Consider the following 57671-nt stretch of genomic DNA (forward strand, 5'->3'; position numbering starts at 1 on the left):
AACGATTTCTTCAACGATCCGGTCACGGCTCCAGCCTTCGGCTAAATGTTCTGGCACAGCAAACATGTAATGCTTGTATTCCGCGTGTTCAATATAATCCGGCACCTTCACCAAGCGTACACAAGAAAACGCGCTAGCAGCTTGGTCAATTTTAGCGCCGTAGGCTTGGCGCTTTGCAGTCCATTCGGCCATTCGCGTAAGCTGAATACGACCAATCGCGGCTTGCATTTCTAACATACGCCAGTTGGTACCAAAGCTTTCATGTAGCCATCGAAAACCTGGTGGATGTTCTTTGTGGTAAATGGCATCGTAACTTTTACCATGGTCTTTGTAAGACCACATAAACGACCAAAGATCTTTATCATTAGTCGTGACCATGCCACCTTCGCCACCCGTCGTCATAATTTTATCTTGGCAGAAACTCCAAGCACCAATATGACCAATACTACCAACAGAACGACCTTTGTATTTAGCACCATGAGCCTGCGCACAGTCTTCTATGACAAAGAAACCACGTTCTTTGCTCAACGCCATAATGGCGTCCATTTCAGCAGGCATACCCGCTAAATGCACAACAATGACGGCTTTGGTATCGGGAGTAAGGGCCGCCTTGATACTATCGGCCGTAACAACCTGACTGTTCAAATCCACATCGGCAAAAACAGGGTTTGCCCCAGCCGTCACAATACTAGAAGCAGAGGCCAAAAAAGTACGCGGCGTGGTGATCACATCATCACCCTGCCCAACGCCTACTGCTTTTAACGCCACATCTAAAGCCAAAGTACCATTGCTCAAGGCAACGGCGTAATCAGTACCAACCCAAGCGGCAAATTCTTTTTCAAATTCACGGCACTCAGTACCTGTCCAATAATTCACTTTGTTGGACAAAACAACACGGCTAACGGCATCAGCCTCTTCTTGAGTGAAAGAAGGCCAAGGAGAAAAAGGGGTGTTTAACATCAAAATTCCTGGAGTACTATAACAATTAAACAAGTTACTATGAGTTAAGGAACATACAACTCAGCTGTACCATCAATAACGGTTTTATTTTTAACTTTACAAACAGTATCAAAAAAAACTCTACGCTTTTTAGAGTCAACCGATGTAACCGTTGCTATCGCAGTAACTGTATCATCCAAATATACTGGTCGCTTAAAGTTATACGACTGAGCAACATAAACGCACCCAGGACCAGGTAACTTGGTACCAAATAAAGCTGAGAAAAAACTTCCAGAAATCAATCCATGTGCTATGCGTTTCTTAAACCTTGAGTTTTCAGCATATACGTCATCAACATGTACAGGATTATGATCACCAGATAACCCTGCAAATGTTTTCACATCCGCATCGGTAATAGTCTGCGAATAGGTAACAAACATCCCTTCTTTTATGTCTTCAAAAGGTATCTTGAAATTGACCTCGATAAGCTCCATAGCTAGGTACCTCTTTTAATAGATTTAGCTGGATTTCCAAAAACAACATCACCAGCTTTAACACTTTTTGTAACAATAGCTCCCATTCCGACTACAGCACCTTTACCAATAACAATAGGTTTATCTGGCGTACCTTGTTTGATAATTGCGCCTGTTCCTATGTAAGCAAAGTCTTCTACATGCACATTACCATTGCACTTTACAGATGGCGCGAACGTAACAAAATCTCCGATAATACAATCATGAGCTACGTAGCTATAAATATTAGCTTGAAAGTATTTTCCAATATGGATATTGGAGGTTAAAGTAACAAACGGTGACAATATGGCACCTTCTCCAACCTTTACTTCATCCATAATTTCAACATTTGAGGCTTCAACCTGAAAAACCTCAATCTGCTTTTCCTTTAAACGATTAGCTATTTTTTCTCTTATGGCCGCATCAGCGATAGCAATGGTGACAAACTTATTCATGGAGTGAAGTGACAAGAATTGATCAAAGGTCAAAACATCATATCCATTTAGAATAGAAGCTTTTGGCGCATCATCTATGAAAACTAAATAGTCTGCGTCCTTAGATTTTTTTTTAACTAAAGGCATTACTTCACGCCCAAAACCACTAGCACCAAAAATACCGTAAACGTTACCTTTCACCTTTATCGCTCCCCTCAAATCTAGTCATAGTGACATGTCCATCAGCACTTATACCTTCTCGGACAAATACCTTTTTAACGGTTAGCAGCAGTATTTTAATATCTAACCAAAAGCTTTGGTTATCGACATACCAAACATCTAATTTGAACTTATCTTCCCAGCTGATCGCATTACGGCCATTGACTTGCGCCCAGCCAGTAATACCCGGGCGCACATTGTGACGGCGGGCTTGCTCAGCACTGTAAAGTGGCAAATACTGAACCAACAATGGACGAGGCCCGACTAAACTCATGTCACCTTTTAACACGTTAAACAAGCCAGGCAGTTCATCTAGGCTGGTAGAGCGTAAAAAGGCGCCGAACTTGGTCATCCGTTGTTCATCAGGAAGCAAGTTACCTTGTTTGTCTTTCGCATCCAACATAGAACGGAATTTCATCATTTTAAAGACACGACCATTTAAACCGGGACGATCTTGAGTGAATAAGATAGGAGAACCGAGTTTAAAACGAATCAAGAGTGCCACAATAAATATGAGTGGCGATAACGCTATTAGCGCAAGTAATGCGACAGTGAAATCAAATGTTTTTTTCATATACAAGTCTATAAAATAGTTTAATGAAGTGATCTACTCCAACATCTAACGACATCTCAGTTTGATAAAAAGATTTGGCATTTTTACCTAAGCGGTCTAATTCTGTTGAGTCTAAACTGACCAATTCAGTAACAGCACTAGCCATTGAAAATCCATCGTTTGCTTTGAAGGTTATACCAGCATCCGCTTGCCTAATAATATCAGAGGCATCCCCGTTTACGCCCATCAAAATAGGTTTCCCTGCAGCAAGATATGCTTGGGTTCGTGATGGTATAGTTATACTAAACAATTCATTATCAGTTAAGTGAACAAGTAATGCATCAGCACGCTGCAAATAACTACCTACTTCACTCATACCCACACGCGGTAAGAAAAAAACATTTTCCAAACCACTTTTATGACTTTGATCAATCGCATTTTCTTTTGCAACGCCATCACCAAGCAGTATCAAATTAGCATTGACACCTCTATCTTGGAGTATTTTAGCCGCTTCAATAATAGCGGGTAGGCCTTGCGCAAAGCCCAAGTTACCAGCAAATAAAATATTGAACCCTGGCTTGTCTGGAAAGTTATCAATTTTTTGTATTGGCAAGGACAAGGCTTCTTCATCACACCAGTTGTAGATCACAGAAATCTTTTCATCGGGTACAGAGCGCTGAATCAAGCGCTTACGAAAACCTGATGATAGTACAACAATATGCGCTGCTTTCTTATAAACCAACTGACAGAGCTTACCCACTAACTTTAGCGCTTTGCTATTATTAAGCATACCAGTCGCCGCCAAGGTATCTGGCCACAGGTCTTGGATATCGATTACAAGCGGCACTCTACGAAAAAAGCTGATAATGGCAGCTGACATTGTGGTAGTTAACGGTGGATGATAAGCATAAATAACATCAGGTTTTCGAACCTTGAATAAACCACACATCAAGGAAGACATGGCAAAACTTGCATAGTTAAAGACGCGTTTTATTGCCAAGCCATCATGGCTGGGGTACAAGGGGACACGGTGCACTTTGATACCTTGTATGATTTCTAAGGTATGAAAGCGCATTTTATACCCTTGGTATAACTTTCCACCTGGGTAGTTTGGGAAACCAGTAATCACCTCAACATCATGCCCTTTGGCGGCTAATGCTTTGGCAAACACTAGCCCTTTAAAAGTCGGCTCAGGATCAAACCACTGAGTGACAATCAGTATTTTCAAGCCCCACCACCTGTAAGCATCAAAACATGAGTAATCATTAATATTTCTTCCACACAACTCTGTTTACATAATCAGTATAAGAATGAACGATTCTGACAAGTTTATCTGAGACGTTCGGCATAGAATAATCATGAACCTGACGAATCAAGCGTTCTTTATCACGTGCTTGGGTATCTAAGATAGCCAGCCCTTGCATAATACGTTGTACTCCCAAACCAACCATCATGACAGCTGCTTCTTCCATACCTTCAGGGCGTTCATGAGCTTCTCGCAAATTTAGCGCAGGAAAATTAAGGATAGAGGATTCTTCGTTAATGGTTCCGCTGTCTGACAATGCTACTTTGGCGGACAGTTGCAGCTTATTATAATCTTTAAAACCTAACGGTTTAAGAAGCTGCACCATTGGATGAAAAGTGACCCCCATGGCATCGATACGCTTTTGTGTACGCGGATGAGTAGAAACAATAACTGGCAAATTATAAGTGGTCGCAATAGTATTCAAAGACTCAACCAGATTTAAGAAGTTCTTCTCAGAGTCGATGTTTTCTTCACGGTGGGCACTAATAATGAAAAACTGCCCTTTTTTTAAACCTAAGCGGTTAAGAACATCAGAGTCGTCTATGCCTTGACGGTAATAATTCAGCACTTCAAACATAGGACTACCAGTTTTGATGATCATGTCAGCAGGCAAACCTTCACGTAATAAATAATCACGAGCGATGGTGCTATAGGTTAGGTTAATATCCGCCATGTGATCGACTATGCGACGGTTAATCTCTTCGGGTACACGTTGATCAAAACAACGATTCCCAGCCTCCATATGAAAAGTAGGAATTTTCCGACGTTTCGCAGGTAAAACAGCCATACAGCTGTTGGTATCACCGAGTACTAATAAAGCCTCAGGCTGAACCTCGGCCAACACTTTATCAACAACGATAATGACATTGCCTATAGTTTCAGCACCGGACGCGCCAGCAGCGCCAAGAAAAAAGTCTGGTTTACGTATACCTAAGTCGTTAAAGAAGATTTCATTTAACTCATAATCATAGTTCTGACCAGTATGTACAATAATATGTTCACAATGCTCATCTAACTTCGCCATAACTCGCGACAAGCGAATAATTTCAGGGCGTGTGCCTACAACAGTGACTATTTTTAATTTATTCATTACAGATCTTTCCTTACACCTTGTATGTCACTGTATCGGGGCGCTGACGATCAAAGTTTTCATTGGCCCACAACATCACCACCATTTCATCATCACCGATATTCGTAATATCGTGCGACCAACCAGGCACAGTCTCTACTATCTCAGGCTGATCACCACAGGTGTTTATTTCCACAAATTCATCAGTCACAATATGGCGAAAGCCAAAGCGCGCTTTCCCCTTGATAACAAGAAATTTCTCTGTTTTCACATGGTGATAGTGTCCACCGCGTGTCACACCTGGATGCGCCGTGAAAAATGAGAACTGGCCGGAATCACGTGTTTTCAGCATTTCAACAAAAGACCCTCTGGGATCTTCATGTTTATTAAGCGGGTAATTGAAATCGTTTGGGGATATATAGCTAATATAAGTGGCATACAGCACACGTGTAAAACCATCACCTACCGCTTCAGTGACTAAGGTTTCACGACTATTTTTGAATTTATAAAGCTGTTCAACTAGTTCACCCAACGTCGCTGTGTATATAGGGTCAACGCTAACATACAGTTTATCGGTTGGTTGATTTATCAGCAAATCGATGAAAGAGCTGATTACCGCGCCAATATGAACTAAGCTAAGCTCTGTCGAAGGATCATTCACCTGAATAGGTAAACCATGGCTGATATTATGGCAAAAAGTCGCCACCGCAGAATTGTAATTTGGACGACACCATTTGCCAAAAACATTCGGCAAACGATAAATATAAACCTGATTGCCCGTCTCCATATACAAGTTCATCAAATGCATTTCGGCTTGTAGCTTGCTACGGCCATAAGCATTCGTTCGTTCAGCTTGGATAGATGAGGTAATTACAATAGGAATATTTCGCCCAGACGCCACAATAGCACTGCAAATTTCAGCCGTTAGTTCCGAGTTTCCAATAAAAAATTCGCTTTCTTCATCAGGTCGATTAATACCAGCAAGATGAAAAATGAAGTCGGCTTCAGCAACTAAATGGGATAGTTGACCATGATCTAATTCACGAGTGAACGGAAGAACCTCATGGCCACCCATTTTATTCAGCGTGACAACTAAATTTTTACCGATAAATCCGTTAGCTCCAGTAACCAAAACCTTCATTTTATTCCTCCGCAGCGACCCATTCGCCATCAACAATAGCCTGCATAAAGCTTAACTTAAGAAGCAATGCTTGCATACCTGCCACACCCAAACGCTCAGTGTTGTGGGAATTGTAGTCTTCGGTACGTGAAATCACTTCTTCACCCACCTCAACAAACTTCGCATAATTCAAATCACGTAGATCTGGCGGAACGCGGAAGTAATCGCCCATGTCTTCAGCGCAGGCCATTTCTTCTCGGCTCAATAACGCTTCATACAATTTTTCACCATGGCGTGTACCAATGATATTGATCGGGTGTTCTGGCTTATTAAGTAGTTGAGTTAAAGCTTGGGCCAAAACCTCTACCGTAGCAGCGGGGGCTTTCTGCACGAAAATATCGCCATTGTTACCATGCTCGAAGGCATACAATACTAGATCAACAGCGTCAGCCAATGTCATCATAAAGCGTGTCATGTTTGGATCAGTAATGGTAATAGGCTGTCCAGCACGAATCTGTTCAATAAACAATGGGATCACAGAACCGCGAGAGGCCATAACATTGCCATAACGTGTGCCGCAAATGACGGTCTTGGTATCGTCTACCGTGCGTGACTTGGCAACGATAACCTTTTCCATCATGGCTTTCGAGATGCCCATGGCATTGATCGGATACACTGCTTTATCTGTACTCAGGCAAACAACACGATTAACACCACACTGAATTGCCGCCTCTAGCACGTTTTCTGTGCCTAGAACGTTGGTCTTAACTGCTTCTAAAGGATAAAATTCGCACGAAGGCACTTGTTTAAGCGCAGCGGCATGAAATATATAATCAACACCACGAGTGGCGTTTAATACGGATTGATAATCTCGCACATCGCCAATATAAAACTTTAACTTAGGATGATTGTACTTTTTGCGCATATCATCTTGCTTTTTCTCATCGCGAGAAAAAATACGAATTTCTTTAAGATCAGAATCTAAAAAACCTTTAAGAACAGCGTTACCAAAAGAACCTGTACCGCCTGTGATCATTAATATTTTATTAGAAAACATAATTATTCCTTAACTTGAAGCTAGATATTAATATCATTTACAATGTGCTTTTTATAAGCTCTATTCATTGCAAACATAAATAAAATAAAAAGATAAGCGTTAGGTGAAAAGATCAAACCTTTGAAGTTTAACCAAAAACCAGCAAAAACCCATACAAAGAAGAAAGCTTTATTTCCGAATGCCCTAAAGCAAAGTATAACTATAAAAAATAGAAATAAGGTTGTATAAAAAACTCCACCATAGTTTATTAATATTATCCAACCAGGGTCAACAGTAGAATTTAAACCCGGCAAAAACATATAATTACCATTACCTAAAATAAACTCTAAAAAATCAGCATTTGTAAAAATGAAATGATCCTCAAAAATAATATTTATAGTTCTCATTCCACCACTAGAGAGTTCTTCTTGTAGGCGCTGTGGTAGGTAATCGACATAGTATAAATAAATAAATACTAATATAATGAAAAACCAAAATGATAAAAATAAAAACCTAAAAAAATAGCGAGACTTGAAGCGAGTTAAAAAACCAAGAATCAATGCCACTACAACATTATTGGAATTAAATAACTGAGTAAAAACGATAAAAAAATTAAAAACCTTCACCCTAAATAATGTCAATACTGTAAGCACCATAACGAATGGTGCTGTAAAATTAATCTCTGGCGTATAACCAAAACCTCTCGTATAATAATTCCACTCATAAATGATATTAACGCTATTTGACATACCCATAATGGAATAAATAAGTTCTTTACCACCTGGGTAATAAAAAGTAAAAAACCAAAAAAAAGTCTGTAGTAAAAAAACACTAAGAATTAATTTTTTTAACTTGTCATCATCACCTTTTAAATAGTAACAAACAAAAAACGCAGAGGGAACAACTGACATAATAAAAATAGTCAGGGCCCTAACTGTAAATGAATTAGTTAGTTTATTAGCAAGAGCGCCTGTAGTAATATCAACACAAAACGAGTAAAGAAAAATAAAAGTATAAATAAAGATAAAACTTAAGCCTAATGCATTAATTAAAACCAATCTAAATCGTAAACTAAAAAGGAAAACACACCCTAAAAGACCCAAAAAAAAAGAGAAATAAAATGTTGTAAAAAAAACCGGTATCCGAAAAAAAACAATAAAAAAAAGAATTATAAAAAAAACGACTTTCATGAAAAAACCCAATGAATCACTTTAAAGAAAAAACTGGTATATAACAAAAATTCAAGACTTATCCTCCATAAAATAATCTGCTCTATTCTTTAATAAACTATAATGTTCCTTATGGGAAACCAACAAAAGCTCTTTTTTAAAACTGCTATAACTTCTAAATATCGTCACTATTTTAAGAAAAAAACCAAAAACAAAACGATAAAATGCAATGTTAAAGAAAACATTAAGGAACTTATTTTTTTTTCGAAACAACCATAGTCTATTTTCAAGAACAAACCTAGAAAAAAAATTATCAGACCTTTCTATTAAATAATTATAAACTTTAACTTTGTCGTTAAAAAAACGTCCTTCAGCAGTAATATATGAAGAACCAGATGTCCTTCTATAATAAACAAATACCTTATTACTTAGTGTAAATATAGAATCTGGATTCTTCTCTGCAATTGCAACCTGTAAAGGCCAATCTTCTACTACATCATAATCCTTAAGAAAAGAGATTGTATCTGGATCAGTTAGATTTTTAAAATTGTAAAACATATTTGGCGCATTATTATTGGAAAGAAAGATAAAACGATCAATTAATTTTTTTCCTCTGTATATATGGTGGGAGGAAATCACTTCCAAAGAGGTTTTGATACTTTCGTTGATGAAATTCTCAGTAAGAATTAATGGGATACCACTCGAAAAAGAAACATTATCACTCAACGATGAATGTTCAAATATATTTTCGTAAGAGTAAACATCATCACCTGCTGTAATCTTCAGTCTCGTTGTATCAACATTCTCTAAGATATTTAGAACAGATGCGCATGTTCCAGAATTACTAGAGTTGAATATTTTTTTCACATTATTAAAAATAGAAAAATTCTCATTAAGCCAATAAGAAAGGTATCTGACAGTATTATCTGTAGATGCATCATCATTTACTACCAAGTCTACTTCCCAATCATCCCCATAGCTATCAATCAGATACTTTATACTTTCTAAGTGTTCAACAATGTATTCTTGGTGATTATAACAAAGCACTGCAAATGTAAATCGCTTTCTTGACATCAAAAATATCCTAAAATCTAAACTTGAAATAAAACCAGTTAAATATTGACCAGCTGAAATACATCTAAGCAGAATAAAACATATGCTGCCTAAAACCCTCTAACTGAGAAAAAAATATAATAAAATAGAAATTTTCATGTAATAAAATGACACCACTAAATGAAATCGTTGAGCCTACAGCTATTTTAACAACAAGGACAAGCGTTAAACCATCATTAATTTAAACCTAGTCAAATAACGAATCAAACATTAAAGTATGGCGCTTTCTCACTTCAGAAGACTAAAAATACTTCTTTAAACAATATATGTTCATACTTTTATATTTGTTGTAAAAAAGATACTAAATCCAGCAATTGATTTCGTCTACATAATGATTAGTATTATAATATTTATTGCCCCAAGTTAGAGCTGCTAAGATTATCATGCGTCATTTAATTTTTTATTTTACTATAAATCATACCAAAACTATTCAAAAAAAATTTATCACGCAGCACAAAAAGCATTGCTATATAAATAATCGCGCCTAATGCTATTTTAACAAGCAATGTCAGTAACAAGCTATCGTTAGCTGAAATCAGGCCAATCGCGAAATACATAAGCGCTGCAGCAATGATGTATTTGTACGCTATTTTTAATTGTGCTATTCCACCGAAACCAAAGAGCTTGCCCGGGTAATAAGAATTTATAAAAAATGCAATAAAAGAAGTACAGACCATGGCCCATGCTAACCCCTCAATACCGTAGGGCAATGCTATAAATAAGGCCGCCACAGTCATTGGTAATTTAGAAAGGTCTACTTTCAAAAATAAATCTGAGCGACCTATTGCGTTGAGTATATTTAGGTTAATTGAGCTTATTGGGGTAATTGACCTTGCAAAACATAAGGCGATTAAAACCGGTATAACAGGCAACCAGTCTTCACCTAAAAGTAACCTAACAAATTCATTTGATACCGCTGCAAAGCCAATAAGTAGCGGTACAGAAACCAACATCGTGATGGATATTAACTGTGTGTATACATTAACCAACCGCTCTCTATCATCTTTTATAGAGGTCATAATAGGGTATGTTACACCTTGCAATGTTGAGTTTATAAATTGTGTAGCGTAATTACTAAGATTTGTTGCTTGTGTAAAATAACCTACCTGAGTTGCATTAAAGTAACGCCCGACTAATGCAACATAAAGATTATTAACAAAAGTGGCAACAAAACCTGCAAGCATTAAATTAGAGCCAAATTTAAACAACCTATTAAATGACTCAGCACTAAAAATGAACTTAGGTAACCATTGGCAGTAAAACCATAGCACGATTCCGTTAAAAATAGATTTAGTTATTAGTAACCACACTAATGACCAGTAGCCATAACCAGCCATAGCCAAATAAATCCCTATACATGCACTCAGCAAAGTAGAAATTGTATTGGCTATAGCCTGGCTTTTAAAATCTATATTAATAGTAAGCTTGGCACGAACCACAACAGTTAGAGAGCTTACTAAAATAACTAAAAACAAAACCCTAGATATTTCAACTAACTCTGGCGCATTGTAAAAAGCCGAAATAAATGGGGCACAGAAATATAATAAAAAATACATTACTATACCCCAAAAAATATTAACATAAAATATTGTAGAAGAATCTTCCTCTGTCAAATATTGGCTTCGCTGTATAAGCGCTTGGGCGAAACCATTATTCACCACGCTTTCAGCTAACAAGGTAAAAATAGTTAGCATTCCGATCAAACCAAAACTTTCTGGACCAATGATACGTGCAATAAAAATAGTCACAGCTAAATAACCTAGCTGGTTAATTAACTTATCAGATAAACTCCAAACAACTCCATTTAATGCTTTAGCCCTAAGTGACATATGATTTAAATGACCTATATAGTGAATATTATTTTATTTAGTAAAGGCATTGTCATATCACCACTATAATTACCTACACGATCTGGATGAAACATCTCACTCTTCAAACTTTCAATTTGTGGATTACTAACATATTTAGCTAGACGATTATCAAGATCCATACCCTCCAACATTAATTTTATTCGAAGTAAAAGATGTTTTTCTTTACTATCGGGTTTCATCAAAACATAATTGTGTATTAATCTTGGTAATGTAAAACTACATGCAAGGCCATGCGGCACACCATAGTGGCTTGTAAGTGGATATGATATTGAGTGCGCTATAGCTGTGCGAGTTTGGCTAATCGCCAGGCCTGCCAAAACGCTGGCATTTTGCATTGCTGTGCGTGCTTTCAAGTCTGAAGGTCTATTAAGCACTTGAGGTAATGCTTTTTCAGCCAGCTCCAGAGCCTGAATAGCAAAACTGCTGCTAACAGGGCTACGGTTGACATTCCATAACGATTCCAGTGCATGCGAGACCGCATCCAAACCTGTGTAGAGGGTTTCCTGGTCAGGTAGACCCAGTGTTAACTCTGGGTCAAGAAGTACCTTTTCTGGAAAGATTTGATCACCAATCACCGAGTATTTTTTATGCTGAGTCTGATCCCAGACGGTAGCAAAAGGTGTTACTTCTGCACCTGTGCCTGAGGTGGTCGGAATCACCACCAAAGGCAGCTTTTGTTGCCAAACGTGTTTCTTGCCCTGGCGTAAAACTTCAGTCAGTGGCTGCTGCAATGCACTGGGTAGCGCAACAGCAAGCACCTTTGCTGCATCCAGCACACTCCCACCACCAATTGCAATAATACCCTGAAATTTTTGGCTGCGATAATGCTGAATAATCGCTTCTAAATCATCCAGCTCAGGGTTGGGTGTAACTTGGTCATGGACTATCAACTGCACATCAGATAACAAATACTGAATCTTTTCTGTCAGCCCACGACGTGTAAAACCTGCCGAAGTTACCAACAACCAACGACCAGGTGTTATCAACTGTGGCAGTTTTTCTAGACTACCCGCCCCTGCAATCAAGGTGGCCGGATTATGATAGTGCCAGTCCTTCATAAACCTGCTGCCTTCATGAAAGCAAGTTTGTTTTCTTCTGGGGTGCTGGTAGGCCTAGCCAAGTCATCGCGTGAACCCGTAGTGATTTTGATCTCAAACAGCATCGGTCCTGGTTGATGTTGAATTTCCTGCCAAGCTGTTTCAATGCCAGCTTGATCACTGGCACTCCAATAGCCCTTGTAGCCACTGGCGAGAGCAAGTGCTTTGAAATCGATGTTACCAGCTACGGTCGGCTGCCCACCCACTGACTCATGAGCGGCATTGTTCAGGAGCACATGCACCATGTTTTTTGGAGCCACATCACCTATAATCGGCAATGCGCCCAAATGCATTAAAACCGAACCATCGCCATCAATGCAGACAACCTTTTTGCCTGGATTACCCAAGGCAGCACCCAGTGCAATAGAGGCTGTATGCCCCATGCCGCCGACTGTTAGAAAATCACGCTGGATTTCGCCCCGCTCAACACGTAATTCAAACACTTCTCGCGAGGTTTTCCCAGTCGTGCTGACCACCAGGCTAGAACCGGTTAGATTGAGCAAAGAGCGCAATGCATCTTCACGCTTCATTTGTGAAGGCGAAGTCGACTTGCGCATACTTTTGTATTGTGAGAAGGTGCCTTTGCGTACAAGAAAAGCGATGGCAGAACCTGTTTCCACTACTTTTTGAAGTGCGTCCTTTAGCGTTGCTTCCAGATCTGTATCTTGATCTAGTACCCAGTAGGGTATCCCCAAAAGGTCCAACTGCTGTGGTGTAATCGCACCCTGTTTCACATGCTGTGGTTCATCCTTGATACCAGGTTCACCACGCCAGCCGATGATCATTACCAGGGGTATTTTGTAGACATGAGGATCAGTAATTGATGTCAATGGGTTAATCGTATTACCCAACCCTGAGTTTTGCATATAAACCGCAGCTAATTTCCCTGTGGTTAGATGATAACCCGCAGCCATGGCAATCGCATTACCTTCATTAGCTGTAATAATGTGTTCCCCAGTTCGACCGTGATCATCAACATATGCACAAAAATCTTTGAGCAAAGAATCGGGAACACCTGCAAAGAGACCGATACCGGCCTCTTGCAGTTTTGTATAAAAAATTCGAGGTTCAATCATAAAAATGCCTTATTTGGTTCCAGGAATCAACTCAAGAATATCTTTGAGTGGCAACATCTTATCGTCACATTCTTTAGATCGCTGATTCGTTAAAATAGACTTTGCAGTTTCTAACATGGCTGGGTAAGCAGAACGTAATAATTGGTTAGCGTAAATCACAATATTAGCTCCCTTTTCTTGCAATTCAGCTTCTGTTACCGAGTTGTAGCTTGAAGGAACCACAACTAACGGCTTGCGATTTAGAAATTTATTGTAGTGATCACAGAACTCGAAAATCTCTGCGGGGTCTTTTTTCCGACTGTGAATCATAATCCCATCAGCACCAGCATTGAGATAAGCCTGTGCACGCTTAACTGCATCATCCATACCTTGATCGAGAATCAAACTTTCAATACGGGCTATAATCATGAAATCATCGGTCGCTTGGGCTTTTTTACCCGCCATAATCTTGGCACAGAAGTTATCAATAGAATCCTGAGTCTGCGGAACATCGGTACCAAAGAGTGAGTTTTTCTTCAGACCTGTCTTATCTTCGATAATCGCAGCTGATACACCCAAGCGCTCAAGAGTACGGACAGTAAATTCAAAATGCTCTGACTGCCCACCAGTATCAGCATCATAAACAATAGGCTTGGTGGTGACTTCAAGCACCTCATTTAAGGTATTCATTCGAGCAGAAACATCTACTGCCTCGATATCTGGTTTACCTTTTGCAGTCGAATCAGTCAGTGAACTTCCCCACATACCGTCGAATTCACGAATACCTTCGGGTGTTTCTACCTTTGTATTCTCAATAATCAAACCACTAAGTGCATTATGGATATCTATGAAACGCAACAATGGCTTAACCTGGAGCATGCGGCGTAATGACTTTAAACGTAAATCTGGTGTAGTACCAATTTCCCGTAATGCCTTATTAAGCTGTGTAGAAGAAATTCCAGCAGTATAGGGCACCTCAATTAGTTCACCACCCCATTCAGCTAGTGTATCGATAACGCGTTGACGAGTCTCACGCTGAACGCCTTCTCGCCAATCATCGCCATGAACAACATAATCAGGTTTAAGCTTTATCAAATTGGGTACATAATCGAGTGTATCTTGCACTACAACACGTGATACACCCTTAATATTCTCGATGATAATCTTACGCTGCTCAAACTCCATATATGGAATTCTTTTGTAACTGGCAATAGCTTTGTCTGTTAGCAACCCTACAACTACTTCACCATGCTCTGCTGCTTTTTTTAATATATTTAGATGACCAGGGTGCACTAAATCTGCACTCATTCCAACATAGACAACTTTATTGCTCATAATAACATCCTTAGCTCATTGATTATTTTATCAGAGGGCCCCCCCCCCGAGAAAAAAGGTTTTATATTAACGTCATGAAAATTATTGATGGGTGCATTATCCACTTCCTTTCTATTATTATCAATTACAAAATCCACAAAGTTAATAATAGAGAGTTTGTTTACACCATGTTTACAGCAAGCCAATGCAGACAAGCCAAAACCATTTAAGTTATTTCTAGTATTAGGATTCAATAAATAAAGAACAGGTTTTTTTAAATACAAATATTCCGCTAAAAAAGAACCGCAGTCATGAATAATAGCATCTGAACTTATGAATAAATCATCATATTCACCTTCATCAAGCTGCGAGCATTCTCCATCACTCCACATTCTATAGTATTTATCTGTTTTCTCTTTACCCCAATCTGGATGGTTATACAATTTTGATTTTAATATTGGATGGGGTTTAAAGGCCCACTGCACATTTTCTTTATAACTATCTACTAAATCCAACATCAATTCCGCATAAATTAAGAAATTAGATAGTTGTAACTCAGCATTTTCGATAGTGTGATGTGGCGCATAAATAATTTTAAACTTATTTTGTGCCTTTTTCCATGGACAAGCAACCAGATTATTCTCAAACAATGATTCACAAGCAGGATAGCCCGTTAAAACACAATTCATACCATCATTACTCGAAACAACCCTAGCTAAATTCATTGAATCAGAATGTGGCATAAAAATCTTCCACATCAAATTGTGAAAAAGGTGATTATAAAGCGATTGATCATTACCGTGTGATGTAACCAAGTAAAAATAAGGCACGTAACAGCTTAAATAATTTAAATACGCATCTTCGTAATATTCTTTTCTGGTTAAGTTATGTGGATTAGTAAAAAACACAATATCAGGTTTAATTTCACTTAGGCCCAGCCATGTGCCATCACTATTTAACGACTTAAGAACGGGATAACCCTTTTCTTTAAAAAAAGTGAACGTTTTATCCATATCTTCAAGCATTCTTTCTTCTCCATATAAGGTATATGGACACACTAAGATTTCTGGTTCAAAGTAGGGATCTTCTAGCATTTTTCTAAAAACAGGATCAACTTTCCACACACTTTTATGGATAGCCAGGAATACCACCTTAATTTTTTCCTTTCCCTTAATACTAGACAAAAGCTGTTGATGCTTATGCTGCATATGCTGAGCAAGCTTTCTTTTTCTGGGGTTATCTAACAACTTAACTTTAAGCGGATTAAATAACTGCTTAAATATGTTAATTGACGATCGAAATATTTTTCTTAGCATTCTTACTAACTCTTAAAATTTGATTTTTTTATAACACTAGTTCATTAACAAATAAAATGGACGCTAAATGAAAAATTAACTATTATTACTCTCAATTGAAATCAAAAAATACAGCCTATTCGAAGTTTGTTACATCTATAGATGTCTTTTAGAAATCAATCTAACTATCGAAAACTAAATTTATTATTTTCGCATTACTTGATCATCAATTCCTATATTAAATTTAATATTTTATTTATATCAACTGTATAATCAGCCTGAATATCTTCATTATTGCTCGATTCACATTTAAAAAACTTAAGATCACATCCATAATATTTAGCAATAGTTGAATAACATGAAAAGTCACTCGCATTATCGCTCAACCAACTCAGACCTATAGTACCTTTATTCACATAAATCAGATTAGTCCATCCTGCACCTGATGCACCAACCAGATAGTCAACATTTTGAAATAGATATACCTGCTGAAAAAATGAGAGGTCTTCTAAAAAAACTGGAAAAAAATCTTTTTTAACTAATATTTCTAACACTTCATTTTGGTTATATTTTCTCACTGATCCTTCTTTTCGACAAAGGAATACTTTTTTATATTTTATTTTATCAGCCTCACTATCTAGGAACGACAAATATTCTGCACTATTCAATATCGACTCTCGCAAAAAGTCTACACTTTCTCTATCTATAAAAAAAAAGTTCTTTTTAAAATCAGCACCATGCGCGACATTAAAAACAACATTTGAAGGTGATGTAATCGTGTACAATTCGTTAACCAAAGCTAGGCGATTTTCATTTAAATATATAATCTCATACCTTTCCTTTAAAATAACTGAGACCATCATAGAGAAGCTTTCAATTTTCTTTGCATACTCAGGTAGAATTATTGTTATTTTTTCTTTGTTTAGAGCTGATTCAAGAAAATATTTTAACTTGGTTACTATCTCAATCGTCCAATGATAATAATTCCATGAACCGTTTCCACCTATAAATAAAGCTCTTTCAATTTCAACAACTTTAAAACCCGTTTTAATTATTGAAAAAAAACTATTATGGCAGCTTATATGACCTGTTGAATAATTGCATTGATCTACATGAATGTGAGGCAATCTCTCCAAAACTACAGCGTCTTTTAAGACAATATGAGAACTTTTAGCATGAACATAACCTGTCTTCAGCTTATATAAATTTACATCTGGCATCTCAACACTGAATTTATTTTCCACCGTATAACAAGGTTCATAAGCATCTGTTGAACTACTCTGTTTAAGCGTTTCTATTGTGCTTAGAGTATCAAGCCACACTATAGGTCTAACATTTCTTGCAACCACTTTCCTAATGAATAAACTACTACTTTCATTAGCTTTAAAAATTAAAGCATTATATTTTCTACTCGTTTTTTTCTTAATCGAAATCAGTGAATTCCATTTCTCTTTAGGCAAATATTTTTTTAGTATTTTTTTTATCATTGAAAAAAATTCACTATTATTTTGACCTGCTCATTACACATTACCGGACTAATCGGCAAGCTGAGTATTTTTTGATGGATACTTTCTGTTATTGGATACTCACTGCTATTCCACGCTTTATAGGCATTTTGCTTATGAGGCGGTATTGGGTAGTGTATCAGTGTTTGTATGCCTGCTTCGGTAAGCTGTTTTTGTAGCTTGTCGCGTTCTTTTGTTTGTATGACGAATAAATGAAAAGCGTGGTTGGCTAGGCTTTCTAGGGTTGAATCTGGACTTATTGGTAATTTTATCGTTGGGTTGGTGATGCCTTTTGCGTAGGCGATAGCGACTTCACGGCGACGTTGTGTTTCTGTATCTAGATGGCGAAGCTTTACTCTCAACATGGCGGCTTGCATTTCATCTAGTCGGCTGTTTACACCTTGGTAGAGGTTTTCGTATTTTTTATGGCTGCCGTAGTTGCCTAGTGCTCGTATCGTCTGTGCGAGTTCATCGTCACTGGTCGTAATAGCACCTGCGTCACCTAACGCACCGAGGTTTTTACCTGGATAAAAACTAAAGCCACTGGCATGGCCCCAATTACCTGCTTTTATTCCATTAATACTGGCGCCATGGGCTTGCGCTGAGTCTTCTAATACTAATAAATTATGACGGCTAGCAATGTCCATAATGGCGGGCATGTCTGCCAGCTGGCCGTACAAATGCACGGGTAAAATAACTCGTGTTTTTTCTGTAACAGCAGCTTCTGCATTAATGGGGCAAATATTATAAGTCGCCATGTCTGGCTCAACCAATACTGGAATTAAGCGATTTTCGGTGATAGCAAGAATGCTAGCGATATAAGTATTCGCAGGTACGATGACTTCATCACCCTCTTTTAGTTTACCCATTTCCTTCCATGCACGCAGTGTCAGAGTTAAAGCATCCAAACCGTTCGCTACACCAATACAGAGTTTAGTACCGCAATACTCTGCAAACTCTTGTTCAAAGGCTTTTACTTCTGTGCCTTGAACGTACCAGCCCGAATCAATAACACGCGTCGCCGCTTCTACCAGTTCATCTCGATACTGGGCATTAATTGCTTTAAGATCTAAAAATGGGATCATTTCGTATACCTAATTATTTTTGCAGGGTTACCAACAACAACAGCGTAATCTGGAACGTCTTTTGTTACTACTGAACCAGCGCCAATCATAGCTTCAATACCAATCGTAACACCTGGTAATATTGTGGCATTAGCACCAATACTTGACCCTCTTTTTAAAGTTATCCCTAGAAACTTCTCTGGATATACTTTAGAGCGCGGCATTAAATCATTCGTAAAAGTGGCATTTGGACCAATAAATACATCATCCTCTATAAGAGTCCCATCCCATAGAAATACACCTGATTTAATAGTTACGTTATTACCAATTACAACATCTCCCTCAATTAGGGCATGGGCACATACGTTACAATTTCTTCCAATTTTTGCACCTTTTAAGATGACCACAAACTGCCATATTTTTGTATTCTCACCAATGACGCTTGATGCAACATCTGCAAGTGGATGAATGTAACTCATGATTTAGTTTTCTCTTTAAATTCGGCGTAGTCACGAATGTAGTCGCTTTCATCGTAGTGCTTGCTAGCTAACACTAAAAGCACGCAGTCTTCGCTAAAATCATGCATTTCTCGCCATACCATGTCTTCGATTAAAATGCCTTTTGTGGCCGAATCCAACCACACTTCTTCACGATGCTTACCATCATCTAAAACCATACGGCATCGACCTGTCACACAAACCGCTACTTGTTTTAGCTGCTTATGCGCATGAAAACCACGAGCAACACCTTGCTGAGTACCAAATATGTAGTACACGCGTTTAATATCAAATGGAATGGATTGCTGGCTCTCTAACGCGACTAATGAACCACGATCATCACCTAAAGGTGGGAAACTGATTAATTGAATTAAACTCACTCGCTTTCCTTAATAATTTCCAACAAATACTGGCCATAACTGTTTTTTTGTAGCGGTTTAGCTAGCATTTTAAGCTCTTCTTTTTTAAACCAACCTTGATAAAAAGCGATCTCTTCTAAACAGGCGATTTTATAGCCTTGGCGCTTTTCGATGGTTTCGACAAACTGTGCCGCCTCTAATAAGCTTTCGTGGGTGCCCGTATCTAACCAAGCAAAACCACGACCTAGCATTTCGACATTCAGCTTATTCTGCTTTAGGTACATTTCGTTCAGGCAAGTAATTTCTAGCTCACCACGTTCAGATGGCTGCACTTGTTTGGCCAACTGTACGACCGAGTTATCGTAAAAATACAACCCAGTCACTGCAAAATGCGATTTCGGTTTAGTAGGTTTCTCTTCAATCGAAATGGCTTTTTTATTCGCATCAAACTCCACAACGCCAAAACGCTCAGGGTCTTTTACCTGATAGCCAAACACCGTCGCACCCTGACCATTTTTCGCGTTTTCAACCGCGTGTTTTAGCTTAGGGGTAAAGCCTTGGCCGTAGAAAATATTATCCCCTAAGACCAAACATACATCATCGCTGCCTATAAAGTCTTCACCTAGAATAAAGGCTTGGGCAAGCCCGTCAGGACTGGGCTGCACCACGTAACTCAATTCAATACCAAATTTCGAGCCGTCACCTAAAAGTCGCTGAAAACTACTTTGGTCCTCCGGTGTAGTAATGATGAGAATTTCTCGAATTCCCGCCAGCATTAAAACTGAAATGGGGTAATACACCATTGGCTTATCGTAAACAGGTAACAACTGCTTAGACACACCTATTGTAATAGGATAAAGCCGAGTACCTGAGCCACCCGCTAACACTATGCCTTTCATTGGTTGTTTACCCCTAAGCGTTCCATCGAGTAAGAACCGTCTAACACACGGCTCCACCAGTTTTCATTGGCGAGATACCATTGCACGGTTTTGCGCAGCCCTGTTTCAAAGGTTTCTGCTGGTGTCCAGCCTAGTGTTTTTTCAATTTTACTGGCGTCAATGGCGTAGCGAACATCGTGGCCTGGGCGGTCTGTTACATAGGTAATCAAATCATGATATTGAGCGACACCGGCTGGTTTGTTCGGTACTAGCTCTTCTAACAAGCGGCAAATAGTCTTTACGACATCTATGTTGGCTTTTTCATTGTGGCCGCCAATGTTGTAGGTCTCACCTACTTCGCCTTCTGTGACGACTTTGTATAAGGCACGAGCGTGGTCTTCTACATACAGCCAATCGCGTATTTGCAAGCCATTGCCATAAACTGGTAATGGCTTACCTTTTAAGGCATTTAAGATCACTAAAGGAATCAATTTTTCTGGAAAGTGATAAGGCCCGTAGTTGTTAGAGCAATTGGTCACGATTGTCGGGAAGCCATAGGTTCTCCGCCATGCCCGTACCAAATGATCTGAACTTGCCTTACTGGCTGAATATGGGGAGCTTGGCGCATAGGCAGTGTCTTCGGTAAATAAGTCTTCTGGCCCCTCTAAATCGCCATACACTTCATCGGTTGAAATATGATGAAAACGGAAAGCACTTTTACGATCTGATTCTAGTCCTAACCAAAACTGACGACTGGCTTCTAACAGTGTGTAAGTACCAATAATATTGGTTTCAATAAAGGCTGCTGGGCCGTCTATTGAACGATCAACATGACTTTCTGCCGCTAAATGCATCACAGCGTCTGGTTGGTGTGTTTCGAAAACACTATCTAGCGCTGTCCTATCGCAAATATCCACCTGCTCAAAAGCATAACGATCTGACTTGTCCACATTCGCAAGGCTTTCAAGGTTCCCCGCGTAAGTCAGCTTATCGACATTCACCACACTGTCTTGGGTGTTTTGGATAATATGGCGGATCACTGCAGAACCAATAAAACCCGCACCGCCAGTTACTAGAATTTTCATTTAGTTGTTTCCATATTCTTTGAAATCTTGTGGTTTATTACTCGTTCATTTTTACCGTCAGACGCCTCGTGCGTCAGATAACGCCTCGTTCCTCGTCTCATCCTTCAACGCCGGATTACATCTTCGTTCCTCGATTCATCCGGCCTACGGGCTGCATTTCTATTTCAACGATAATGGCTAATCGTCAGATCACGCCTCGTTCCTCGTCTCATCTGACCTACGGTTTTGTCGCTTACGTTTTTACTTCTTTGCGCAGTTGTTCTATTTCTTGTTCTAGAGCTTCGTATTCGGCGATTTTTCTTTGTAAAAAGCGCTGTGTTAGGGTGACTTTTTCTTCTATGCCTTTTGGGGTAAGTAGGTATAAGTAACCGGTTTTGTTGGCGCTGTTTTTAAAGTTGTCTGCTTTTATTGAGCCTTTTTCAATGAGGGCCTTTAGGCAAAAATTGGCTTTGCCTAGGCTTATGCCCAGTCGTTTGGCGAGCTCACGCTGGCTGAGGTCTGGGTCTTGTTGCAGTTCTTTTAGAATTTTGTAGCGGTATTCGTCCGTTAGCATGTTTGCACCTTGGCGATGCGTGTTAACAAAGAGAAATAGGCACGGAAAGAAGTGGTGTTTTGTGGTGTGAGTAAGCTTTCCATGCGTTTGCCTCGTTTGATATTGATCGTTGTGTTTATAAATAAAAGAGCTATTGACCCCATCCTAACCTTCCCCTTGGAAGTGATAAGGGGAAGGGACAAATATATGCTCTGTTCAATTGGTGAACGATGATAATTTAAGAAGGGGAATTATGCAAATAATGTTTTTGAAAATTGTTTGTAAAGTGGACGTTTTTTACACGTTTTGGTTATATGGATAGAAACGAAATTCGTTTTACGTTTTGGTTGATGCGGTAAATTGGGCGATGATGGTTTGTTTTCGTCGACCGTTATCCGGTGTTGGTGTATTTATTATCGTAGAACGATCCAGGTACCATTACGTTTTGATCCTTGGTATTCAAGTTTGCCTTCTTTTTTTAGCTTAGCTACGGCTCTTTCAACGGCACTCAATGAACGATCTATATGGATTGCGACATCTGCAAGCGCAAGACTCGGCGATATTTCAAGGATATCAAGAATCTGGTCGGTTGTTTTTACCCGCGTTTTAACCTGCGTTTTTACCCGCGTTTTTTGTTCCACTGACATTGCTTCATTTAATGAATCGCTCATCGCGGTCAGAAGGAACTCTATGAATTGAGTGCTATCACACCGAGCATCGGCTTCTCTCAATGTTTGGTAGTACTTTTCTTGACGCGCTTTAATAACAGTCTCTACAGGTAAAAAGGCGAGCAAGGGGTGCCATTCAGTCAAAATAAGCGTTTGCCAGAAACGCCCCATCCGTCCATTGCCATCGCTAAACGGGTGAATAAATTCAAATTCGTAGTGAAAGGCCGCTGACGCAATGAGCGGGTGGGCATCGGTTGATTCTAGCCAAGCCAATAGTTGTATCATTAATCGCGGAATCTGATTGGCTGGCGGGGCCATATGTACCAGTTTTTCACCGCGATATATGCCAGCGCCACCATTTCGCCACTGTCCCGCGTCACTAATCAGCCCTTTCATCATAAGGCCATGCGCCTGAAGCAGATCATCGCCATTCGTCGATGACCACTCCCCCATAGATTCATAAACGGCAAACGCATTATGAACCTCTTGGATTTCTTTCGGCGATCCAAACACAGATTTTCCGTTTACTAATGCAGTGACTTGCTCAACGGATAAGGTATTTTGTTCAACAGCCAAGGATGCTTGAATAGTACGTATACGGTTCGCTTTTCTAAGCTGCGGTACCAGCTCATTTTTATTCACTGCGGTCCATTTACCTATTTTCTCTGAAATATCAGACACTAGGTTCATCATAGTGTGAGTAAGTAGAAATGGCGGCGAATACGGCATGAAATGTTAAAAACCTGTTTTTTGACAGCGAATGAAAAGTTCAGCCTTTGATGCTAAACCTTATTTGATTAACAAACAACGAAAGACCGGATCCTACCCTAACCTTCTTCTGAATGTCAGATAAGCCTCGTGCCTCGTCTTATCTGACCTACGTGTGGTTGGTGTGGATCATATGATTGGTGATTTCGTGATGTTTTTGTAGGCCGGATGAGGGATGTTGTGTAGAGTTGGTTTGTATTGTGTTTTGTAGGGCATCATGAGCGAAGTGTAATGTGCCGTTGGTGGTTTCGTTTACGTCACGTTCATCTTCTACCGTCACTTTCATTTTCAAGTAAAGCGCCTCGTACCTCGCCTCATCTGACCTACGGGTGGGTTGGTTAGGTTTTCTCAGCGGCCTATTCCTCTGCTGCTAAGATCGGTGTTGATAGCGTCTGCAACTCCCATTAAAAAACCTAAATTGCCATGGGCAGTTTGCAATGCGTCCACCAGTAGATTCAAATCTTCAATGTATTCATGAATCATTTGATTTCTCAACTGTCGCAGTTCTAGCCATAATTCAACTGAAGGCAATACACCAATTTTTTCTGCTTTATCTAAATTATCAATCGCGACGTTTGTCTTTTCTTCTAATATATCTAGCCATGCTGGTAGAAATTTATCACCTAGCGTGTCCTGCAAACGGCAAAATCGACTAATGAAAGCCTCTAGCTGCTCAGCAAGCTCTTCGTTACTGTTCAGCTGTTCGGCTAATTCAAGTGTAAACGGCTGATGAAATATTTTAGATGCCGAATAGTTTAAATGGTGAATTTCTCTGTCAACCACTCGTTGCAAAAACATTACCCTTTCTAGCTTATCAACGGCATTATTTTTTGACTTCATAATAAAACCCCCTTGTTCTGCGCTATCTGGTGTATTGGTAAACTTTTTAAATTAGGCGCAGACAATAAGACATCCACTTTACGGCCTTGAAACAATCTAATGAGACGTGCACTTATTTTTGATGACAATACAGCAGGATGTTCAATCACATTATTTAGAGTAATCAGCAAGTCTATGTCTCCACCTTTTTTAGTATCATCAACACGAGAACCAAATAAGGTCACTTTTGCGTCTTCGCCAGCGAGCATGGCAACCACTTGCTTTATTGTTTGCACCTGATTGTCTGTTAATCTCATTTTGACTACTCCGTCGCTGATTTTAATCGATAGTACGTCTTATTCATTGCCGATATTTTTATAAAGAAGCGTTTTCATGTCTTTTCAGATTACACCTCATACCTCTTCAAAACTGCGATTTTTTCGTGTCAATCAACATACCAAGCCCCTTTTCAGTTTCTTGAAAATAAGTATACCTATGTTAACAAAATAATCATTTCCTCTTTTTGACTCGGTCCTTTGCGATTTCGCTTTCGTACATGCTGTTTTCGTAGGCCGGATGAGGGAGGCACGACCGTTATCCGGCGATGAAGGATGAGGGAAGCACGACCGTTATCCGGCGATGAAGGATGAGGGAGGCACGACCGTTATCCGGCGATGAAGGATGAGGGAGGCACGACCGTTATCCGGCGATGAAGGATGAGGGAGGCACGACCGTTATCCGGCGTTGGATGGTTGTCGTTGGGTGTTGTTGTGGGGTAAGGTTATTTTTTGTCTGTTGCAGAGGGATTTGTATGTTGGATGTTAAGCATCATGGTGCGGTGCAGGGTGTGACTGGGTCTTGCCATGAGTTGTTTGTGGATGGTGACAATTCGGTTTTGGTGGATTGCGGTTTGTTTCAGGGGGCGGAGACGTCTGGATCTGGGGCAGATTCGAATAGTTTAGAAATAGACTTTGATCTTTCTGCTGTGCAGGCGTTGGTTATTACTCACGTTCATATCGATCACGTTGGGCGTTTGCCGTATTTGTTGGCAGCGGGGGTTACTGGGCCGATTTATTGCTCTAAGCCGAGTGCGGCTTTGTTGCCTTTGGTGATTGAAGACGCACTAAAAGTCGGAGTCACGCGCAATGCCAGTATTATTGAGGCGTGTTTAGATCGCTTGGCATCGCAATTGGTGCCGTTGGAATACAAAGAATGGACGAGTATTCCGCTTGCAGGGAAAGGTTCTAGCGTTCAGTTACGTTTGTGCCGTGCGGGGCATATTTTGGGCTCGGCGTATGTGACGTTTCGGGTGAAAAATGCCGAGATAAAATCAAAAGGCAAAGCCTATCACGATGTGGTGTTTTCTGGGGATTTGGGGGCGCCCTATTCGCCTTTATTGCCCGCGCCACAATCTCCTTATCGAGCTGATCAATTGGTTATTGAAAGTACCTATGGTGATCGCAACCATGAAAACCGATCCACTCGACGCCAGCGTTTGCAGAGTAGCTTAGAACACGCGTTGAGCGATTCGGGCACAGTACTTATTCCAGCGTTTAGCATTGGCCGTACGCAGGAATTGCTGTATGAGTTGGAACATATAATTCATCAGAACAAGCAGAAAACCGTGAGCCAAACGCGTTCAGGTGTGCCACTAAACTGGGAAGACATTGATATTATTATCGACTCCCCTCTCGCCAGTCGTTTTACTACTGTGTATCGATCGTTGAAAACCTATTGGGACGCAGAAGCCAAGCGTCGGGTTAATGCAGGCCGTCATCCATTGAGCTTTGAGCAAGTCACTACGATAGATGACCATGCCACCCATTTACAAACTGTCTCTTACCTACAGCGCCAAACTCGTCCTGCCATTGTTATCGCCGCTTCCGGCATGTGCGCCGGTGGGCGGATCGTAAATTATTTAAAAGCATTATTGGGCGATGAACGCAATGACGTGTTGTTTGTAGGTTATCAGGCGACAGGGACGCCAGGCCGGGACATTTTGAAGTATCACAATAAACCCAATGGGTATGTCATGTTCGATGGTGAGCGGTATGCCATTAACGCCAAGGTACAGCAAATAAGCGGGTATTCCGCCCATGCAGGGCAACGGGATTTATTAAACTTCATCAAACGCATGCGCGTCCGTCCGGAAAAAGTCCACCTAGTACACGGCGACGACCGCGCCAAGCAGACACTGAAAAGCATGATTGAACAAGAAAACCCCACATGCCACGTCATCGTACCGTAGAAATGTGTGGCTCACCGGATTTGGTCTAGTCCCTTCCCCTTTTCTCTTCCAAGGGGAAGGTTAGGATGGGGTTCAGGTCTTGTAACCCCCTCCCAGCCTCCCCCTTAAAGACACAAGGGGGAGGAGCAGAGCTGAGTTGTCTAGTCCCTTCCCCTTTTCTCTTCCAAGGGGAAGGTTAGGATGGGGTTCAGGTCTTGTAACCCCCTCCCAGCCTCCCCCTTAAAGACACAAGGGGGAGGTGCAGAGCTGAGTTGTCTAGTCCCTTCCCCTTTTCTCTTCCAAGGGGAAGGTTAGGATGGGGTTCAGGTCTTGTAACCTCCTCCCAGCCTCCCCCTTAAAGACACAAGGGGGAGGAGCAGAGCTGAGTTGTCTAGTCCCTTCCCCTTTTCTCTTCCAAGGGGAAGGTTAGGATGGGGTTCAGGTCTTGTAACCCCCTCCCAGCCTCCCCCTTAAAGACACAAGGGGGAGGAGCAGAGCTGAGTTGTCTAGTCCCTGTTGTGGTTGAATTAGCCGGACACTTCAATAAAGGATAATATCCAATTATTGAGGTGTAAAATGACTAAACGTACTAACAAACAATATCCAAACGATTTTAAGCAAGAAGCGGTGGCGCTGGTGATTGAGCAAGGTTACTCCGTTGTTGAGGCTGCCGCTTCACTGAATATCACTGACAAGCTACTTTATAACTGGGTAGCGAAGTTTAAACAACAAGATGAAGATTCAGAGTTGTCGAAGGATGAGCGGGCTGAACTCGTTCAGCTCAGAAAAGACAATAAGCGCTTGCTGATGGAGCGCGAAATATTAAAAAAGGCTTCAGCGTTTTTCGCAAAAGAAATGAAATAAAATATTCATTTCTCAAAAGTTTAGGTAAGCAGTACCCAGTTGCCATATCGTGTAAAGTGATGCGCGTTAGCAAATCTGCATACTATGCTTGGCGAAAACGTCCCGCGATAATTATCAGTGCACAAACACTGAATTTACATCGTAGGGCGAAGGCGCTTTTTGAAGATAGTCGAGGCAGTCTGGGTAGCCGAGAGCTTGCGAAAAAGCTTCGCAAAGAAGACTTTGATGTTAGCCGGCATCGTGTCATTGGCTTGATGAAACGATTGGGGTTAGTCGTTAAGCAGCGTATCGCTTACAAAGTCACCACAAAGCGCAAAGACAGTGATGCTGTAGCGGATAATTTATTGAACATGAATTTTAACCCGTTAGGCCCAAACCAGGTGTGGGCTGGGGATGTGTCATATTTAAAAACAGGCGAAGGCTGGCTATACCTTGCTATTGTAATGGATTTATTTGGTCGTCGCATAGTGGGTTGGCACACGTCAAAACGTATGACGACAGACTTAATTGAGCATGCATTTTTAAAAGCACATCGCTTACGACAGCCGCCAAAGGGCTTAGTGTTTCATAGCGACAGAGGCTCGCAATACACGAGTAAACACTTTAGAAGCCTATTAAAACGGCTTGATTGCCGCTCTAGCATGGGTGACGTCGGTGCGTGTTGGGATAATGCCGTGGTTGAAAGGTTCTTCGGCAGTTTAAAACATGATTGGTTGTTCAAGGTAGCACAACCAACAAGAGAGCATATGAAGCAAGATGTTGCGGCGTATGTGAAATATTACAATCTGGAGCGATTACATTCGTCGAATGGCGACCAATCACCCATTGAGTATGAAAACTCCTTTAGGAAAGTGTCCGGTTGGACTTGACCAGAACACCCTTCCCCTTTTCTCTTCCAAGGGGAAGGTTAGGATGGGGTTCAGGTCTTGTAACCCCCACCCAGCCTCCCCCTTAAAGACACAAGGGGGAGGAGCAGAGCTGAGTTGTCTAGTCCCTTCCCCTTTTCTCTTCCAAGGGGAAGGTTAGGATGGGGTTCAGGTCTTGTAACCCCCTCCCGGCCTCCCCCTTAAAGACACAAGGGGGAGGAGCAGAGCTGAGTTGTCTAGTCCCTGTTGTGGTTGAATTAGCCGGACACTTCAATAAAGGATAATATCCAATTATTGAGGTGTAAAATGACTAAACGTACTAACAAACAATATCCAAACGATTTTAAGCAAGAAGCGGTGGCGCTGGTGATTGAGCAAGGTTACTCCGTTGTTGAGGCTGCCGCTTCACTGAATATCACTGACAAGCTACTTTATAACTGGGTAGCGAAGTTTAAACAACAAGATGAAGATTCAGAGTTGTCGAAGGATGAGCGGGCTGAACTCGTTCAGCTCAGAAAAGACAATAAGCGCTTGCTGATGGAGCGCGAAATATTAAAAAAGGCTTCAGCGTTTTTCGCAAAAGAAATGAAATAAAATATTCATTTCTCAAAAGTTTAGGTAAGCAGTACCCAGTTGCCATATCGTGTAAAGTGATGCGCGTTAGCAAATCTGCATACTATGCTTGGCGAAAACGTCCCGCGATAATTATCAGTGCACAAACACTGAATTTACATCGTAGGGCGAAGGCGCTTTTTGAAGATAGTCGAGGCAGTCTGGGTAGCCGAGAGCTTGCGAAAAAGCTTCGCAAAGAAGACTTTGATGTTAGCCGGCATCGTGTCATTGGCTTGATGAAACGATTGGGGTTAGTCGTTAAGCAGCGTATCGCTTACAAAGTCACCACAAAGCGCAAAGACAGTGATGCTGTAGCGGATAATTTATTGAACATGAATTTTAACCCGTTAGGCCCAAACCAGGTGTGGGCTGGGGATGTGTCATATTTAAAAACAGGCGAAGGCTGGCTATACCTTGCTATTGTAATGGATTTATTTGGTCGTCGCATAGTGGGTTGGCACACGTCAAAACGTATGACGACAGACTTAATTGAGCATGCATTTTTAAAAGCACATCGCTTACGACAGCCGCCAAAGGGCTTAGTGTTTCATAGCGACAGAGGCTCGCAATACACGAGTAAACACTTTAGAAGCCTATTAAAACGGCTTGATTGCCGCTCTAGCATGGGTGACGTCGGTGCGTGTTGGGATAATGCCGTGGTTGAAAGGTTCTTCGGCAGTTTAAAACATGATTGGTTGTTCAAGGTAGCACAACCAACAAGAGAGCATATGAAGCAAGATGTTGCGGCGTATGTGAAATATTACAATCTGGAGCGATTACATTCGTCGAATGGCGACCAATCACCCATTGAGTATGAAAACTCCTTTAGGAAAGTGTCCGGTTGGACTTGACCAGAACTCCCTTCCCCTTTTCTCTTCCAAGGGGAAGGTTAGGATGGGGTTCAGGTCTTGTAACCTCCTCCCAGCCTCCCCCTTAAAGACACAAGGGGGAGGAGCAGAGCTGAGTTGTCTAGTCCCTTCCCCTTTTCTCTTCCAAGGGGAAGGTTAGGATGGGGTTCAGGTCTTGTAACCCCCTCCCAGCCTCCCCCTTAAAGACACAAGGGGGAGGAGCAGAGCTGGGGATCTAGTGTATTTAGCATGGAGGCTAAGTTTATGACTCAAAAACTATTTAATATTAAGCAAAATCGTCATTTTCGTTCAGTATTAAGAAATAACTTAACAGAACCAGAAAAAATCCTATGGCAGCGAATCAGATCAAAACAGTTAGGGGTTAAATTTCGGCGACAGCACGGTATAGGAAAATATATTGTTGATTTTTATTGCCCGGAAAAAAAACTGGTTATAGAGTTAGATGGCGATAGCCATTACAACCACGACACTCAAGCATACGATCGAAAGCGTGACGACTTTATGAGATCCCAAGGACTGCAAGTAATACGCTTTACTAACCAAGACATAATGAAAAAACTAGACGCTGTTTTAGAAGTGATTCATCAAAGTATTCAAACCCCGAAATAACCCCCTCCCGGCCTCCCCCTTAAAGACACAAGGGGGAGGGGAAATGGCGTGGGAATATTAATGAAAAATGTCTTCTATTTTCTCGGCGAAGAGGAGTCGTTCAGACCATTCCAGAAGGGTTTCAGCATCGGCTTTTTCAACCTGTTCACGGTAAGCCGCCGCAACGTCTACACCGTATTTACGCGCCATCAGACGCAGCATTATAGTCGCTTCACCCTGCTGCATACCTTGTTGCATACCCTGCTGCATTCCTTGTTGCATACCCTGCTGCATTCCTTGTTGCATGCCTTGTTGTATTCCTTGTTGCATTCCCTTTTCAATTCCAAAACGCTCTGCACTGGTTACATAAGGCATTTTTTTAGACTCCTCTAGTTGGTATACCGATTCTAAGAATTGGCGCTCCAACGCTTCTGGTAAACGTATCATCCAATCAATCACTCGAAACAATTGTAATATAACATCGCGCTCGTAGCCCCGCTCGTACATTAGTTGCACAAGCTGGAACTTCCAAACCTGACGCTCTTCGGCTCGTTTACTGCTTTTGGCTCGAAGTTGCGCCATGACCACTAAGGCAAACACATTGTCGCTGTTTTCTAACTGCTCCCAGCGGGCTTGCCAATCCAGCAGCTTCACACTGGGAAAGCGAAAATCCAACCCACAACCCCAACGCCCCCAATGATAACTATTGGGCCGGAAGTTCCGATTGGTATCAGCGAGCACACCTAAGCTGACCACATCCATCTGATACCGGTCAAACAGCCGGTAATGATACACGTACATTCGCTCGGCAAAGTCCCGCTCTGCCTCACCCTGCACTTCCACATGGATCAATACCCATGTTTCCGTGCCATCTCTAGCATACACCTTCACCAACTTATCGGCGTAACGTCGGCCTAGCTCGGCGTCTTGCACAACCTGTTGAAGTTCCTTATCCAAAAATTCCCGTTCCCGGCTCCAATCCACTTGCGCATAAACATCGGGAAACAGCAACGCCAAAAACTCCGGAAAACGCTGCTCCAACGCCTCTTTCCATGGGCTATCATGATCATCCATTGATCTCGTATTCATTTAAAATCCCTCTTCCATTAACGTCAACCTCATCCTGAGATTGCTGTGTATTACTACTTTAATACTATATAAAAACCACCAAAATACCAACGCCGCTTTTTTTCAAGTAAGCATCTTCGCTCTTCGATTCATCCTTCAAAGCCGCTATTGTTTTCAGGTAAGCGCCTCGTGCCTCGTCTCATCCGGCCTACGGGTTGGGTTGGCGTTGGATAATGTTAGTGGTGGTTTCATGATGTTTTTTCGTAGGCCGGATGAGGAAGGCACGACCGTTATCCGGCGTGGATGGATAGAAGCCGTGCGTTCCCACGCCGGAGCCCGTGGAAACGAGAGAACGCCGCTTTTTTTCAGGTAAGCGCCTCGTGCCTCATCTCATCCGGCCTACGTCTTTGGTTCGTGCACTGGCTCACTTGTTGTGCCCAATTTTCGTCCATGTTGTGCTATGTGTGCCAGCATTTCTTCGGATTTTATGGTGTTTAAATCTAAGATATCAAAGAAATAGGGGAAGGTGGTTTCTTCATTGAGCTGGTTAGATAACCGTATCACTACTGAGTGGTCTAGTTTGTTGCCAGAGATGACGATGTCTACGTCAGAGCCTGGCTTATAGGTACCTTTGGCTCTTGACCCAAAAATCATCACAGATTCAATCTCATGAAAACTTTGAATGATGTCATTTAGCTCTTCAAGCTCTGTTGAGGTTAACCCAAAGTCGGCTTCCATCATTTGGTTAGTCTCTCGGTAAAATTTCGATGAAAGTCATTTAAAATCGGGTAATAAGTCGACTTTATTTTTAGCTCGACCAGTTGAGCGGTTTCCTCTTGATAAGTGTGTACGGTTAAATTTCTGTCGCTCAGGGCTTCTAGCCATTCTTTACCGTTTCCAATCAGCTGATATTGAAACGCGGTTTTTATTGCGTCACATGGGCTGCTTATCGAAAAGCCTTCTTCTTCTTGAAAGTCTTTCAGTACTTTCCAAGCAAGCTCAAAGGATATTTCGAAGAACTGAATCATTCCTGCACGCTCAATAACGGATAGTTTTTCCAGCTCAGTGGTGGTTTTTAGTAACATAAACTTCTGGAAAAGTTTTGAAATCGTTGCTTCCAGCGTGCTTCTTGATAGTTCATATATTCATCCCAAATACACTATAACGACGAAAATCATACTAACAAAATGCAGTGTTGTTGACCATTCGTGACGTTATGCTGCCAGCTTAAATGCGCGACCTATTTGGTTTTGTCTGTTTTTTTGTAGGTCATGATTTATCACGACGAGAGAGTTGGGGTGTTTAGAAACTTTATGGCTTTATCACTAAATGTATCTAGCTGAGTATAGTGCGATTCTTTGATGATTCGCTCTAAAATTGAGAGGTCAATTTTTAGGTAGTCGTGTACGAGCCCGTTACGAAGACCGATGATTTTTTTCCATTCTTGTAGTTCGTCACTGTTTAAGAAGCCATGCTCCCGAAGTTGGCTGAAGGTTTGATAGGCGTCTGTAGCAGAGTGGCCTTGTAGGTTTTTCAGGCAGTGTTTGGCTAAACCAATACAAAGCTCTGTGTATACTTGCAGTAGTCTTTCTACTGCTAAGTAGTCTCTGCTACGAAAATTGTCGGCGATTAGGTCTTGCCTTAGCTCATCCAGTTCATGGCGGTATTTTTGCTTGTGCTTTTTGATTTCTGCTAGGTAGTGTTGTAGCCCTACTCTATCCGTCGATTCTGTCATGGCGCTGGCTCTCTATTCGCTGATGCTCAAACTGGCTGTAGATTCGGTCTTGTTCTCGCCATATTCTTGATGTGCCTTGATTATACAATAGTTTGCCCGTTTCTATTATGTTGTAGGCGAGGTAAATCGGTGCGAGGTTAATGTCTACAATACTGAGCTTGTCACTTGGTAAGTTGAGCAATGCGCACCAGTCAATGGCCAGTTCATTGGGTCTTAAATATTTTTCTAGGCTGTCCAGTTGAAAATCGTTAAACGCAATAGCGAGGTCATAATCACTATGCGGTTGGGCTTCTCCCTTGCCCCTGGAACCGTAAAGCCAAACCGCAACAATGTCGTTGTTGCTGGCAGCAAGTTTCTTGACAGTTTCGATCACTTCTATTGGTTGCTGCAAGGATAAGGCCTTTTTCGTTTAGGTGTTTGCCATTGAAATATACGGTTTATTTTGAGGGTGTCAATGTTGGGCAAGCGAAGCTGGGGCGGAAGAACACAACCCCATCCGAGCCTTCCCCTTGGAAGTGATAAGGGGAAGGAACAAAGTTACGCATCTTCGTGCCTCGATTCATCCGGCCTACGTTTTTGTTTATTTACGGGGTTTGATCTAGAGCCACTAATCCTTGGGAACAAAAATCGAAAATTACCGCGTATAGCTGCTGACGAATGACGGTATCCAGTAGCTGTTCATCAAAATTCAAATAGTCGTGTACTAACACATTGCGCATGCCGATTATTTGGCGCCAGGGAACATTGCCTTTAAATAGCCATCATGTTTCATGTTATCGTCCATGTATCCTCTGCTGCTGTCGCTCTTTCTTGCTGTCGTTTTTCTTCATGTAAGTAGTCGATTTCATATCGTGACATTATTTTACCTACGCCTTGCAGCATTAGGCCTCGCTCGCGGCAATACCAAAGCGTGTTGGCTTGTATGACTTCGATACCAAGCAGGATAGGTGCCTGCATTAGATCTATCACAGACAACTGACCATCGCCTAGCTGTAAACTTTGTTGCCAATCAAGCAGAAGCATCTCAGGGCGCATGCGCCTAGTGAAAATATCCGTCTCGTGGCTGGTAAATTGCACCGCCAAATCCAAATCACTGTACTCATGAGCTAATCCCTTGGCGTGCGATCCATATAGCCACAGGGCATTAATTTGCGGATCCGCTTCGGCCAATTTCAGCAACTGCATCTTACAACGGATAAAGTCTTGCTCAATCATAGAGTCTCACTGTAAAGGTTTGCTTGACGTTTTGATTATTCCATGGCGTTGAACGCCGCTTTTTTTCAAGTAAGCATCTTCAAGCCGGATGAGGAAGGCACGACCGTTATCCGGCGTTAAATGGTGATGTGACGTGGTTTAATGCTTATTGTTTTTTTCGAGTTCGGTTAGGCCTGTTTCTATGAAGTTAAATATGTCTTGGTAGTATCGATTGCTGATGACGGATCGAACGATGGCTGGGTCTATATTGAGGTAGTCGTGTACAAGGGCGTTTCTTAAACCGATGACTTTACGCCAGTTTGTGAGTTGTTCTAGCGATATAGCGCCATGCTGGGAGAGGGTTTCGAAAGATTGGTAGGCGTCTGCAGGAGGAGCACCTTTGGTGGCTTTTACCCAGTGTTTGGCGATGCCTATGGCGACTTCTATGCTGATTTGTAGGCTACGCTCGCAGGCTCGGTATTCAAATGTGGTGAGGTTTCGAGTTTGCAGGATTTGATGCAGTTCTTCTAACTCGGCTTGGTAGACGTTGGCGTTTGTTCGTACTGAAGAGGTGTAATAGAGGTCTGCCATTTTTGCGCCCTAAAAGTGTGTCAGGTGATAGTGATAGTCTATTTCGGCTTTAGACATGATAACACCTTCGGCCACTAGTCGGGTGGAGTGGTTATTGCAACACAGTAACTGGCCGGATATGGCGTTCATGGCAAGAGGAATGGGGGCTATTTGGACGTCTATGACGCTGATCATCTTGTCTTTCACGCCGAGTAACGCCGACCAATCCAGTGCGAGCAGTTCCGGCCTGAGTCGACGTTCTAGAGGATCGCTTAGGCGGTGATTAAACAAGACGGCAAAATCGTAATCACTGTGTGAGTGCGCCTCTCCTTTGCTTCTGGAGCCATAGAGCCAAAGCGCGGCGATGTCACTGTTGCTGGCCGCGAGTTTTTTGACGGTGTCTATCACTTCTATTGGTTGCAAGGAAACGACCTTTTTCGTTTGAGTATTTGTCGTTGAAATATACGGCTTATTTTGAAGGTGTCAATGTTGAACCGCCATTTGGGGATGACGTTGGTTGCGTAGGCCGGATGAGGAAGGCACGACCGTTATCCGGCGTTGGATGGTTTGGTATTGAGTAATGTTGGTGGTGGTTTCGTGACGTTTTTTCGTAGGCCGGATGAGCCGAGGCACGAGGCGTTATCCGGCGTTGAAGGATGAGGAAGGCACGACCGTTATCCGGCGTTGGATAAATTTCGTGGTTTCGTGACGTTTTTTCGTAGGCCGGATGAGCCGAGGCACGAGGCGTTATCCGGCGTTGGGTGTTGTTGAACGCCGCTTTTTTTCAAGTAAGCATCTTCGTTCCTCGATTCATCCGGCCTACGGGGTGGTTAGTATCATGTCTATAGGCTATTTATTCTGGGCTGGGCGTTGGTACCAAGGTGATACCATGTCGGTTATGCCATATAAATTGTTGCGCTTGCTTAGCATTTGCCCTCCGTCGCGGGTGATGGGTTGCCAGTTTAGGTAGCCTCGGCTGTTGGTGGGTTTAAGTGAGACGGTGTCGAATGGGATAGACAAATAAAACCCTTTGGTGAAGCTGCCTTCGCCGAATTCTTCTGCGGACATGTTGGTTCGGCTGGCGTACGCGCCGATGATCATACCGCTGTCATATTGCTTGGAAAAGTCCAAGCGCGCTCCCACGTCGGCCGCTAGAAATTTACCCATGTCTAAGCGGAACATGGTGTCTTCTAAAAACGACCATTCTGGTTGGTAATAAAGCGATAAATGCCCTGTGGTGCCTTTGGCGAGTACTTTTGCGTCACTGCCATAGCCACTTTCCTCAGAAAAAACGCCAAATACTGAGTTGGGATCACGCTGTGAGATGGCGTTGATGTCCGCACCAATTGCCCAATTTGAGTTAGGCTGACGATACAAGACTTCCGTACCGACCCCAGCAAACATGGTTTCTAAATAACCGCCGTAGACTTGCTGATACCAATTGCTTCCGTAGTGATCAAACCAGGTCAGTTGCAGGTTATTCAAATTGGCGTCGTTGTCACGTACATAAGCCCGCACTAGGGTACGAACACGGTAATTAGATGTGCCGTCCGAAGGAGTGTCAAAATTAAGCTTATCGTAGTTATCTAATAGATTAATCGACACAGAGCTGGATAATTCCAGATTTCGGCTAAGCCAATAAGACGCACCCCCTTTCATGGTGATACTGTATATATAAAAGCTTTCTGGGCCGCCGAAGGATTGGCTTAAATTTGGACTAAAACCGTAATTAAAGCGTTCAACGTTTTCGTACAAAGGATCATCATTAATGTCTTCTGGTGGTAGCTCAATAATGGCGTCTTTAATCGATGGATTGAAATAATCTACAGCCGCGATTTTACGATAAGCACGCGCCGACACCTTGGTCGATTTCACGGGAATATTGTTCGACTCTTCAATGATTTTGTAAGCGCTCACGTTCGTTGGCAAGTGATTTGCCATCACGGCTGCCGCTCTTTCGGTGGCGACATCACGATCACGGTATTTTGTTTGTTGCGTGACAAAGGTCACCGCATCGTTTTGTTGGTACACCTTGCTGGTTTTGTAGCCTGCGATGTCTTCTAATTCACGGTCCAGAGCTGGCCAATCCACGTCATTCAAGGTGGCAGCTTGATCAGTGCCCATCGCGGGTAGCTCGTTGTCTATCCATGGGCTTTTCAAGGTATTAAGATTGGTTGATAGCACAAAGCCCAGCGCCACAGTCGTGCCGCGCTCATAACTTAAACGCAGATCAAAGCCATCACTTACCTCATAAACCGCACCAAAATTCCAAGGTGTTTTGGGTGCCATGTCCACACCACCACGAGTAACTGGATAATCTTGGCTGTAGTTGTTGCCATCATATTCCAGTTTTAAACGCAAAGGCTCGTAAGGTGTCTGATATTCCACACCCGCGAACAAGGACGCTGGGCCTGTAAACCAGCGGTCGTAGTCGATAGAGCCGCCGTTATCTGCGAATCCCGAAATACGTTCACAGAAGCGGTCAGCCGCATTACACAGTAGGTTACTCACGTTGCCCCGTGTACCAAAATAGCCCCAGCCTAGTCCTAGTGTGACGTCAAATTCACCATAGTGATCGGTCGAAAAGCGTTTTGTCGCCGCAAGAAATTCGCCATCAAACAGCCCAGTGCCACCAAGATCACGCAAACCGACGGACACTTCTGGCCGCCATTGGTTTTCTCTCAATAGTCTTAATTTAGCGTCAATGCCTTTGTCAGCGTACTTGGTGTCACCACTAAGGTCTTCGCTGGCACTGTAAAGTACATCATCAACTTGAGTATAACGCAGCGTGGTTTCTAACCAAGGCATCAGCTGCAAAGACACAGTGTAAAAGGTGTATTCACTGTTGTCATTATAACCAAAACTGAAGGCGCCTTCTTCGGCCATGCGGCCAGAGGGCATTTGCATTAAGCCAACGCCACCAAGGTCCATTTGTGAAGGTTTAAGTCGTGGCCCTTGAAAAGGTAGGGAAAAATAAGCATCGTCTTCTGCGTACAAGGCGCCGCTCAGTAACAAGCTGCAACCGACAACAAGGTGTGTCAGGGGGAAACATTTAAATGACATTATAGCTCCAAACGAAAAGCAAGCAGGTGGGCGATATTGGCATTCAAATCGCGGTATTCATCGGGCAGGTTTGGCAGTCCAATAAACACCATGGCGCCGGGACTGAGAAAATATAAGGTGTTTTTCCACTGTAAATCGCGGGCTTGATACACCGTACGGTCGGCTTGAATAACCCAAGCAGAATCGTAGGGCTGGCCCTCTTTCGTCACATAAGGCAATTTAGCTAAATAGTCGCGTAGGTCTGCGTTATTGTTCAGCGGCATTTTGAGGCCTTGCTCCAGCGCAGGGTCAAATACGGTAATGTGCATTGGACGCTTCGGCAGCGACAGCCAATATTCACCCTTTATCATAGGGTCGAGCTTGGTCCGTATGCGGACTTTGATGGGGTCGAAGACCATGTCTTCATGGTAAACCAAACGTAAAGCGTTTAGTTGCTTAGCAAGGTGCGTTGCCGCGGGAGTCTTGAGCTGTGCCAGTTGGCGTAAAACAGCCTGTTTTTTCGCCTCTACAACGGCCTGTTTATTAGGGTTGATCAGTGCACTGCCGAGTGGATAAACCTCATAACTTAACTGTGCATAAGCATCGCTCAGCAATTGTGAAAAGCGCACTTCTTGCGGATAAGACAAGCTAACTTGGCTTTGCAGCAGCGTGACGTTGGCGTTATCAGCCAGAGCGCTGTGCGAAAAAGCCGCGAGAAACAGCCAACCGCTGAGTAATAGGCCTTGTAATCGAGGTGTCGTTGAAAACAGCATCATAACGGCGACCCCTTGCCTGTATTGGCGGGCGTTTTTGTTTCTGCGGTCTTTGTTTCTGGGGGGAGTGTTTCTACGGCCCCTTTTTCTATGGTCTTTGCTTCTATAGTAGAAGTAAGCGGTTCAATAAAAGGCTTCACCATCAGCATTTCCACTTTGTCCATATTGGGTCCCAGATACTGAATGCTCTTTACCACAAAAGGCTTAACTGTTTCCGTGGCGGGGGTAAGCCAGAAGAGGTTAGTAAATTGTGCGTCTAGGTCGTCAAAGGTTACCGTTTCACTGATCTGTTCTGCGTCTTGACGCCATAGATCCGTCGTCACTGTGTCCATGCCAAGAGAGCGTGATGCCACTTGGGCGGTAAAACCATAGCGGTAACCGGGTGACCAATCGTATCGGGCGATCCATGATGTTGTGCTGCCGAGTTTGGGAAGCCCGCTGACAAAGGTATTCGCGGAGGCGCCATTACTAACGTGATTAGTAATAGCGTTATGAGTAATAGCGGCATTAGTAGAAGCCAGCGCCTCTAAATTATCGGTTATAAAGCCCACCGTATGAATAATACGGCCGTTTTCGGTGACAATGCTGCCAATGTCCTTAGTTAACCAGGTGAGCCGGTACGCCTGTGTGGCCGGGTTGTAATCTGCAAAGGTGAGAATCAACAGTAAAGGGCGAGTATTGTTGACAGTCACTAAAACACTAGCATAAGGCAGAGAAGCAATGTAGTCAGGCGTAATGGCTTGGTTTAAGCCTATGACCGCTTTAGCTGAGTCTATTGAGCTTTTGAAATTAGACGAACAGCCCGTTAAAGCCAATAAAAAAATAAAAAAAGGGGAATAGAGATAATAGCGAAAAGAACGCATGAAACAGCCAATACGAATAAGGAAAAAGAAAAGCCACCTAATGGGACATTAGGTGGCTTGAGGGCATTAATTAGTGTTCGTAGTGCTCGTCACGCTAGGAGTAGGCGTGCTATCAGTGCTTACGGCAACCGCTGCACTCACAGCTACCGCTGCTGCGGCCGCTGCTGCGGCAGCTAAGCCACCCACCGCTGCAGATGTAGCCGCAGCCGCACCAGCAGCAGCGGCACCAGCACCAGCTGCACCTGCACCCGCTGCGCCTGCACCAGCTCCTGCGCCCACACCAGCACCTGCTGCACCAGAACCTGCGCCTGCGCCTGCTGCACCAGCTGCTTCACCATATGCTTGGCTAGCTAGGCCAAGTGCTACGATTGTAGCCAAAGTAGTAAGTTTCATAATATTTCCTTAAGTATTTAAACATCGATGTTTGAAGAAAACTCTTCACTAGCGATTTTAGAGCAAGAATTGTGACAATGTAAGCTTAACAGCAGCGTTTTTTGTTAATTTTTTAGTCAATTTTTGCCATTAGAGCACAAAAAAATCATAAGAATCTGACCCTCAGGTGTTGCAACATGGACACTCCGCCATTCATAAGTGTTCAAAAAAGCGTCTTATTTTGTGAAAACATTAAGTAAAAGCGGCTTTATTTCTGTGGCTTTTTGTTAGATCATGGGCCGCATATTGCAAGTAACACAATGAATAACGTAAAGGAATGTGAGCCATTAATGCCCCTGCTTAACTCAAATAGTTCGACGCTACGCCGTCTTGCTGGCAACAAGGCTCAGACACCCATTCGCAAAACGCTATTGGCGATTGCTATTGGTTGTGTGCCCATTGTTGGCTCAGCCTCGCCTTGGTTAGAAGCCAACGACGCATTTTTACGTTCGTCTTTGCTTTTGCTGTCGGATTCTGGACAGCTCGCCTCCCCCGTAAACCATTACCCCATGCGCTGGTCTTTGTTCGCCGACGATTTGAACAATACAAGCCAACGCGACGACGTATCCATCGCCAATCGAGAGCTGTCATACGCGCTTAATAGCGCAAGGCTAAACCGAGGCAATCGACTTTTTAAACTATTAAGTGGTTCCAATGCGGCGCCTTCATCGGGCTTTGGTCAATTTAACGAAGACCAAAAAGGCGTGTATTCCAGCTTTGAACAGCTGAACAACAGCTACGCTTTTCGTTTATCTGCAGGCTACAGCGAATACCAAGATGACACCAAAATCAACTGGGACGACAGCTACCTCGCTTTAAACTCGGGCGCTTGGCTCTGGTCGATTGGTAATCTAGACCGCTGGTGGGGCCAAGGTTGGCAACATAATTTGATTTTAGGTTCATACGCCAAAGCCGCGCCAGACATGAGCATAAGTTACCTTGGACAGAATAAAACACTCGGTGTATGGAGTGCAGAAAGCCTACTGTCCAAGCCAAAAGAGTCCGATGTCGACTACCACAGCGCAACACGATTGGTCGCCAAACCGCTTAAATACTTCGAATACGGCCTCACTTACCAAACTTGGTTTGCGGATTCCACCTCAAATCAGTCGTCAAGCCGCGACGAGCAGCTTGCTCTTGACGCCAAACTCACCTTGCCTTCGATCGAACATTTTTATCACAGCGTTTACGCCGAAGCGGCTTCTACCGCAAAGACCACAGAACTCGGCGCGTGGATGCTCGGTTGGACGGGGGCATTTCCATGGGGCGAAAACACCGTTCGCATCGTACTGGAAACACAAGACTCAAGCAGCGCGCACGATGACACCTCTTGGTCGGTGGGAAGCTACCCATCCACCACAGACAAGGTAGCCAACACCACGTATACGCTCGACGACAGCGCCTCGGTGGCCGTGTATTTACAGCTAAAAAACGATCATACGCTGGGCGTGAGTCATCAGCGCTCTACTCTTGATGATGAAAAAATAAGCCTTAGCCAGCTCACCTATCGGTTGCCAGCCTTAGCGGGCATGGTGCATCTAGGGGCGAGTTACGAACAACACAAAGGCGCAAGCAATGACAACCAAGCCACTCTATGGTCTGGTTATGAATTCCGCTTTTAGACGACTTTTTTCATTATAACGATTTTCCATTTAACAAACATAGACCACATACCATGCGACTAGATAAACGACTAATAGCGACATTGATGATGATACTGGCGGGGAATGCCGTGGCGTTTACCCCGAGCGCGGCGCAAATTAACCAGCTCAAAAATTTGCCCAAAGCCCAGCAAGAGGCATTGGCTCGCCAATATGGTGTGGATCTGGATTCCATGATGGGCGGCGGTACGTCAGCCAGCCCAGTACAACAGGCCCCTGTACTAGCGCCTATCAGTAACTCAGCACCCCAACCTCAGACCGATAACAACACCGCGAAAGAGAATAGCACCACGAAAACGCCGCTGTTTGGCTACGATGTTCTTAACGGTGGTGACATGGGCTTCACCGTGGTAGACGATTTACCCGTACCACTGGACTATCAAGTGGGGCCAGGGGATGTCATTAATCTACAAATGTTTGGTAAAAGCAGCCAAAATGCGTCTTTAACAATCGACCGTGACGGCACGATTAACCTACCAGAATTAGGCCCACTTGCGGTATCAGGCCAAAACTTTGAGCAATTAAGACAGCAGATAATCAATGTTATAAAACAAAAAGTGATCGGCGTGGATGTGTCGGTCACCATGGGTGCCATGCGCACCATGCAAGTGTATATCGTTGGTGAAGCTACCCAGCCAGGTGCTTACAATGTCAATGGCCTAACCACCATTACCCAAGCACTCCTCGCCAGCGGCGGCGTCAAACAGAGCGGCAGTCTTCGCCATATTCAACTAAAGCGCAAAGGCAAGGTCGTCACCGAGTTTGACCTTTATGATCTATTGATCAACGGCGATACGTCCAAAGATGTGCGTCTTTCTTCTGGAGACACGCTGTTTATCCCGATGCGCAACAATCGCATCACGATTGAAGGGCAAGTCGCTCGCCCCGCAACTTATGAACTTAAAGACGATGCCAGTTTAAATACGCTACTTGCCACCGCAGGCGGCGCAAAACCTCAAGCATTTCTCTCAAAAGTGAACGTACGTCGTACCAACGCCAAGGGTGTACAACAAATCACCCTAGATTTATCAACCGCAGCGGGTCGACGCTTTACGTTAGAAGACGGTGATGAAATTCGTTTGGATTCCGTCGCCAGCTCACTCAAAAATGCCATCGCCGTACGGGGTGAAGTGGCTCGTCAAGGAGCATTAAGCTTTACTCCTGGAATGCGAGTTCGCGATGCCATAGGCTCGATTGATAACGGCTTAAAACAAAGCGCCGATGTAAACTACGCCCTGCTAGTGCGCGAGATCAATCAAAATCAGCACATAGAAGTTTACCAATTTAGCCTCTTAGAAGCGCTCACCAACCCAACCTCATTAGACAACCTAGTACTGCAAGAAAAAGACCAAATCTTCGTATTTGATAATGGCTTGGCACAAGGCTACTGGTTTGGCTCTTACGCCAACAGCAAAGCCAAAGGCGAGCAAGGGGGCACGTCTAAAGAACGCGAAGTCCTAGACGCTCAAACAGGCGCCATCGTGGTGCAAGCAGAAGCCACCGAACTAGATGTCGCAGGCATTAACCAAGTATCAAACGCGGCAGAATTGCGCAAAGCCAGCCGAGAAAGCCTATTAGAACCGATTTTAGATCGACTCAAAGAACAAGCCAGCTTCAGTCGCCCAGCGCAACTGATCGAAATCTCTGGTGCGGTGAAATTCCCAGGCACTTATCCGCTGGTCAAAAACGTCAAGGTCTCTTCCCTCTTGGCCGCCGCTGGCGGATTGGCTGAAAACGCCTATCTCAACTCAGCCGAACTGTCACGTCGTGTCGCAACAAGTGGAGACCCAGCACTCGACAGAGTCAACTTCTCACTGAACGATGCCATAAGCGGCAAATACCCAATTCAACTCGGGCCGATGGATCACCTGATTATAAAAACCCAACCCGGTTGGCAAGAAGGCATGATCGTCGAACTGCAAGGGGAATTTATTTTCCCTGGCCGCTACACCTTCCAGCGTGGCGAAACCCTTAAAGACGTCATAGAACGAGCAGGCGGCTTCACTGAATTTGCTTACCCTGACGGTGCCGTATTAAGCCGCGAGCGCTTAAAACGCCAAGAAGCAGAACGACTCAAATACATTAATGCCCAGCTAAAACAAGAAATTAGCAACATGTCACTGCGCCGCCAAGGCTCAACCTCTTCGACCGACCCTGCGCAAGCCATTGCCATTGTTGATCAGCTCGACCAAGCCGAACCCGTTGGCCGTTTAGTCATTGATCTAAACCGCGCCATGGCAGGCAACCAACAAGCAAATTTAATGCTCGAAAAAGGCGACAAACTCTTTGTGCCAGCGCTTAACCCCGTTGTCAGCATTGTCGGAGAAGTGCAATTTACTTCTCACCACACCTTTGACCCAGCCCTCACAGTAGACGACTACATCCTCTCTGCCGGTGGCACCAAACGCCAAGCCGACACAGACCGAGTCTACATAGTGAAAGCCAACGGTTCCGTGGAAATGCCTAACAACTCCTTCTGGTTCAGTCGTCAATATGACCCTCTAGCGCCTGGCGACACCGTCATCGTACCGATCAATACCGACTACCTAGACGGGCTCAGCACGCTATCTACCGCCACACAAATACTGTATCAAATTGGCGTAGCATGGAGCGCAATAAAAGACTAAACCCAACAACAGCCAAAAAAGGGGTCAGAACCCATAAGCGCAGACAAAACGCCTTAAACGTTCTCCCCTTTTCGGCTAACTTCTTTTTTATGACGTAACGCATAACACAAAGCGAAGAATGATAATGAACGACAACTACCAGCTCCCCTCTCAGCATTACCAACAACACGATGACGAGATCGACCTAAAAGAACTGTTTCTCGCCCTTTGGAAAGGCAAATGGATCATTATATTCAGCACCTTCGTGTTTGCCGTAGGTGGCGTCTTATACGCCCTATCTCAACCCAACACCTACAAAGCAGAAGCCATACTCGCCTCAGCCAGTGCAGGACAAGGCGGCGGCTTATCGGCCATGGCGTCACAATTTGGCGGACTCGCCTCCCTAGCCGGCATCAGCTTAGGTGGTGGCGGCACAGACGACAAAGCCATGGCCCTAGCCACCTTACAATCGCGCCAATTCCTCAACGCCTTTATCAACAAATACGACATATTAGTACCGCTCATGGCAGGGGAAAAATGGCACCCAGCCGACGACACCCTCATCATCAACCCTGAACTCTACAGCACAGAACAACAACAATGGATCAGAGAAGTTGAACCAGGAAAATCGCCCCAACCAACCGACTGGGAAGCTTACAAAACATTTAAAACCATGCTCGCCATCAGCGAAGCCAAAGACACCGGCCTCGTTAATCTCTCTATCACCCACCTATCCCCCACCATCGCCAAACAATGGGTAGACTGGCTCGTCATCGACTTAAACGCCTGGGTGAAAAACAACTCCCTCAGCGACACCCGCCGCAACATCAGCTACCTAGAAGAACAAATTGACAAAACCAACATCGCCGACATGCAATCCGTCTTTTATCAACTGATTGAAGAACAAACCAAAAAACTCATGCTCGCCGAAGTACAAGACGAATTCGCCTTCAAAATCATCGACCCCGCCGTCGTCCCAGAAGAAAAAGCCGGCCCCAAACGCGCCCTAATATGCGTACTCGCCGTACTACTCGGCGGCATGCTCGGCACAGCCATCGTACTCATACGATTCGCCTTCACCAAAAAAGACTAGCCGCGACTTATTTCGTAAGCATGAGCGAAGCGGCTCTTGTTCAAAGGAAATACCCTTGTATATTGATTCAGAATCAGGCGTGTAACATTACTTAGCCTATAATTGCTTGATTTATATTGGTTTATAGGCCTGATGAGGGAGGGACGACCGTTATCAGGCGTGTGACGTCATTCAGCCCACAATGGGTTGATTTATATTGGTTTTTGTAGGCCGGATGAGATGAGGAACGAGTCGTAATCCGGCATTTACCTTAAACACAACATCAAACACAACACGCAACTTGTATTTACAACTCAATACCGAGAAAATGCCGCTCTAGTATTTAACACATCTGTCTAGGAAGACTATTTTCACATGACCATTCTCACCACACTTGGCCCATTATTAATCGCCCTACTTTTTGGTTACTGGGTAAACATCAAACTCTTCACCCCAGCTCGCGTGGCAAAAGGACTCGAACAGCTTGTCTATCTCATACTCGGACTCATAGGTTTCAGTTTGGGTGCATTGGACAACCTTACCGAAAAATTATTAATTGCTGGTTATCAAGCCATTGTGTTTTTTGGTCTGATTAGCGTATTGAGCCTAGCAGGCTTGTATTTCAGTGGCCTTCGCTTTGGCGGTACGCATGCGGATAGTCTGGCTCAAGGCCCAAGTGACAGTAAAACCCATGCCCTGATTGACGCGCTAAAAACCATCGCTTGGGTAATAGGTGGCGTGATTGTCGGCATATTTGCCAAAGACTGGCTAACCGGAGTGGACGAACTGGTAACAGGCTTACTGTATATTTTACTTTTTCTAATCGGCTGCCAACTGCGTCAAGGCAATCATCGTCTACGCAAACTCTTTTTAAACTCTCAAGGCGTCATTATCGCCCTAGTGACTATTTTCACCACATTATTAGCCGGTTGGATTGGGAGCCTAATTTTAGGGTTAAGTTGGAACCAAGGACTTGCCGTCGTATCAGGCTTCGGCTGGTACAGTTTATCTGGCATTCTTATCACAGGCTTAGGTGATCCAGTACTGGGCACCACCGCCTTCTTGCTTGATCTTGGACGTGAGATATTAGCCCTCATGTTGATTCCGTTCTTGGCACGACTAAATAGCCACATGTCGGTGGGTTATTCTGGTGCGACGGCAATGGATTTTACTTTACCCATGCTAGGGAAATTTCACGGCGCGCAAATCATCCCTGTTTGCATCGCCAGCGGCTTCATCATGAGCATACTCGTGCCCGTTCTGATTCCATTGTTTATGGGAATAAGTTAAAAAAGCATCCTTTTCGCGTTTGTCGGCCATTAGGCCGTCAAAAGCCCAATCACATCAAACCAAAACCCTCTTCACGATGAATGACGCCTTGTCACACTTTAGGTTACTATTACTCCTCAGTATTTTAGTCAAAAGAGATGCAACTCATGCGCACATTGGTCGTTGTAAGAACATTAAAAACTGGCGGGATGGAGCGTGTTGCCGTTAACCTGGCCGACGCCTTCGCAGATCAAGGCCATGAAAGCCATTTACTCTACTTCAAAATACGCAAAGACCCACTCTACCCAAATAACAAAAGCGTTATATTACATGAGTTTAATGTCAACAAACTGGCAATCGGCCGACCGTTAAGTATCTTCGCCGAAATCACCGCCAAGCTTTGTAACCTAGCTTGGCGAAAATCACACTTCCTTATTGCAGGGTGGTACGGTGGCCAACAGCTACAAGAAAAAGTCGCTCAATTGGAAAAGCAATACGGTCAATTTGATCGTATCGTCTTCAGAGGCGAAGGAACCTACGAAAGCGTGTGGTCATTCCAACATGACAACGCCATTTACGTGTTAGAAAACATTGTCAAAGCCAATTCGAATAGCAAACGCTTGTCCAAAAAGCGCTTTCATGCGCTTTTCCAAAATAAGCAACTTGCCGCTGTCTCCAATGGCGTAAAAAACGCCGCCATCGCGCTATTTGACAAAGAAAATATTACCCCTCAACACATCCAAGTGATTACCAATCCTTGCCCAATTGAACAAATTCGTCAGCAAGCAAACGCCGAAAAACCACAGGGAATGCCAGATGGCCCCTACATTGTCAACGTAGCCAGACTGGTCCCACAAAAAGACCAACAAATGCTACTAGAAGCCTACGCCAAAAGCCGAACAACACTTCCCTTGGTCATCGTTGGAGAAGGCAAATTAAAGACCGAATTACAAAATACCGCAAAGTCCCTAGGAATAGACAACAAGGTGCACTTTGTTGGCAACCAAGCGAACCCCTATGTATGGATGAAACACGCCAGCTTATTCGTACTAAGCTCTAAATTCGAAGGACTAGGCATTGTACTGTTTGAATCCCTTGCTTGTGGCACCCCCATTATATCCGTCGACTGCCCCGGCGGAGTTCGAGACATTTTCAAAGACGAACTCGAATCCTACCTATGCGAACAAAATGCCGACGCACTCGCACAAAAAATAGATCAAATCGTCGAACAAAACGGCTACCCAATACAAGAAAAGTGGATAGAAGACTTCAAACCAGAAAACGTCGTCAAAGCCTTCCTACACAAACCCCATCCCCTGTAGGTCGGCCTTTAGGCTTAAGGATCCCCACATTTATTTTTAGCACTTGGTTTCCAATAGAAGAAGGTCTAACGCCTCAAATAACATTCTTTCTGTTATTTCATAACGGGAGGTTTTCAGGATCCTTTTGGCTAAATAGCAATAAGACAATACTCGCCTCGTTGTTATCGTATTTGATTGGAAATGACGATGATAACCTTGCATCTCAGCCGCTTTCCCAATGACGTAAAGGCACCATTGAGCAAGCAAGGCAATTAACAGAAGGGTTTGTAATCGCTCAATAGATTGGCTTCGGCTACGTTTTAGTCCTAGCCCATAATATTCGTTCTTCGTGTCTCGGAATGCTTCTTCGATGGTCATTCTGCGCTTATAAATATTGACTAGAGCAAGAGGAGGAAACTCGCCTTTTGGCAAGTTACTGACTAGAAACCAAGGCTCTCTGTTTGCTTTAGAGCACTTCTTATAATTGTTACAGTTTGGTCTTTTAACGGGTTTGCTTTTTTTCTTTGTAGGGCGTGGACTTTTATACAAAACACCACGACAAGGCCATTGTTGTTGCTTTGATAGACGCAAGCCGGACAACTCCATTGGTTTTGTGGTGGCTTGATGATGATAACCGTCGACGAGAGTCCATTGTGGTCGTTTATCCGTTTGGCATTTTACCGTTCCACGTGTACGTGCAAGCCAATACCAATCTAATTGCTCTATTGCTTTGAACCACGGAACCTTAAATCCTGCGTCTGTGCAGATAATAGGGGTACAGTCAGAGGGAAGTATTTGCTTTAAATTATTTAAGAAGTCGACATGTCTTTTATGATTATTCATAGCTCCTTCAGGGTGTACTTCTTCATATAAAGTGAAAGCTCTTCCCTGAAAGGCCACTGAGGCGCGCAGTAAAACAAAGCTAAAATCATAAACACTTGACCAATCAACAATGATGGGCAAGAACTCTTGTGAAGAAAAGTGAGAGGCGAGGGTCTTATAAAATTGATTTCGGCATTGATGTAATTGGATGTTTCCTAACAGTCTATCAACTCGTTTAATGCAATATTTTTCAATGACGTTAGCGTCTTCTCCTAGTTTTCTACCAATTGCCGTTAGGCTTAATCTGGCGCCTTCTTTAACGGAGGATACTACATCCGATAAAGCTGTATAGGTTCGCTTATCAATGGAGATTGAATTGTCAGGAAGTAAACTTGATAATAACAATGTGATGCCCCTTGTCTGGCTTATTTTTTGGCGAAAATAGTTTAACCAACAAGTGGGCATCACTCTATATTTGTGGGGATCCTTAAGCCTTTAGGCCGACAAAAACCGAATCACACCAACCCCCTTACTTCGACAGACAGTCAACAAACCGTAAAGAGCAACAAATAAACAAAACGGCTTTAGCAAACACTGTCATCCTTGTGTAAAAGCGATTGTCTCAGCAAAGAGCAGAGGATTAATCTCATTGAACGTCTTGTGCTTTGTGGAACCGTTCTTGAAACTAAACGAGATCTTATGGAACTCAAACAAAGTGTGCAGGTGAAGGGGTCGCTTTGGTAACGTGACAGCATATAAACTGGCATAAACAGCCTACCTTATGTTAGAACATTCATGTTAAACAGAAACGACGGATCTGATTTTGCAAAGCACAAGGCGTATACCATTGTTCCTACTTTGTTTACGCCCCATAAATGCTTTATTAAATGCTGGTCAAAAAATGCAAATCTAACTCCGTCTTAACGCTTCACATCACAAAGTGATAAACCAACAAATAATGGAACACCTTTCCTTATGAAAAAAATAGTTATGAAAAAAACACTTATTGCGGCGCTGGTTATGTCCTCTGTTTCTTTTGCGTACGCAGACGACAGTACAATTAAACTGGATTCTAAAGAACAACGTCTGGGTTACAGCATTGGCACCATGTTTGGTTCGCGCATGTCACAAGATTTCTCTGAACTAGATATGAAAACCTTCATGGCTGGCTTCCAAGACGCGTTTGCCGGCAAAGAAGGTCAAATGACTATGGATGAAGTGACACAAACCATCCAAAGCTACCAGCAAGAACAAATGGAAAAAGCACAGCTTGAAGAAGCCAAAGCCGCTGAAGAAGCCAAAGCCGCTTCCGCTGCATGGTTAAAAGAGAAAGAAGCCGAAGACGGTGTGAAAAAAACTGAATCTGGTTTGTTGTATAAAGTCATTACAGTAGGTAAAGGCGAAAAACCAAGCGCAACAGACACTGTTGAAGTCGATTACGAAGGCAGCCTAACAGACGGCACCGTATTCGATAGCTCATACAAACGTGGTGAAGCAATTACTTTCCCATTGAATGGTGTTATTCCAGGTTGGACAGAAGGTCTACAACTTATGCCTGTTGGCTCTAAATACGAACTATACATCCCAGCTGATCTAGCCTACGGCCCAGGCGGCACAGGCCCTATTCCGGCTTATGCCGCGTTGAAATTTGTGGTTGAACTTCACAAAGTAGTCAACGAAGAAAGCGAAACAGAAGCTGCCAAGTAAATGTCTTGTTGTGAAAGATAAACGGATTAAAAATGGTCATCTGCTGATGACCATTTTTTTGCTCCAACCACTTAAGCGGATTACTTGACAGCAGGTGCCCCATTCCACCACACCAAATCACAACTTTCAGTCATATCTTGTATACCTAAACCCATAACTATTTGTATACTACGCACCAATCATATTTTTTCCTTAAAGCACCACCTCACGGACATGAGTTTACAATGACTTTTTCTGCTACTGGATTTACCCGCATATTTGAACGCCGATCATCGGAAGACCAACCTGCTTGGCTTATATACATAGGTACTCTATCAGTAATAATCTATGCAATTTCGAGAACAGGCTTCCCTAAAGTAGCAGAAATAACATCATCAATAGCGGTTCTTATTGGATTATGGGGACTGTTCAAATATGGAAAAATCGTAAATAGCCATATTTTATTGAGATTTCTGTGGATAGGAATTATTCTCCAACTAATATCTTGGGGGCTCGCCCAATATATTACCCCAGAGTGGGCAGAAAGCACGCCAAGGCTTAGTAACCTAAATGGCTGGTTTCTTTTTATTCCGTTTGCATGGCTCATTGCTCAAAAGAAAAATGCAATTTGGCTAATATGGGGAGCTGCAGCATTAGGCGTACTACTATCTCCTTGGATAACTGGAGAAGGATTTGATGAGTTAATAAGAGGCATTAATGGTAGTAGAGTAGATTTTAAGCTTTTAAATGCGCAACATATGGCTTTATTTTTTGGGTCAGTATTTATCGGCTTATGTTGCTTCAGCAAAACACTTTACAAAAGAAATACGTTATTAATAATACCTTTAGCATTGCTAATATATTATACATTACTAGTCGTTTACATTAGTCAAACACGTCAAGCGTGGATTTCACTTGCCATTACATTAACAACAATGTCTATTTTTTTGATTATTAAATACATAAAAAAGCAATCAACAAAAAAACAAATAAGTGCCATTCTACTCTTCATTATAACTTTAGTCATATTAAGCACTTTAGCTCTAAATAATGACAAAATAAAAGATAGATTTATGGCTGAAAAAGATTCTATATCAGCCATCACCTCGCTTAACTTTGATGACGTGCCATATTCTAGCTTTGGGATTAGATTTCATTCTTGGGTTGCCGCTACTGATTTTATAAAAGAAAAGCCCTTATTTGGCTGGGGCAACAATGGAAAGTCATTAGTAATGGAACATACAGAATGGTTGCCTAAAAATATCAAAGATAATTTTGGGCATCTTCATAACACTTACCTTGAGCTTCTAGTAAACTATGGTGTTTTAGGGTTATTATTTTATTTTTCTGTCTGGTTCATAATTGGAAAAATGCTTTTTAAAGAAATAAAACAAGGCAATATAGAGAAAGAATTTGGCTATATGTACATATCTATCTTTATATTCTGGAGCATAATGAATTGCTTTGAATCTTATCAGAATTTCTGGACTGGGGAATTTTATTTCAACATATTCATGGCTGGCATTTTATCAAAGGTATGGCGTATAAAATCACTAGAAAAATATAAAAATATTTGATACACCTCGAATTAAGTTTATATAATAAACCAATAATCTCAAACTATAAAAAGTTAAAACGTTAAAAATGATTAATATCGTATTATGTTCAGATGAAAACTACGCAGCATACAGTGCAACAGTGATGATTTCATCATTGCTGAATACAACATCTCCGGAAAAATTCGCATTTTACTTATTAACACCGGGACTAAAAATTGAAACGGAAAAAAAGCTAAAAAAAGCGATTCAAGACTATGATGCTCAATTACATATTGTTAATGTAGATACCTCTAACCTAAATTCTTTAAATATACATTTAGGTAGGTTTGGAATAGGTGCACTTCTGCGTCTCTATATGCATTTTTATCTACCCGAGCATGTGGAAAAAGTCATTTATCTTGATTGCGATTTATTAGTATTAGGAGATCTAGCAGATCTATGGAAAAAAAATCTAAATGGTCTTCCTGTGGGTGCTGTTACCGACCTTTGCTCTCCAGAGGTTTTCAAAAAAAGACATGAAAGTTATTTCAATAGCGGTGTACTGTTAATTGATTTAATCAAATGGAAAAAAGATCAAATAGGTGAAAAATCACTTTCTTACCTGAACGAGAATTCAAAAAACTTAAAATATCCAGATCAAGATGCTTTGAATTATATTTTAAAAGACAAATATCAGCCTGTCGATCTTAGCTGGAACGTCCAACCAACATCATACTCTGCATATGAAAAAAACTATGATTACTTGCAAAAAAGAAAAGATGAACTTTATCAATCAATTAAAAAATCAAATATTATACATTTTATTGGTTCGCTGAAACCATGGCATCCAAACTGCACTCATCCGATGCAAGAATTATTTATTGATTTTTCCAAACACACACCATGGCCAATTGATATTAAAAAATTACGAACAACCCTGTCTATCTCAGAAAAAATAAGGCTTATTTTGAAGAAGAAAAAAATACAGAGACGCAGAAAAATGACTGAATATAAAAAAAACAGCATCACCTAATATATTTTCAAAAAAAGAATACTTTTTATGACTAAATATCTTTAAAAAGCGTTAAAACAGTGTTGAGATTTTTTTTAGAACACAAATAGTTACCACTCTCCACATAACACCTCAACTCTGGGGCATTACCAGACGGTCTTAAATGCACAATGTCGCCGTTGTTGAGCGTCATGCGTAATCCATCCGTTTCATCGATTGAGACGACGTGAGGCACATCACCATCTTGCGCTATCGCGGATAATAATTCAGCCTGCTTTGACTGATTTGCCTTAATATCAGCAATCAGCTGTCGACTGGTTTCCGATGGAATACCTTTAATGCGATCACTCGCGGTGAAACGTGCAGGAAACTCAGCCGTCAATCGGCTAATAGGGCACGCTTGCTCAAACGACATAGCCAATACAATTAAAGCAGGTAATACGGAATCGCGCGTTGGTAACGCGTGCAATGTTTGCCCGTTCACCACAAAATCCGCCCCGACTAGAAAACCGCCATTGGCTTCATAACCCACCAATCGAGCCTCTGGGGCTTGCTGTAACAGTGTTTCCATGCCAGCAATCACATAAGGGGAGCCAATTTGAGTGCGTAGCGTTTTTCTGACGGGGTGGTGCAACGCCCCCCTCAACTCAAGTACCGTATTCACATTCACTGGCGCGGCAACATGCGTTGCGGCCAGATAGTCCGCACACAAAACACCAAGAAGATCACCACGCAACCATTCGCCGCTTTCATTGGCGATCAGCGGGCGATCGCCATCACCGTCGGTGGAAATGATGGCATCCAACTGATATTCTTTAGACCAGTTCAAGCCTTTTTGAACATCCTCTTCCGACACGGCTTCCGTGTCGATCGGCACAAACGTCTCGGTACGCTCTAACGACACCACGTCAGCGCCAAAATGGCATAACAAGGCTTTGATCAAATCACGAGCGACACTGGAATGTTCATAGACGCCGATGCGTTTGCCTTGCAACATAGTCGAAGGAAAAAGCGAGGTGTAACGCTGTTTAAAAAGTGTTATTGCAACGTCATCAATATTAGGCAAAGCCAACTGAGCGACTTGCTCAGAAAGGGCTTCAGGTACCACCACAATACCGTCCATAATCGCGGCTTCGTCAGCTTTACTGATTTCCCCATCGGGGCGATAGAACTTGATACCATTACGATCAAACGGAATATGGCTGCCCGTTATCATCACCGCTGGCAGGTTGTGTTGCATGGCATAAAACGCCAAAGCAGGCGTAGGCAACGCCCCACAAAACACCACGTTAGCGCCACAAGAATCAGCGGCCAACAGCACGGCCTTGGCAATAGCTGGGCTGCTCGGACGCAAATCCACCCCCACCGCCACACCAGACGCAGAAGGACAAACTTCCTGAAGAAAAGAGCGCACAAACGCAAAGCAAAGCTCAGGGGTTAAATCCTTGACCAAACCACGCACACCACTCGTGCCGAAGGCCACACCCAACTCATTGCTAAGGTGTTTGACCTGAACCGTATTCGTACTCATGCTACCCATCCCAACGTAACGTCCGCTCTCTTAACGACCACTTTTTTAACGGCCATAGCGATCACTAAAACGTACTATGTCGTCTTCGCCCAAATAACTGCCCGACTGCACTTCAATCAATTCAAGCGGAACCGTACCTGGGTTTTCTAAGGCATGCACCACGCCAACAGGAATATAGGTAGATTCGTTTTCCGTTAACAGGATTTCACGTTCACCATTGAGCACTTTCGCTGTACCAGACACCACCACCCAATGCTCGGCACGGTAATGATGCATTTGCAGGCTTAATTTTTCGCCGGGTTTTACCATGATACGCTTCACTTTATGTCTCTCGCCAGCGTCGACTACTTGGTATGTTCCCCAAGGACGATGAACCGTGGTGTGATACATATGCTCTTGGCGACCTTCGGCTTGAATACGCTTAACAATCTGCTTCACATCTTGGGCATTGTTTTTGTCCATCACTAAAACAGCATCCGCCGTCTCGACAATCACCAAATCTTGCACGCCCACTGCAGCAACTAAACGCGACTCAGAGCGAACCAAACAATTCGTCGAGCCTTCGGCCATCACATCGCCAAGCAGCACATTGTTGTTAGTGTCTTTATCTGCATAATTATATAAAGCATCCCAAGCACCGATGTCACTCCAGTCTCCCGCATAAGGAACCACTTTGGCTTTCTTCGTCCGCTCCATTACCGCAAAGTCAATCGACTCTTCTGGGCATTGGGCAAACAAGATCGCATCGACACGCACAAAATCCAAATCTTCTGCACGCTGCTGATAAGCATTATTAACCGCTTGAAAAATATCATCACGATGAACCGCCAACTCACCCAAAAACGCTTTAGCACGAAACAAGAACATGCCACTGTTCCATAGGTATTCACCACTATCTAAATAAAATTGGGCTTTTTCAAGATTCGGCTTTTCAACAAACTCCATCACAGAAAAACGCTCACCCGCACGAATATAACCATAACCGGTTTCCGGGCGAGTCGGCTGCACACCAAAGGTCACTAAAGCATCGTCTTTCGCCAGTTCAACCGCTTGCTTAATCGTGGTTTCAAACGCCGCAATATCACGAATCACATGATCCGCAGGCAACACCAACATCAGCGCACCATCTGCATGACTGCGCAACGCTTCCAACGCCGCCAAAGCAATCGCTGGCGCGGTATTACGACCTTTAGGTTCTAGAACAATACGGGCGTTTTTAACACCAATAGACTGCAACTGTTGCGCGATTAAAAAGCGATGGTCTTCATTACACACCACGATAGGATCTGCCACTTCCAACGACAAAGTACGCAACATAGTCTGCTGTAAAAGACTGTAGTGAGCATCTACTAATGCATAACACTGTTTAGGAAAATGGTCACGCGATAACGGCCAAAGGCGACTTCCTATCCCACCAGATAAAATGACAGGAACAATTTTCAAAACAGATCCTTCGCGTATGACAAAATAATCCCGCAAGTCTACCAAAACTTAACAGCAAGAAATATAAAAATGCGGAAATAAAGGACAAACACAATAAGAAAATCAGCCTATCCAGCTGACGGTGTCAAAAGACAAATCAGCCTATGAAGGCCGATATCGAATAACAGGCGACGATATTGAGTATTGGAATGACACAGATTTTACGTCTAATGGCACCTTTATAGATGGAGTGCTTTGTCACGCTGGTATGATGTTGTATCGTCAGTAAAACAGTAGGCGCTACCAATGTCTGCTGTTTGAAAGATACCGCTAACCGCTGCTCTAAGTCTGCTTTTTGGCGACTGGCGACTGGCGACTGGCGACTGGCGACTGGCGACTGGCGCTATGGTACGTGTTCTATTACTCATTAACAATAATGAAGTATTACGTGTTGATACACGTAGCGGCGAATACGTTTCTCGCGCAATAGGTAGTCGTCCCTGAATAATGGCGTTTCAGGCTAGAAGCGCCATGCTATTTTTAGGTCTTTCCAGTGGAAAAATTATTTTCAGCCATAATCGTCTTAAAAATGGCCCAAAATATGGGGCGCAATAAAGCCACTTCAGTAGCTTACGTAGGTTCTGACCACAGGCACTTAAAATCACGTTGATCGCATCGCCCAGTACTCCTTTTAAGAAGCATCGTCTGAGTTTTCCATCCGATTTGAGATGCCCTATGATGGGTTCTACACTGTTTCGTCTTCCCATCCAGTGCTTCTCTTTCTTAGGGACTCCGCGTTTTTGACCTGCAATCAAGACGTTAATGTCTTCCACGCCAGACCCTTTATATCCTCGGTCAACAAAACAGGTTTCCGGCTTTTTTCCTGTCAGGGTTTCAACTTGTTGAAGTTGATCTTTTAGCGTATGTCCATCATAAGGATTGCCTGGATAGCTTCTTGCTCCCACGATAAAGGATTCTTTCGCGGTCACGGCGATACTGGCTTTCACACCAAATTCGTAGCGTTTATGCGCTTTGCCTTTGGATATACAGTCCACATTGGGTTCATGCAAGCTATACAGTTTGTTTTTGCTCTGGCGAGTTTGTTTTAGTAATCGGTAGGCTTGGTTAAGTGTGTCTTCCTGTTTTTGGGTGAGCGTTAATCCTTGCCGCTTTACTTGCCGATCAATATCTCGCAGGACTCGCCCTAAGAAGCCTTTGACTTGCTTAATCGCTTTTTTCATCCGTTTGTATTGTTTGGCGTGACCATAACGTCCAATTTTAGGCATTAACTCATGACAGGCTTTGTCGTAGGTTTGTCTTAGCGTGATATTTTGTTCTTTGGCTACCTGAGTGAGCTGCTGTCGAGCCTTGTTGTAGAGCTTGGCATCGGTTGGGAAGGTGATGTTTTTTTCTTGTACCGTGGTGTCTACCACGACTCGTTTTAGGCTCGCTGGTTTGATGACTTTTAGTTTCAATCCTGCTTGTATCGTCTGGGTAAGCAGCCATTCGCAGCCTTCTTCTCCTAGCCGTTTTCGCCATTTTACAAGACTGGTTGGATGACACGGGAAGTTGTGTTGGAAAAAGGTTTCGCCGCAAAAATATTGGTAATAAGGCGATTCAAGCCATTGCTCCAGCACCATCTCATCAGACAAATTATGCAAGTGCTGCAAATACAGCAATCCAGCCATAAGACGAGTCGGCAGAGCCGCTGCGCCAACCGTCGCAAAGTGCACCCCCAATTCGTTATCCAACAAGTTCCAATCAATGATCT

Annotated in this window: 55 protein-coding genes and 2 pseudogenes (2 of these 57 running past the window's edge); 14 read left to right on the forward strand and 43 right to left on the reverse strand. The window is 42.9% G+C overall.

What is annotated here, in order from left to right:
- The 26 genes from J8N69_RS05365 to J8N69_RS05490 form a co-directional block, all read right to left on the reverse strand.
- Positions 1 to 960 carry the 5' portion of a DegT/DnrJ/EryC1/StrS family aminotransferase gene (locus J8N69_RS05365; protein WP_168827280.1) on the reverse strand. It extends 216 nt beyond the left edge of the window, so only the first 960 of its 1176 coding nucleotides appear in the window; the start codon lies at positions 958 to 960; its stop codon lies off the left edge, out of view.
- Between the two features lie 44 nt (positions 961 to 1004).
- Positions 1005 to 1433, reverse strand: a complete 429-nt coding sequence (locus J8N69_RS05370; RefSeq protein WP_168827278.1) for a MaoC family dehydratase — start codon at positions 1431 to 1433, stop codon at positions 1005 to 1007.
- A gap of 2 nt (positions 1434 to 1435) precedes the next feature.
- The gene (locus J8N69_RS05375; protein ID WP_168827276.1) at positions 1436 to 2086 is read right to left on the reverse strand and encodes an acetyltransferase; all 651 of its coding nucleotides are present in this window, start codon (positions 2084 to 2086) and stop codon (positions 1436 to 1438) included.
- A complete protein-coding gene (locus tag J8N69_RS05380) occupies positions 2076 to 2678 on the reverse strand; it encodes a sugar transferase (protein WP_168827274.1) in 603 nt (200 codons plus the stop codon). Before J8N69_RS05380 ends, J8N69_RS05375 begins: the two co-directional genes overlap by 11 nt.
- Complete coding sequence (locus J8N69_RS05385) at positions 2662 to 3885, reverse strand: glycosyltransferase family 4 protein (protein ID WP_168827271.1); 1224 nt, start codon at positions 3883 to 3885, stop codon at positions 2662 to 2664. Before J8N69_RS05385 ends, J8N69_RS05380 begins: the two co-directional genes overlap by 17 nt.
- Positions 3886 to 3922: 37 nt before the next feature.
- A complete protein-coding gene (wecB, locus tag J8N69_RS05390) occupies positions 3923 to 5053 on the reverse strand; it encodes a non-hydrolyzing UDP-N-acetylglucosamine 2-epimerase (RefSeq protein ID WP_168827269.1) in 1131 nt (376 codons plus the stop codon).
- A 13-nt stretch (positions 5054 to 5066) separates the two neighbouring features.
- Positions 5067 to 6173, reverse strand: a complete 1107-nt coding sequence (wbjC, locus tag J8N69_RS05395; protein ID WP_168827267.1) for a UDP-2-acetamido-2,6-beta-L-arabino-hexul-4-ose reductase — start codon at positions 6171 to 6173, stop codon at positions 5067 to 5069.
- Between the two features lies 1 nt (position 6174).
- Entirely contained in the window at positions 6175 to 7209 is a 1035-nt protein-coding gene (locus tag J8N69_RS05400; RefSeq protein WP_168827266.1) for a polysaccharide biosynthesis protein, read from the reverse strand.
- 20 nt (positions 7210 to 7229) lie between these two features.
- On the reverse strand, positions 7230 to 8246 hold the full coding sequence (locus J8N69_RS05405; RefSeq protein ID WP_168827264.1) for a hypothetical protein: 1017 nt from the start codon (positions 8244 to 8246) through the stop codon (positions 7230 to 7232).
- A gap of 183 nt (positions 8247 to 8429) precedes the next feature.
- Complete coding sequence (locus tag J8N69_RS05410; protein ID WP_168827262.1) at positions 8430 to 9431, reverse strand: glycosyltransferase family A protein; 1002 nt, start codon at positions 9429 to 9431, stop codon at positions 8430 to 8432.
- Positions 9432 to 9862: 431 nt separating this feature from the next.
- Positions 9863 to 11299 carry a lipopolysaccharide biosynthesis protein gene (locus J8N69_RS05415; protein WP_168827260.1) on the reverse strand — a complete coding sequence of 479 codons (1437 nt, stop codon included), beginning with the start codon at positions 11297 to 11299 and terminating at the stop codon, positions 9863 to 9865.
- A 14-nt stretch (positions 11300 to 11313) separates the two neighbouring features.
- The gene (locus J8N69_RS05420; protein WP_168827258.1) at positions 11314 to 12399 is read right to left on the reverse strand and encodes a phosphonoacetaldehyde reductase; all 1086 of its coding nucleotides are present in this window, start codon (positions 12397 to 12399) and stop codon (positions 11314 to 11316) included.
- On the reverse strand, positions 12396 to 13514 hold the full coding sequence (gene aepY / locus J8N69_RS05425) for a phosphonopyruvate decarboxylase (RefSeq protein ID WP_168827256.1): 1119 nt from the start codon (positions 13512 to 13514) through the stop codon (positions 12396 to 12398). The genes J8N69_RS05420 and aepY overlap by 4 nt, the downstream gene beginning before the upstream one ends.
- Positions 13515 to 13523: 9 nt before the next feature.
- Positions 13524 to 14828: a phosphoenolpyruvate mutase gene (gene aepX / locus J8N69_RS05430; protein ID WP_168827245.1), complete on the reverse strand. Its 1305-nt coding sequence runs from the start codon at positions 14826 to 14828 to the stop codon at positions 13524 to 13526.
- Entirely contained in the window at positions 14825 to 16123 is a 1299-nt protein-coding gene (locus J8N69_RS05435; RefSeq protein ID WP_168827235.1) for a CDP-glycerol glycerophosphotransferase family protein, read from the reverse strand. The genes aepX and J8N69_RS05435 overlap by 4 nt, the downstream gene beginning before the upstream one ends.
- Before the next feature lie 212 nt (positions 16124 to 16335).
- Entirely contained in the window at positions 16336 to 17589 is a 1254-nt protein-coding gene (locus J8N69_RS05440; RefSeq protein WP_168827233.1) for a glycosyltransferase family 61 protein, read from the reverse strand.
- Positions 17586 to 18692, reverse strand: a complete 1107-nt coding sequence (locus J8N69_RS05445; RefSeq protein WP_168827230.1) for a DegT/DnrJ/EryC1/StrS family aminotransferase — start codon at positions 18690 to 18692, stop codon at positions 17586 to 17588. The genes J8N69_RS05440 and J8N69_RS05445 overlap by 4 nt, the downstream gene beginning before the upstream one ends.
- A complete protein-coding gene (locus J8N69_RS05450) occupies positions 18689 to 19150 on the reverse strand; it encodes an acyltransferase (RefSeq protein ID WP_168827229.1) in 462 nt (153 codons plus the stop codon). Before J8N69_RS05450 ends, J8N69_RS05445 begins: the two co-directional genes overlap by 4 nt.
- Positions 19147 to 19548, reverse strand: a complete 402-nt coding sequence (locus J8N69_RS05455) for a sugar 3,4-ketoisomerase (protein WP_168827228.1) — start codon at positions 19546 to 19548, stop codon at positions 19147 to 19149. Before J8N69_RS05455 ends, J8N69_RS05450 begins: the two co-directional genes overlap by 4 nt.
- On the reverse strand, positions 19545 to 20426 hold the full coding sequence (gene rfbA, locus J8N69_RS05460) for a glucose-1-phosphate thymidylyltransferase RfbA (RefSeq protein ID WP_168827227.1): 882 nt from the start codon (positions 20424 to 20426) through the stop codon (positions 19545 to 19547). The genes J8N69_RS05455 and rfbA overlap by 4 nt, the downstream gene beginning before the upstream one ends.
- Positions 20423 to 21490, reverse strand: coding sequence for a dTDP-glucose 4,6-dehydratase (rfbB, locus tag J8N69_RS05465; protein ID WP_168827226.1), 1068 nt, complete (start codon positions 21488 to 21490; stop codon positions 20423 to 20425). The genes rfbA and rfbB overlap by 4 nt, the downstream gene beginning before the upstream one ends.
- Before the next feature lie 232 nt (positions 21491 to 21722).
- On the reverse strand, positions 21723 to 22043 hold the full coding sequence (locus J8N69_RS05470; RefSeq protein ID WP_110576621.1) for a MarR family EPS-associated transcriptional regulator: 321 nt from the start codon (positions 22041 to 22043) through the stop codon (positions 21723 to 21725).
- A gap of 392 nt (positions 22044 to 22435) precedes the next feature.
- On the reverse strand, positions 22436 to 23380 hold the full coding sequence (locus J8N69_RS05475) for a Fic family protein (protein ID WP_269751564.1): 945 nt from the start codon (positions 23378 to 23380) through the stop codon (positions 22436 to 22438).
- Positions 23381 to 23567: 187 nt separating this feature from the next.
- Complete coding sequence (locus tag J8N69_RS05480; RefSeq protein WP_168827224.1) at positions 23568 to 23750, reverse strand: hypothetical protein; 183 nt, start codon at positions 23748 to 23750, stop codon at positions 23568 to 23570.
- A 56-nt stretch (positions 23751 to 23806) separates the two neighbouring features.
- A complete protein-coding gene (locus J8N69_RS05485; RefSeq protein WP_168827223.1) occupies positions 23807 to 24298 on the reverse strand; it encodes a hypothetical protein in 492 nt (163 codons plus the stop codon).
- Positions 24295 to 24594 (reverse strand): nucleotidyltransferase domain-containing protein, encoded by a 300-nt coding sequence (locus tag J8N69_RS05490; protein WP_168827222.1) that lies wholly within the window; start codon positions 24592 to 24594, stop codon positions 24295 to 24297. The genes J8N69_RS05485 and J8N69_RS05490 overlap by 4 nt, the downstream gene beginning before the upstream one ends.
- Positions 24595 to 25088: 494 nt before the next feature.
- On the opposite strand from J8N69_RS05490, the gene J8N69_RS05495 reads away from it, so the two are divergent.
- The 4 genes from J8N69_RS05495 (at position 25089) to J8N69_RS05510 (ending at position 30324) form a co-directional block, all read left to right on the forward strand.
- Positions 25089 to 26525, forward strand: coding sequence for an MBL fold metallo-hydrolase RNA specificity domain-containing protein (locus J8N69_RS05495; RefSeq protein WP_168827220.1), 1437 nt, complete (start codon positions 25089 to 25091; stop codon positions 26523 to 26525).
- Positions 26526 to 27080: 555 nt separating this feature from the next.
- A protein-coding gene (locus tag J8N69_RS05500) for an IS3 family transposase (RefSeq protein WP_168827682.1) occupies positions 27081 to 28237 on the forward strand; the annotation gives its coding sequence in 2 pieces (ribosomal slippage) (positions 27081 to 27351 and positions 27351 to 28237; 1158 coding nt in all).
- Between the two features lie 303 nt (positions 28238 to 28540).
- A protein-coding gene (locus J8N69_RS05505; RefSeq protein WP_168827682.1) for an IS3 family transposase occupies positions 28541 to 29697 on the forward strand; the annotation gives its coding sequence in 2 pieces (ribosomal slippage) (positions 28541 to 28811 and positions 28811 to 29697; 1158 coding nt in all).
- 261 nt (positions 29698 to 29958) lie between these two features.
- Positions 29959 to 30324, forward strand: a complete 366-nt coding sequence (locus J8N69_RS05510; RefSeq protein ID WP_168827429.1) for an endonuclease domain-containing protein — start codon at positions 29959 to 29961, stop codon at positions 30322 to 30324.
- A gap of 57 nt (positions 30325 to 30381) precedes the next feature.
- Here J8N69_RS05510 and J8N69_RS05515 read toward each other — a convergent pair whose 3' ends face one another.
- The 13 genes and pseudogenes from J8N69_RS05515 to J8N69_RS05575 form a co-directional block, all read right to left on the reverse strand.
- The gene (locus J8N69_RS05515; protein WP_168827431.1) at positions 30382 to 31392 is read right to left on the reverse strand and encodes an RpnC/YadD family protein; all 1011 of its coding nucleotides are present in this window, start codon (positions 31390 to 31392) and stop codon (positions 30382 to 30384) included.
- Between the two features lie 378 nt (positions 31393 to 31770).
- A complete protein-coding gene (locus J8N69_RS05520) occupies positions 31771 to 32112 on the reverse strand; it encodes a nucleotidyltransferase domain-containing protein (protein WP_168827432.1) in 342 nt (113 codons plus the stop codon).
- Positions 32109 to 32516: an HI0074 family nucleotidyltransferase substrate-binding subunit gene (locus J8N69_RS05525; protein ID WP_328796852.1), complete on the reverse strand. Its 408-nt coding sequence runs from the start codon at positions 32514 to 32516 to the stop codon at positions 32109 to 32111. The genes J8N69_RS05520 and J8N69_RS05525 overlap by 4 nt, the downstream gene beginning before the upstream one ends.
- Positions 32517 to 32650: 134 nt before the next feature.
- Complete coding sequence (gene hepT / locus J8N69_RS05530; protein ID WP_168827434.1) at positions 32651 to 33106, reverse strand: type VII toxin-antitoxin system HepT family RNase toxin; 456 nt, start codon at positions 33104 to 33106, stop codon at positions 32651 to 32653.
- Positions 33087 to 33497 carry a type VII toxin-antitoxin system MntA family adenylyltransferase antitoxin gene (gene mntA, locus J8N69_RS05535; RefSeq protein ID WP_211085206.1) on the reverse strand — a complete coding sequence of 137 codons (411 nt, stop codon included), beginning with the start codon at positions 33495 to 33497 and terminating at the stop codon, positions 33087 to 33089. Before mntA (J8N69_RS05535) ends, hepT (J8N69_RS05530) begins: the two co-directional genes overlap by 20 nt.
- A 193-nt stretch (positions 33498 to 33690) precedes the next feature.
- Positions 33691 to 33837, reverse strand: a pseudogene (locus J8N69_RS17165) (HepT-like ribonuclease domain-containing protein); the annotation flags it as partial.
- A gap of 37 nt (positions 33838 to 33874) precedes the next feature.
- A complete protein-coding gene (gene mntA / locus J8N69_RS05545) occupies positions 33875 to 34321 on the reverse strand; it encodes a type VII toxin-antitoxin system MntA family adenylyltransferase antitoxin (protein WP_168827438.1) in 447 nt (148 codons plus the stop codon).
- 138 nt (positions 34322 to 34459) lie between these two features.
- Entirely contained in the window at positions 34460 to 34891 is a 432-nt protein-coding gene (hepT, locus tag J8N69_RS05550; protein WP_168827440.1) for a type VII toxin-antitoxin system HepT family RNase toxin, read from the reverse strand.
- 9 nt (positions 34892 to 34900) lie between these two features.
- A complete protein-coding gene (locus J8N69_RS05555) occupies positions 34901 to 35293 on the reverse strand; it encodes a nucleotidyltransferase domain-containing protein (RefSeq protein ID WP_168827442.1) in 393 nt (130 codons plus the stop codon).
- A 426-nt stretch (positions 35294 to 35719) separates the two neighbouring features.
- Positions 35720 to 37933 (reverse strand): YjbH domain-containing protein, encoded by a 2214-nt coding sequence (locus tag J8N69_RS05560; protein ID WP_168827444.1) that lies wholly within the window; start codon positions 37931 to 37933, stop codon positions 35720 to 35722.
- Entirely contained in the window at positions 37933 to 38688 is a 756-nt protein-coding gene (locus J8N69_RS05565; protein ID WP_168827446.1) for a capsule biosynthesis GfcC D2 domain-containing protein, read from the reverse strand. The genes J8N69_RS05560 and J8N69_RS05565 overlap by 1 nt, the downstream gene beginning before the upstream one ends.
- Positions 38685 to 39548, reverse strand: coding sequence for a YjbF family lipoprotein (locus J8N69_RS05570; RefSeq protein WP_168827448.1), 864 nt, complete (start codon positions 39546 to 39548; stop codon positions 38685 to 38687). Before J8N69_RS05570 ends, J8N69_RS05565 begins: the two co-directional genes overlap by 4 nt.
- A 66-nt stretch (positions 39549 to 39614) precedes the next feature.
- A complete protein-coding gene (locus J8N69_RS05575; RefSeq protein WP_211085208.1) occupies positions 39615 to 39941 on the reverse strand; it encodes a hypothetical protein in 327 nt (108 codons plus the stop codon).
- Positions 39942 to 40240: 299 nt separating this feature from the next.
- On the opposite strand from J8N69_RS05575, the gene J8N69_RS05580 reads away from it, so the two are divergent.
- The 5 genes from J8N69_RS05580 (at position 40241) to J8N69_RS05600 (ending at position 47910) form a co-directional block, all read left to right on the forward strand.
- On the forward strand, positions 40241 to 41602 hold the full coding sequence (locus J8N69_RS05580; protein WP_227803986.1) for a capsule assembly Wzi family protein: 1362 nt from the start codon (positions 40241 to 40243) through the stop codon (positions 41600 to 41602).
- Between the two features lie 53 nt (positions 41603 to 41655).
- Entirely contained in the window at positions 41656 to 44268 is a 2613-nt protein-coding gene (locus J8N69_RS05585; protein ID WP_168827450.1) for an SLBB domain-containing protein, read from the forward strand.
- Between the two features lie 124 nt (positions 44269 to 44392).
- On the forward strand, positions 44393 to 45340 hold the full coding sequence (locus tag J8N69_RS05590; RefSeq protein WP_168827451.1) for a Wzz/FepE/Etk N-terminal domain-containing protein: 948 nt from the start codon (positions 44393 to 44395) through the stop codon (positions 45338 to 45340).
- A 354-nt stretch (positions 45341 to 45694) separates the two neighbouring features.
- Complete coding sequence (locus J8N69_RS05595) at positions 45695 to 46609, forward strand: lysine exporter LysO family protein (protein ID WP_168827453.1); 915 nt, start codon at positions 45695 to 45697, stop codon at positions 46607 to 46609.
- 146 nt (positions 46610 to 46755) lie between these two features.
- On the forward strand, positions 46756 to 47910 hold the full coding sequence (locus J8N69_RS05600; protein ID WP_168827454.1) for a glycosyltransferase: 1155 nt from the start codon (positions 46756 to 46758) through the stop codon (positions 47908 to 47910).
- Between the two features lie 36 nt (positions 47911 to 47946).
- Here J8N69_RS05600 and J8N69_RS05605 read toward each other — a convergent pair whose 3' ends face one another.
- Complete coding sequence (locus J8N69_RS05605; protein WP_168827455.1) at positions 47947 to 49116, reverse strand: IS4 family transposase; 1170 nt, start codon at positions 49114 to 49116, stop codon at positions 47947 to 47949.
- 570 nt (positions 49117 to 49686) lie between these two features.
- On the opposite strand from J8N69_RS05605, the gene J8N69_RS05610 reads away from it, so the two are divergent.
- The 3 genes from J8N69_RS05610 to J8N69_RS05620 all read left to right on the forward strand — a co-directional run bounded on the left by J8N69_RS05610 (position 49687) and on the right by J8N69_RS05620 (position 52968).
- Positions 49687 to 50418 (forward strand): FKBP-type peptidyl-prolyl cis-trans isomerase, encoded by a 732-nt coding sequence (locus J8N69_RS05610; protein WP_227803987.1) that lies wholly within the window; start codon positions 49687 to 49689, stop codon positions 50416 to 50418.
- Between the two features lie 224 nt (positions 50419 to 50642).
- Positions 50643 to 51974 (forward strand): O-antigen ligase family protein, encoded by a 1332-nt coding sequence (locus tag J8N69_RS05615; protein WP_168827456.1) that lies wholly within the window; start codon positions 50643 to 50645, stop codon positions 51972 to 51974.
- Positions 51975 to 52041: 67 nt separating this feature from the next.
- The gene (locus tag J8N69_RS05620; protein WP_168827457.1) at positions 52042 to 52968 is read left to right on the forward strand and encodes a glycosyltransferase family 8 protein; all 927 of its coding nucleotides are present in this window, start codon (positions 52042 to 52044) and stop codon (positions 52966 to 52968) included.
- 31 nt (positions 52969 to 52999) lie between these two features.
- Here the strand turns inward: J8N69_RS05620 and J8N69_RS05625 are convergent, their stop codons facing one another.
- Both J8N69_RS05625 and J8N69_RS05630 read right to left on the reverse strand, forming a co-directional pair.
- Positions 53000 to 54478, reverse strand: coding sequence for a phosphomannomutase (locus J8N69_RS05625; RefSeq protein WP_168827458.1), 1479 nt, complete (start codon positions 54476 to 54478; stop codon positions 53000 to 53002).
- A gap of 45 nt (positions 54479 to 54523) precedes the next feature.
- Entirely contained in the window at positions 54524 to 55921 is a 1398-nt protein-coding gene (locus tag J8N69_RS05630; RefSeq protein WP_168827459.1) for a mannose-1-phosphate guanylyltransferase/mannose-6-phosphate isomerase, read from the reverse strand.
- Positions 55922 to 56042: 121 nt separating this feature from the next.
- Between J8N69_RS05630 and J8N69_RS05635 the strand changes: the two genes are divergently transcribed.
- Entirely contained in the window at positions 56043 to 56189 is a 147-nt protein-coding gene (locus J8N69_RS05635) for an Atu4866 domain-containing protein (protein WP_227803988.1), read from the forward strand.
- A gap of 101 nt (positions 56190 to 56290) precedes the next feature.
- Positions 56291 to 56404, forward strand: a pseudogene (locus J8N69_RS05640) (elongation factor P); the annotation flags it as partial.
- 11 nt (positions 56405 to 56415) lie between these two features.
- Here J8N69_RS05640 and J8N69_RS05645 read toward each other — a convergent pair.
- A protein-coding gene (locus J8N69_RS05645; protein ID WP_168827461.1) for an IS5 family transposase crosses the window boundary here: on the reverse strand, positions 56416 to 57671 show its 3' portion. The gene runs 100 nt beyond the window's last position; the window shows 1256 of its 1356 coding nt (coding positions 101–1356); the start codon falls outside the window, past its right edge; its stop codon occupies positions 56416 to 56418.

Source organism: Marinomonas profundi, from assembly GCF_020694005.1.
GTDB classification, from domain to species: domain Bacteria; phylum Pseudomonadota; class Gammaproteobacteria; order Pseudomonadales; family Marinomonadaceae; genus Marinomonas; species Marinomonas profundi.

What these genes read in the sequence shown, in the direction of transcription:
- J8N69_RS05370 (WP_168827278.1), bottom strand. Translation starts at nt 1,433, where the DNA reads ATGGAGCTTATCGAGGTCAATTTCAAGATACCTTTTGAAGACATAAAA.
- J8N69_RS05610 (WP_227803987.1), top strand. Translation starts at nt 49,687, where the DNA reads ATGAAAAAAATAGTTATGAAAAAAACACTTATTGCGGCGCTGGTTATG.
- J8N69_RS05410 (WP_168827262.1), bottom strand. Translation starts at nt 9,431, where the DNA reads ATGTCAAGAAAGCGATTTACATTTGCAGTGCTTTGTTATAATCACCAA.
- J8N69_RS05580 (WP_227803986.1), top strand. Translation starts at nt 40,241, where the DNA reads ATGAATAACGTAAAGGAATGTGAGCCATTAATGCCCCTGCTTAACTCA.
- mntA (WP_168827438.1), bottom strand. Translation starts at nt 34,321, where the DNA reads ATGATTGAGCAAGACTTTATCCGTTGTAAGATGCAGTTGCTGAAATTG.
- J8N69_RS05380 (WP_168827274.1), bottom strand. Translation starts at nt 2,678, where the DNA reads ATGAAAAAAACATTTGATTTCACTGTCGCATTACTTGCGCTAATAGCG.
- J8N69_RS05510 (WP_168827429.1), top strand. Translation starts at nt 29,959, where the DNA reads ATGACTCAAAAACTATTTAATATTAAGCAAAATCGTCATTTTCGTTCA.
- J8N69_RS05560 (WP_168827444.1), bottom strand. Translation starts at nt 37,933, where the DNA reads ATGTCATTTAAATGTTTCCCCCTGACACACCTTGTTGTCGGTTGCAGC.
- wbjC (WP_168827267.1), bottom strand. Translation starts at nt 6,173, where the DNA reads ATGAAGGTTTTGGTTACTGGAGCTAACGGATTTATCGGTAAAAATTTA.
- J8N69_RS05440 (WP_168827233.1), bottom strand. Translation starts at nt 17,589, where the DNA reads ATGATAAAAAAAATACTAAAAAAATATTTGCCTAAAGAGAAATGGAAT.
- J8N69_RS05400 (WP_168827266.1), bottom strand. Translation starts at nt 7,209, where the DNA reads ATGTTTTCTAATAAAATATTAATGATCACAGGCGGTACAGGTTCTTTT.
- J8N69_RS05585 (WP_168827450.1), top strand. Translation starts at nt 41,656, where the DNA reads ATGCGACTAGATAAACGACTAATAGCGACATTGATGATGATACTGGCG.
- J8N69_RS05625 (WP_168827458.1), bottom strand. Translation starts at nt 54,478, where the DNA reads ATGAGTACGAATACGGTTCAGGTCAAACACCTTAGCAATGAGTTGGGT.
- J8N69_RS05570 (WP_168827448.1), bottom strand. Translation starts at nt 39,548, where the DNA reads ATGCGTTCTTTTCGCTATTATCTCTATTCCCCTTTTTTTATTTTTTTA.
- J8N69_RS05620 (WP_168827457.1), top strand. Translation starts at nt 52,042, where the DNA reads ATGATTAATATCGTATTATGTTCAGATGAAAACTACGCAGCATACAGT.
- J8N69_RS05435 (WP_168827235.1), bottom strand. Translation starts at nt 16,123, where the DNA reads ATGCTAAGAAAAATATTTCGATCGTCAATTAACATATTTAAGCAGTTA.
- J8N69_RS05520 (WP_168827432.1), bottom strand. Translation starts at nt 32,112, where the DNA reads ATGATGGAAGCCGACTTTGGGTTAACCTCAACAGAGCTTGAAGAGCTA.
- J8N69_RS05515 (WP_168827431.1), bottom strand. Translation starts at nt 31,392, where the DNA reads ATGAATACGAGATCAATGGATGATCATGATAGCCCATGGAAAGAGGCG.
- J8N69_RS05415 (WP_168827260.1), bottom strand. Translation starts at nt 11,299, where the DNA reads ATGTCACTTAGGGCTAAAGCATTAAATGGAGTTGTTTGGAGTTTATCT.
- hepT (WP_168827440.1), bottom strand. Translation starts at nt 34,891, where the DNA reads ATGGCAGACCTCTATTACACCTCTTCAGTACGAACAAACGCCAACGTC.
- J8N69_RS05495 (WP_168827220.1), top strand. Translation starts at nt 25,089, where the DNA reads ATGTTGGATGTTAAGCATCATGGTGCGGTGCAGGGTGTGACTGGGTCT.
- J8N69_RS05490 (WP_168827222.1), bottom strand. Translation starts at nt 24,594, where the DNA reads ATGAGATTAACAGACAATCAGGTGCAAACAATAAAGCAAGTGGTTGCC.
- hepT (WP_168827434.1), bottom strand. Translation starts at nt 33,106, where the DNA reads ATGACAGAATCGACGGATAGAGTAGGGCTACAACACTACCTAGCAGAA.
- J8N69_RS05470 (WP_110576621.1), bottom strand. Translation starts at nt 22,043, where the DNA reads ATGCTAACGGACGAATACCGCTACAAAATTCTAAAAGAACTGCAACAA.
- J8N69_RS05445 (WP_168827230.1), bottom strand. Translation starts at nt 18,692, where the DNA reads ATGATCCCATTTTTAGATCTTAAAGCAATTAATGCCCAGTATCGAGAT.
- J8N69_RS05485 (WP_168827223.1), bottom strand. Translation starts at nt 24,298, where the DNA reads ATGAAGTCAAAAAATAATGCCGTTGATAAGCTAGAAAGGGTAATGTTT.
- aepY (WP_168827256.1), bottom strand. Translation starts at nt 13,514, where the DNA reads ATGATTGAACCTCGAATTTTTTATACAAAACTGCAAGAGGCCGGTATC.
- J8N69_RS05565 (WP_168827446.1), bottom strand. Translation starts at nt 38,688, where the DNA reads ATGATGCTGTTTTCAACGACACCTCGATTACAAGGCCTATTACTCAGC.
- J8N69_RS05575 (WP_211085208.1), bottom strand. Translation starts at nt 39,941, where the DNA reads ATGAAACTTACTACTTTGGCTACAATCGTAGCACTTGGCCTAGCTAGC.
- aepX (WP_168827245.1), bottom strand. Translation starts at nt 14,828, where the DNA reads ATGAGCAATAAAGTTGTCTATGTTGGAATGAGTGCAGATTTAGTGCAC.
- J8N69_RS05450 (WP_168827229.1), bottom strand. Translation starts at nt 19,150, where the DNA reads ATGAGTTACATTCATCCACTTGCAGATGTTGCATCAAGCGTCATTGGT.
- wecB (WP_168827269.1), bottom strand. Translation starts at nt 5,053, where the DNA reads ATGAATAAATTAAAAATAGTCACTGTTGTAGGCACACGCCCTGAAATT.
- J8N69_RS05590 (WP_168827451.1), top strand. Translation starts at nt 44,393, where the DNA reads ATGAACGACAACTACCAGCTCCCCTCTCAGCATTACCAACAACACGAT.
- J8N69_RS05600 (WP_168827454.1), top strand. Translation starts at nt 46,756, where the DNA reads ATGCGCACATTGGTCGTTGTAAGAACATTAAAAACTGGCGGGATGGAG.
- J8N69_RS05595 (WP_168827453.1), top strand. Translation starts at nt 45,695, where the DNA reads ATGACCATTCTCACCACACTTGGCCCATTATTAATCGCCCTACTTTTT.
- J8N69_RS05475 (WP_269751564.1), bottom strand. Translation starts at nt 23,380, where the DNA reads ATGAACCTAGTGTCTGATATTTCAGAGAAAATAGGTAAATGGACCGCA.
- J8N69_RS05615 (WP_168827456.1), top strand. Translation starts at nt 50,643, where the DNA reads ATGACTTTTTCTGCTACTGGATTTACCCGCATATTTGAACGCCGATCA.
- rfbA (WP_168827227.1), bottom strand. Translation starts at nt 20,426, where the DNA reads ATGAAAGGCATAGTGTTAGCGGGTGGCTCAGGTACTCGGCTTTATCCT.
- rfbB (WP_168827226.1), bottom strand. Translation starts at nt 21,490, where the DNA reads ATGAAAATTCTAGTAACTGGCGGTGCGGGTTTTATTGGTTCTGCAGTG.
- J8N69_RS05420 (WP_168827258.1), bottom strand. Translation starts at nt 12,399, where the DNA reads ATGAAGGACTGGCACTATCATAATCCGGCCACCTTGATTGCAGGGGCG.